General features: G+C 59.5%; 43 protein-coding genes (2 of these 43 running past the window's edge). 31 read left to right on the top strand and 12 right to left on the bottom strand.

All coding sequences use genetic code 11. The features are described from left to right. Positions 1-643, top strand: the 3' portion of a protein-coding gene (locus V9G17_06280; protein MEI2752193.1) for a hypothetical protein. It extends 788 nt beyond the left edge of the window; 643 of the gene's 1,431 nt are visible here — the last part of the coding sequence; the start codon falls outside the window, past its left edge; it ends in the stop codon at positions 641-643. Between the two features lie 1,862 nt (positions 644-2,505). After that, on the top strand, positions 2,506-3,195 hold the full coding sequence (locus tag V9G17_06275) for a hypothetical protein (protein ID MEI2752192.1): 690 nt from the start codon (positions 2,506-2,508) through the stop codon (positions 3,193-3,195). Positions 3,196-3,497: 302 nt separating this feature from the next. Here V9G17_06275 and V9G17_06270 read toward each other — a convergent pair whose 3' ends face one another. Together V9G17_06270 and V9G17_06265 are read right to left on the bottom strand one after the other, a co-directional pair. Next, the gene (locus V9G17_06270) at positions 3,498-3,818 is read right to left on the bottom strand and encodes a HigA family addiction module antitoxin (protein MEI2752191.1); all 321 of its coding nucleotides are present in this window, start codon (positions 3,816-3,818) and stop codon (positions 3,498-3,500) included. A 12-nt stretch (positions 3,819-3,830) separates the two neighbouring features. After that, a complete protein-coding gene (locus V9G17_06265) occupies positions 3,831-4,109 on the bottom strand; it encodes a type II toxin-antitoxin system RelE/ParE family toxin (protein ID MEI2752190.1) in 279 nt (92 codons plus the stop codon). A gap of 762 nt (positions 4,110-4,871) precedes the next feature. Here V9G17_06265 and V9G17_06260 point away from each other — a divergent pair. The 14 genes from V9G17_06260 (at position 4,872) to gnd (ending at position 22,021) form a co-directional block, all read left to right on the top strand. Next, positions 4,872-6,461, top strand: a complete 1,590-nt coding sequence (locus V9G17_06260) for a sigma 54-interacting transcriptional regulator (protein MEI2752189.1) — start codon at positions 4,872-4,874, stop codon at positions 6,459-6,461. 174 nt (positions 6,462-6,635) lie between these two features. After that, the gene (locus V9G17_06255) at positions 6,636-7,337 is read left to right on the top strand and encodes an HAD family hydrolase (protein ID MEI2752188.1); all 702 of its coding nucleotides are present in this window, start codon (positions 6,636-6,638) and stop codon (positions 7,335-7,337) included. A gap of 466 nt (positions 7,338-7,803) precedes the next feature. Then, on the top strand, positions 7,804-8,400 hold the full coding sequence (locus V9G17_06250; protein MEI2752187.1) for a hypothetical protein: 597 nt from the start codon (positions 7,804-7,806) through the stop codon (positions 8,398-8,400). A 101-nt stretch (positions 8,401-8,501) separates the two neighbouring features. Then, positions 8,502-9,977, top strand: a complete 1,476-nt coding sequence (sthA, locus tag V9G17_06245) for a Si-specific NAD(P)(+) transhydrogenase (protein ID MEI2752186.1) — start codon at positions 8,502-8,504, stop codon at positions 9,975-9,977. Further along, positions 9,974-10,522, top strand: coding sequence for a ubiquinol-cytochrome c reductase iron-sulfur subunit (locus V9G17_06240; GenBank protein MEI2752185.1), 549 nt, complete (start codon positions 9,974-9,976; stop codon positions 10,520-10,522). Before sthA ends, V9G17_06240 begins: the two co-directional genes overlap by 4 nt. Before the next feature lie 21 nt (positions 10,523-10,543). Further along, positions 10,544-11,989: a cytochrome b N-terminal domain-containing protein gene (locus tag V9G17_06235; protein MEI2752184.1), complete on the top strand. Its 1,446-nt coding sequence runs from the start codon at positions 10,544-10,546 to the stop codon at positions 11,987-11,989. After that, on the top strand, positions 11,986-12,351 hold the full coding sequence (locus V9G17_06230; protein MEI2752183.1) for a hypothetical protein: 366 nt from the start codon (positions 11,986-11,988) through the stop codon (positions 12,349-12,351). Before V9G17_06235 ends, V9G17_06230 begins: the two co-directional genes overlap by 4 nt. 339 nt (positions 12,352-12,690) lie before the next feature. Next, positions 12,691-13,677: a sugar phosphate nucleotidyltransferase gene (locus V9G17_06225; protein MEI2752182.1), complete on the top strand. Its 987-nt coding sequence runs from the start codon at positions 12,691-12,693 to the stop codon at positions 13,675-13,677. A gap of 73 nt (positions 13,678-13,750) precedes the next feature. Continuing rightward, a complete protein-coding gene (tkt, locus tag V9G17_06220) occupies positions 13,751-15,856 on the top strand; it encodes a transketolase (protein MEI2752181.1) in 2,106 nt (701 codons plus the stop codon). Between the two features lie 33 nt (positions 15,857-15,889). Continuing rightward, entirely contained in the window at positions 15,890-18,769 is a 2,880-nt protein-coding gene (locus tag V9G17_06215; GenBank protein MEI2752180.1) for a bifunctional transaldolase/phosoglucose isomerase, read from the top strand. A 46-nt stretch (positions 18,770-18,815) separates the two neighbouring features. Next, the gene (gene zwf, locus V9G17_06210) at positions 18,816-20,201 is read left to right on the top strand and encodes a glucose-6-phosphate dehydrogenase (GenBank protein MEI2752179.1); all 1,386 of its coding nucleotides are present in this window, start codon (positions 18,816-18,818) and stop codon (positions 20,199-20,201) included. A gap of 61 nt (positions 20,202-20,262) precedes the next feature. Continuing rightward, positions 20,263-20,736, top strand: a complete 474-nt coding sequence (locus tag V9G17_06205) for an ROK family protein (GenBank protein MEI2752178.1) — start codon at positions 20,263-20,265, stop codon at positions 20,734-20,736. Next, a complete protein-coding gene (locus V9G17_06200; GenBank protein MEI2752177.1) occupies positions 20,720-20,932 on the top strand; it encodes a hypothetical protein in 213 nt (70 codons plus the stop codon). Before V9G17_06205 ends, V9G17_06200 begins: the two co-directional genes overlap by 17 nt. Before the next feature lie 87 nt (positions 20,933-21,019). Further along, on the top strand, positions 21,020-22,021 hold the full coding sequence (gnd, locus tag V9G17_06195) for a decarboxylating 6-phosphogluconate dehydrogenase (GenBank protein ID MEI2752176.1): 1,002 nt from the start codon (positions 21,020-21,022) through the stop codon (positions 22,019-22,021). 175 nt (positions 22,022-22,196) lie between these two features. Here gnd and V9G17_06190 read toward each other — a convergent pair whose 3' ends face one another. After that, the gene (locus tag V9G17_06190; protein ID MEI2752175.1) at positions 22,197-22,571 is read right to left on the bottom strand and encodes a hypothetical protein; all 375 of its coding nucleotides are present in this window, start codon (positions 22,569-22,571) and stop codon (positions 22,197-22,199) included. A gap of 296 nt (positions 22,572-22,867) precedes the next feature. On the opposite strand from V9G17_06190, the gene V9G17_06185 reads away from it, so the two are divergent. The 4 genes from V9G17_06185 (at position 22,868) to V9G17_06170 (ending at position 25,533) form a co-directional block, all read left to right on the top strand. Next, positions 22,868-23,233: a hypothetical protein gene (locus V9G17_06185; protein ID MEI2752174.1), complete on the top strand. Its 366-nt coding sequence runs from the start codon at positions 22,868-22,870 to the stop codon at positions 23,231-23,233. A gap of 53 nt (positions 23,234-23,286) precedes the next feature. Next, a complete protein-coding gene (locus tag V9G17_06180; protein MEI2752173.1) occupies positions 23,287-24,033 on the top strand; it encodes a methylated-DNA--[protein]-cysteine S-methyltransferase in 747 nt (248 codons plus the stop codon). Between the two features lie 250 nt (positions 24,034-24,283). Continuing rightward, complete coding sequence (locus V9G17_06175) at positions 24,284-24,724, top strand: response regulator (protein MEI2752172.1); 441 nt, start codon at positions 24,284-24,286, stop codon at positions 24,722-24,724. A 152-nt stretch (positions 24,725-24,876) separates the two neighbouring features. Then, positions 24,877-25,533 carry a hypothetical protein gene (locus V9G17_06170; GenBank protein MEI2752171.1) on the top strand — a complete coding sequence of 219 codons (657 nt, stop codon included), beginning with the start codon at positions 24,877-24,879 and terminating at the stop codon, positions 25,531-25,533. Between the two features lie 112 nt (positions 25,534-25,645). On the opposite strand, the gene V9G17_06165 is transcribed toward V9G17_06170, so the two are convergent. Genes V9G17_06165 through V9G17_06155 form a run of 3 tightly spaced genes read right to left on the bottom strand, consistent with a single transcriptional unit; the run spans position 25,646 to position 27,597 of the window. Continuing rightward, complete coding sequence (locus V9G17_06165; GenBank protein ID MEI2752170.1) at positions 25,646-25,984, bottom strand: hypothetical protein; 339 nt, start codon at positions 25,982-25,984, stop codon at positions 25,646-25,648. Positions 25,985-26,009: 25 nt separating this feature from the next. Next, positions 26,010-26,729, bottom strand: a complete 720-nt coding sequence (locus tag V9G17_06160; GenBank protein ID MEI2752169.1) for an MOSC domain-containing protein — start codon at positions 26,727-26,729, stop codon at positions 26,010-26,012. Positions 26,730-26,772: 43 nt separating this feature from the next. Continuing rightward, a complete protein-coding gene (locus V9G17_06155; GenBank protein MEI2752168.1) occupies positions 26,773-27,597 on the bottom strand; it encodes an MOSC N-terminal beta barrel domain-containing protein in 825 nt (274 codons plus the stop codon). A 112-nt stretch (positions 27,598-27,709) separates the two neighbouring features. Here V9G17_06155 and cynR point away from each other — a divergent pair, with 112 nt between their 5' ends. The 7 genes from cynR (at position 27,710) to V9G17_06120 (ending at position 45,570) form a co-directional block, all read left to right on the top strand. Then, on the top strand, positions 27,710-28,606 hold the full coding sequence (gene cynR, locus V9G17_06150) for a transcriptional regulator CynR (GenBank protein ID MEI2752167.1): 897 nt from the start codon (positions 27,710-27,712) through the stop codon (positions 28,604-28,606). Between the two features lie 278 nt (positions 28,607-28,884). After that, on the top strand, positions 28,885-30,204 hold the full coding sequence (locus tag V9G17_06145; protein MEI2752166.1) for an MdtA/MuxA family multidrug efflux RND transporter periplasmic adaptor subunit: 1,320 nt from the start codon (positions 28,885-28,887) through the stop codon (positions 30,202-30,204). Further along, a complete protein-coding gene (locus V9G17_06140; GenBank protein ID MEI2752165.1) occupies positions 30,201-33,314 on the top strand; it encodes a multidrug efflux RND transporter permease subunit in 3,114 nt (1,037 codons plus the stop codon). The genes V9G17_06145 and V9G17_06140 overlap by 4 nt, the downstream gene beginning before the upstream one ends. After that, positions 33,311-36,412, top strand: a complete 3,102-nt coding sequence (locus tag V9G17_06135) for a multidrug efflux RND transporter permease subunit (GenBank protein MEI2752164.1) — start codon at positions 33,311-33,313, stop codon at positions 36,410-36,412. Before V9G17_06140 ends, V9G17_06135 begins: the two co-directional genes overlap by 4 nt. A 267-nt stretch (positions 36,413-36,679) precedes the next feature. Further along, the gene (locus V9G17_06130) at positions 36,680-38,713 is read left to right on the top strand and encodes an ATP-binding protein (GenBank protein MEI2752163.1); all 2,034 of its coding nucleotides are present in this window, start codon (positions 36,680-36,682) and stop codon (positions 38,711-38,713) included. Then, positions 38,689-40,116 (top strand): sigma-54 dependent transcriptional regulator, encoded by a 1,428-nt coding sequence (locus tag V9G17_06125; GenBank protein MEI2752162.1) that lies wholly within the window; start codon positions 38,689-38,691, stop codon positions 40,114-40,116. The genes V9G17_06130 and V9G17_06125 overlap by 25 nt, the downstream gene beginning before the upstream one ends. 570 nt (positions 40,117-40,686) lie before the next feature. Beyond that, positions 40,687-45,570: a multicopper oxidase domain-containing protein gene (locus V9G17_06120; GenBank protein MEI2752161.1), complete on the top strand. Its 4,884-nt coding sequence runs from the start codon at positions 40,687-40,689 to the stop codon at positions 45,568-45,570. Between the two features lie 384 nt (positions 45,571-45,954). Here the strand turns inward: V9G17_06120 and V9G17_06115 are convergent, their stop codons facing one another. Next, positions 45,955-46,716, bottom strand: coding sequence for a DsbA family protein (locus V9G17_06115; GenBank protein ID MEI2752160.1), 762 nt, complete (start codon positions 46,714-46,716; stop codon positions 45,955-45,957). Positions 46,717-46,863: 147 nt separating this feature from the next. After that, positions 46,864-47,157 carry a hypothetical protein gene (locus tag V9G17_06110; protein ID MEI2752159.1) on the bottom strand — a complete coding sequence of 98 codons (294 nt, stop codon included), beginning with the start codon at positions 47,155-47,157 and terminating at the stop codon, positions 46,864-46,866. A 157-nt stretch (positions 47,158-47,314) separates the two neighbouring features. Between V9G17_06110 and V9G17_06105 the strand changes: the two genes are divergently transcribed. The 4 genes from V9G17_06105 to V9G17_06090 all read left to right on the top strand — a co-directional run bounded on the left by V9G17_06105 (position 47,315) and on the right by V9G17_06090 (position 52,819). Continuing rightward, the gene (locus V9G17_06105) at positions 47,315-48,526 is read left to right on the top strand and encodes an acetate/propionate family kinase (GenBank protein MEI2752158.1); all 1,212 of its coding nucleotides are present in this window, start codon (positions 47,315-47,317) and stop codon (positions 48,524-48,526) included. A gap of 86 nt (positions 48,527-48,612) precedes the next feature. Then, a complete protein-coding gene (locus tag V9G17_06100; GenBank protein MEI2752157.1) occupies positions 48,613-50,988 on the top strand; it encodes a phosphoketolase family protein in 2,376 nt (791 codons plus the stop codon). A gap of 3 nt (positions 50,989-50,991) precedes the next feature. Further along, positions 50,992-51,675, top strand: a complete 684-nt coding sequence (locus V9G17_06095) for an HAD family hydrolase (protein MEI2752156.1) — start codon at positions 50,992-50,994, stop codon at positions 51,673-51,675. An 82-nt stretch (positions 51,676-51,757) separates the two neighbouring features. Next, complete coding sequence (locus V9G17_06090) at positions 51,758-52,819, top strand: aldo/keto reductase (GenBank protein MEI2752155.1); 1,062 nt, start codon at positions 51,758-51,760, stop codon at positions 52,817-52,819. A gap of 93 nt (positions 52,820-52,912) precedes the next feature. Here the strand turns inward: V9G17_06090 and V9G17_06085 are convergent, their stop codons facing one another. The 4 genes from V9G17_06085 to V9G17_06070 all read right to left on the bottom strand — a co-directional run. Then, positions 52,913-54,499 (bottom strand): hypothetical protein, encoded by a 1,587-nt coding sequence (locus V9G17_06085; GenBank protein ID MEI2752154.1) that lies wholly within the window; start codon positions 54,497-54,499, stop codon positions 52,913-52,915. Positions 54,500-54,932: 433 nt separating this feature from the next. Beyond that, positions 54,933-56,222 (bottom strand): hypothetical protein, encoded by a 1,290-nt coding sequence (locus tag V9G17_06080; GenBank protein MEI2752153.1) that lies wholly within the window; start codon positions 56,220-56,222, stop codon positions 54,933-54,935. Between the two features lie 335 nt (positions 56,223-56,557). Continuing rightward, positions 56,558-57,118 (bottom strand): GNAT family protein, encoded by a 561-nt coding sequence (locus V9G17_06075; protein MEI2752152.1) that lies wholly within the window; start codon positions 57,116-57,118, stop codon positions 56,558-56,560. 169 nt (positions 57,119-57,287) lie between these two features. Beyond that, positions 57,288-57,671 carry the 3' end of a hypothetical protein gene (locus V9G17_06070; GenBank protein ID MEI2752151.1) on the bottom strand. 579 nt of this gene lie beyond the right edge of the window, so only the last 384 of its 963 coding nucleotides appear in the window; its start codon lies off the right edge, out of view; the stop codon is at positions 57,288-57,290.

The raw sequence follows: 57,671 nt of genomic DNA, 5'->3' as shown, positions 1-57,671 counted from the left end.
ATATCAGGCTTGCGTTGGAAGCCTTGGATATTTGGGGGTGGTTCGCGTGGAATGTGTGACCTGTGCTATTGCAGCCACGACGCCAGCCGCGTTCATCGTGAACACTCTCGGACCGATTACGTCTGCGAGTACCCCAGCGGTCACAGCACTGCCCAGTGTGATAGTTAGTAGCATCGGAGGGGTCTCAGTACCGTCGACGCCCACCGGATCACATGGGTCGCCTGATGTCGCCTTACCTGAGAATTCCTCTCTCGATGTACCGGTGACTTTGACTATTCAAAATGTGTCTGTTCCTAGGCAGTTCTATGTGAAAATGATTCCAGCAATGGGAGAGCCACAGTTCTTTCCAGCCACCCTCTCGACCGGTTCCTTTACCTCTTCTACCGCGACTGCTATCGTTCGTATGCCTCCAGATGTCGTGTGCGTACTGTTGGCTTATCTTAACTATTATCCTCAAGTCGCCGGGGGATTTCCTCTCGTGGATGGTGAAGAAGTGGAGCACCTGTTAGTGGCGGCAGGCGAGGGCGATCTCCTGACCGCCTCGCTACTGACGAGGTCTGGGCGTATTCTCGCGCTCTCCGATCTCTCACCCGAGGACCAGGAACGAATAGTCATTGCCACAGGAGTGATGCAACCGAGTTGACTATGGCACGTGAAATACTGGCAGAACTTGAGGGGCGGCATTCTTGCTCACCCTCCGAATAGTCCGCCCAAGATCGTCCTATATCGGACAGCCTGTTTGTAAGTCATTGTAAAACCGTGTATCCTATTGGAATGTTTCAATGCCTAAGATGTTGATTTTACTTGTCGCCTGGGGCTCTTTTAAGGCGAGGGTCCTGGGTTCGAATCCCAGCCGACTCACCATCCAAATCAAAGACCATCGCAGTTCCATCCACTGCTGCGTTTGTCTCATATGCCGGCGGATAGACTTGTTCGAGTCCTTCCACGGCTGATCACAGCTCTCGAACAAATTAGGAGCAAATTAGGGTCAGGTCTTGCAATCAAGCAGTTAGCCAATCTTTGGTAGGCGATAGGGTTCATTTCGATGCCTTGCGATCTGCCCCTAGCCATTGACAAAAGCCGGCAGCTACGGAGCGTTGATCAGGCAAACCGGCCGCGCTCCTCAGTGGTGGGGAGAGCGATTTTGATTTGCCACGCGGGAAGTAAGCGTTGGTGACGCACAGCGGATGGCTCTAGAAGATGTGCGTGTCGTGGAGGTAGAGCATTGACTGAACGGTCGGCTGTCAATGAGGAGAACAGGAGTCGGCCAGCTACGAGCCAGCAAATGTTTGATTGCTAGACCTGCGCGTAAATTCCTCTAACTTCCTGTATGTATGCACGCGCTGCGCTGAAAAATCTGCCATAAGAAATCAAACTGACCCACTACGCATTTGACTCCTTGGGTGGCAGGGTCTACTGTAAATATACGCCGACTGTCCCATCCCTCGCGCATCCCTCCTCATTCTTCTTGCGCGTCTGATTCTCCAGTCTCCTCTGGTCCGTCACGCAGCAGTCAACAGTGATGCTCCGTTTGTGTCCACAAACGGGAGGGATATTCGTTTCATGGAAGGGCCCGCCATGAAACGCCCCACCACATGGGCCAACACCCAATGAGGTACGTTATGAGAACCCGTCTATTCGTAAAACGGTCGATCCTGTTGTCCTCAGTCCTGTTGCTCGCATCAGCGCTGTCGCCCTTCTCAGCTCACGCGGAAGAGGGGCAAGTGAAAGGAGCCATGCTTCCTGCTCCAGTGCCACAGGTTGCATCGGGTGCAGTGGAGGACACCCTCAAGGCCTGTCTCTCAAGAATCCCCGAGAAGGCCAGTGCGGGGCAGCGTATGCTCGCCGAGGATACTTGCCAGGGTGAAGAAGGCACCAGAAAAGCAATTCAGGACGCCCCACAGTTCTAGCGGCCCAGCCATTCTGGGGCAACCCAAACGCAGGCTCACTCAAGAGTGCGTTTGGGTTGTCTCCGTTTTTCCGTTTTATTGTTACGGCTTACGTGTGGTCGTACAACAAGGAGCCCACGCCTTCACATAGACCGTACCCCGCGACTCTTTGCCCCTAACTCTCAAGTGCCCGGACCATCCCTGGGTGAAGTCATCGAGGGGCCGATACCACAGCTAGTCGAAGAATAAAAGCTGAAGGCGCGTCGTTTCCTAAGCTCCCTTCCCAGCGTTTGTCATCCTTAGGCTGCGAGGCCTGTGATGCGAATTCCGAAGCGCCAGGGTTCTCTTCCCTCCTGTTGCACTCGCCTGATTCCTTCGTACAGTTTGGTGGCGCGTACCCTCGTCTCAAACCGAAACCCGTACCTGTGTCTGCTTAAGAATACAATCATTCTGGAGATGGACCCTAGCCGATAGGCCATAGAAATGAGGAATTCGTTGGCCGTCTTCTGTCTGTTGCGACCCGACACCACCAAGCCTAGAATAAGCATCCCTGCGGAGCGTTCATGCCGTGGTGTGGAGCCCACCGGTAAATCGGTGATGAGATGCAGGAGCCAAGATGACAAAAAAAGAAGGTGGTTCTTTTCCCCGTTCGACGTTTGCTCTGCTTATCCTGGTTCTCTGTCTGCTCGGTTCGTTCGTGCTCCCCGCATTCCATCTGAATCGAAGCCAAGCCCACGCCGCAAGCGGAGGGCAGAAGAAGTTCCAGCGTATATCCACACAGTTCATCGCGGCGTTGGGCGATCCAGGTGCGTCCTCCGGCAACGGCGCGCAATCGTGGGGTCTGTGGCCTCTGGACCCAGGTCCTCGGGGCGTCGAGCTGAACAGCTATAACCGGTTGAAGGATGCAGGTGGCGTCGCCCCGGCGCGCTGGACATTCGACGGTACGGACTGGTGGCTGGAGGAACATGGTTTGATCATGGAGCAGCCGACCTTTCCGCTTCCCACCGGAAAATACCTGGTCACGGGTGCCCGCGACGTGACGGCTGTACTCACCATTCATCCTGCCGACAGGAATGGCGACAGGCGCTGGGAGCTCGATAAAGGCGCGACGCTCTACGACGTGACGCACCTGGCCTGCCGCTCAGCCCGCTATACACCGGCAGCGACTGGTGGTTCGTGCTCGCCGGCAAACGCGCAGAAGACTGCATTTCCGGTTGCGCCAGGGGGAGTGATGCCTCAGGTCGAGGGCTGCACGAAGCAAGACTACGCGGTTCTAATCGTGATCGGTGTGGGCGTTGATGACTGAATGCCGATGACGACGGACGACAGACGACAGGGAATGCGACAACACCGTCACGGCGGGTCGCGCTGTGTGACTACTGTTGTGATCAGATTAGGCGGGACGGGAAAGGAAAAGACGGGAAAGAATAGAACTAATGGAACGCTTCAAGCAAATGAGATTGCCGTCAATTTGAGGAACCCGTTGCAATCGTAAGCTCCCCGTAAATTGAGATGCGCACAATGAGAATCTTCTCGCAGTGACGTTGCTTCTGTTTCGAGAGAATTCCCCGTGGAGAAATGATGTATTTTTTCTGAAAATTCAGTTTCTTACGCAGAAACGAGAATGTTCCGTTTCGCCTTGATGTGCTTTCTGATCTTTTCAGGTAGTGCCCGTTCAGCCAAACGCAACTCATAGGTTTTCTGAAGATTCATCCAGAATTCTGCCGTAGTATTGAAAAAAGCTGCCAGACGCACGGCAGTATCGCCCGTAATGCCCCGCTGTCCCTTGATGATGGCCGTAATCCGGTTTGCCGGCACCTCCAGTGCTTTGGCGAGTGTATTGGCGTTGATGGGGGAATCGGACCCCTTCATGAACTCTTCTAGCAAGATTTCTCCCGGATGCACCGGCCGCATACCGTTCTTCACCATGACCGTTCTCCTTCAGTGATAGTCCGTGATCTCGACCTCGCGAGGGCCATCATCCCTCCAGGGGAAACAGATGCGCCATTGGTCGTTGATTCTGATGCTGTGCTGCCCCGCGCGATCACCTTTCAATTTCTCCAATCGATTTCCTGGAGGAGCCAGCAGGTCTTTGAGCGCGGCGGCACTGTATAGCATCGCGAGCTTCCGTTCAGCCACATTGCGAATCCCGGAGAACTCTCTGACGGGTTCCCCGGCGAACAGACGCTCTGTTTTCTTATCCCGAAAACCTCTGATCACGGTCTTTACTCTATCATTGGTTTATGCTTTACGTAAAACGGATGTGCTAAATTTGTGCTAAACAATCTCAATTTGAGTAGTTTTCTGCCGGCTCGAGCTCGGCGTGGGCGAGTAGTGTCTGGCAGATTTCGTTGTCGATTCCAACATGATGCAATCTCGGTGCGATGGTGGGTCGCAGATCATGAACGCATGGACTTGAATACAGACTCGCCGATAAGTAGCCACCTTCTGTACGAAGAAAGCCAATCCGCCTATCAGTCAAATCCCAATCCGATATTCCTGGAAAGACCTTGGCAGGAATCTGTTCCTGAACGACTGCTCTTGTCGCGGAGATAGGTCGATTTGTCGAGGGCATGGTTTCAGTTGTTGCCATGTGAATTGTAGTCTTCGAGCAGCGGCTTCAGGCTGAACATAGGATGCAGGATTCGGCTCGCGGCAGTATCGCAGTAGTCACCCGGCGAGAAGAAAGTCGAGCGATTACGCACAGTGCGCTCATTACTATTCCGCTTCCGTGAGGGTGTGGCGGCACGGTGAGGGACACGTAGGTGGCCGTCTCTAGGAGAGGCTCAGCAGTCCAGCCGCTGCATGGATCGCGGGATGGGGGTGCCATTTGCCGGCATGGGTGTAGCTGAAATCGTTGCGGGCAAGGATGTTGCTTAAACTAGGCTCATCGGACAGTGTTCATTACAAGGCATGTGGACAGCAAATGCACCCTGAGGCAGCTTCATTGCGCGTAAATACTCAACGTGGGGAGCGGTGGTGATGACAGTGGTCCATCGTCGGTATCACGCCCTGCTTGAAGTCTCGAATATATTAAACTCACAGCGCAAGATGGACGATCTGTGGCAAGCCTGCACTGAGTGCATCAAGGAAGTCATTTCCTGGGAACGAGCCGGAGTGCTGTTATACGCACCAGAGGAAGACGGCTTTCGTTTCCATGCCCTTGAGACCAACATCCCGAAGCGCGTGCTCCAGCGCGGCGCGATTATTCCGAGAAGCGGCAGTGCGGTGGGATGGGTCTATGACCATCAGGAGGTCCATGTTCGGCCTCACCTGCAGCAGCACCAAGTGTTCATCGAAGATGAGTATTATGCGCAGGAAGGTCTCGGCCGAATGGTGAATCTCCCGCTCCTGGTTCGCGGGCATTGTCTCGGCACTCTCAATATCGGGAGTGTGGCCGCAGGTGAGCCGGATGGCGAGACGGTAGAGTTTTTACGGCAGGTGGCGATCCAGGTTGCGCTGGCCATCGAGAATGTACAGGCCTATGAACAGTTGACCCACTTGAGTCAGCAGCTGACGAAGCAGAATGCCTACTTGACCGAAGAGATTAAGCAGGAATGCAATTTTGGCCTCTTGGTTGGAAAAAGTCAGATTCTTGGCAAGGTGCTGGCGCAAATTCAGGCGGTGGCCGCAACGTCCACGACGGTCCTGATAATGGGGGAGACCGGCACCGGAAAAGAGTTGGTCGCCCGCTCGATCCATGAAAATAGCCTGCGCCGCAACAAGCCCTTTGTGCGGCTCAATTGCGCGGCGTTGCCCAGTGGGCTGGTAGAGAGTGAATTATTCGGGCACGAGCGGGGCGCCTTTACAGGCGCGGTCCAGCGGCATCAGGGTCGGTTTGAACTCGCTCACGAGGGGACGCTCTTTCTTGATGAGATCGGGGAGATGCCGTTAGAGGTACAGGCCAAACTGTTGCGTGTGCTGGAGGATCATCAAGTCGATCGAGTGGGAGGGGCGAAATCGGTCTCCGTGGATGTGCGCCTCATCGCGGCGACGAATGTGGATCTCGCTCAAGCCGTGGCGGAGAAGCGTTTTCGAGCCGATTTATACTATCGACTGATGGTGTTCCCCCTCACGCTTCCCCCCTTGCGAGATCGCAGCGAGGATATTCCGCTGTTGGCGCAGCATTTCCTCCAGCTCTGTCGGACGAAACTCAATCGGGGTAATGTCATCTTTGATGCCGAGGCATTGGCCCGCTTGACGCGTTATGATTGGCCGGGCAATATCCGCGAGCTCCAGAATGTCATTGAGCGGGCAACGATTCTTGCGCCGTCGCATTTGGTGACAATCGACGAACGCAGTATGATTCCTTCCCAACGGTCACCCATCGCCCCGGAACCAGTCACTACATTGCACGACTCTGAGCGCCTGCACATCCTCCACACCCTTGAACAAGCCGGGTGGCGGATTTACGGCCCGCTTGGGGCGGCGAACCGACTGAAGATCAATCCCAGCACGTTGCGCAGCCGAATGAAGAAATTGGGGCTATCACGACCCACGTCCCTGGCTCCTCTTGAGCACCTCCCTCCGACATATTCCCCGTCCATCGCGGAAAATAGCGACGTCGTGTGAAAAACCGCGGGCACTCACGGTTCGAGGACGTCTCGTCCGGCGAATACATGAGGAAGGTGCCCTGAATCGCTCGCCACTACAAGGCCTGTGCTCATCGAGTCGAGTGGAACGCGACTTGCTGTTTCGAATGATATGGCAAGTACTCCTGCGACACCGAAATAAATGAGGTGCACCATGATGAATCACGAGGTCGTGTTTCTTGTCGACGTCGATAACACGTTGCTTGATGCGGATCGAGTGACGTGCGATCTGGGGCGCTATCTGGAGCAAACCATCGGGCACAACCAGCAACAGCGGTATTGGAGCCTCTTCAAGGAACTACGGGACGAACTGGGGTATGCCGACTATCTCGGCGCGCTCCAACGGTATCGGTGCGAGTATCAGCATGATGCGCACATTCTCAAGGTGTCGCAGTTTCTGCTCAATTACCCCTTTTCGAAGTGTCTCTTCCCTGATGCACTTGCGGTGGTGACCCATCTGAAGCAGCGCGGTCCGGTCGTCCTCGTCTCCGATGGGGATGCGGTCTTTCAACCGCATAAGATCGCGCGCGCAGGTCTCTTCGATGCCGTGGACGGCCAGGTGTTGATCTACGTGCATAAGGAGGAGGAATTAGACGACATCGAAGTGCGGTACCCTGCTGAGCAGTATGTGCTGATTGATGACAAGCTGCGCATTTTGTCGGCGGTCAAGCAGCTGTGGGGGCCTCGGGTCACCACGATCTTTTCGCAACAAGGCCACTACGCACAGTCTCTTCATGTGCGAGAGACGTATCCTGCGGCGGATTTCAGCCTCGAACGGATCGGCGATCTGCTGCACTATGAGTTGGATGGGCTCGTGTCGGCTCAACCGGTCGTCTCGTCCGGACTGGGGCGATAGCACTGGACGGGCGCATCCCTGGACAGGGACAGCCGCAGGTCCATTACGAACCGAACGACGCAGTCGTTTTCACCACTGCGCGTCCTTCGTCACACACTCCCGCCTCGCTCTCACGAGTGATCACCGCTGGCGAGTTCGAAAAGCAGCGAAGCCGAATGCCTGACATCGCTGCCTGCGTCAAGGCGCATCCCTCCCCACATTCATCACCCGTTCAATCTCCTCGCGATAAATCGCGGCCACTCGTTATAAATCGCGAGTCCTCGCGACCGCACCTTCGCCGCTGCCGGCTCGTCTCGCGGGCAACTGACTCACATTGTCGAGGAAGCCGTTGTTATCGCTCTCCTTACTATTCCTCATGGCCGCACCTTCCTGCCTGGTATCTGGTTTGCAGATACCAGCACGCAGAGATGTGTAGTGATCGCTGCAGTTGGATGTCATCGAAGGATCGGACGCGGAGAGGATCGTCGTGAACGCCATGCGAGTGAAATCTGTTGCTCCGTCCTTGAGGCTGGTCATGCGAGGCCGTCACGTGTTTCACGGGTGGCTGTGTCGGGACCGTCGCAGTCTCTCGCTCGAGAGTCACGGCGCTCTGTTCCGAGCCAGGGCGGTGAGGCTCGTCCTTCTCCTCAGCATGGTAGGGGTGAGTGGCTGCCAGATTGCGTCGCCGTTCGGTAGGCCGGCGTCTCTCCTCGACAGCGCCAAATTTATGGACACCTGGAAGACCTACCTCCACTGCCGATCGAGCGTGGAACCCGAAGAAATCCGATCCGACCTGCACCAGCTGAATCGCGTTGCGCAGGCGGTCTCAATGCCGAACCACGCCACGGTCCTTCTGTTGCCCGCTTCAGTCCGATCGTTGATCTCAACGCTTCCGTCCAGGTTAGCCGTTGATCCTCACGCGATGTCGGTGGCCTGCGCGTTGCACGGTAGTGAGGTGGCCCAGGCTGCAGGACAGCCAGGGCTGAGTGTGGCACTGCTCACGGCGGTGGTGGCGGCACAGCAGGGAGCAGTCACGACCTACTATGCCGATGAGGCTCACCAGCGGTTGACGAGTATGAAATAGGAGATTCCCGTTGGCGTGAGGGTGATCGAATCAGTTGTCTGATAAATGGCCGAACAGGGCGGAATGCACTTGACGGTTTCCTTGCAGAGGAGATGTTCCTTATGAGTCCAGCCTATGATTTTGATCTGGTGTGCATCGGGAGTGGTCCGGCCGGTCAGCGCGCCGCGGTTCAGGCGGCCAAACTCGGCAAACGGGCGGCGGTGGTGGAAAAAGGTCTTTCGGTGGGTGGCACCTGCCTGGACAGGGGGACCATCCCGAGCAAGACGTTTCGCGAAGCCGTCTGTTCTCTCACGCAGGGAGACGGCCAGTTCGGGCGTAGCCGCGCCTACCGATCTGAGCCAGATCGAGCCCACCGTCCTTCCGCGGAAGAACTGCTCCATCGCGTGGCGATGGTTGCCGGATGTGAGGCTCAAGTGGTCGAACAGCAACTCTGCCGCAATGACATCCAACTGATTCGAGGCGAGGCGTCGTTTCTTGATCCCCATTCCCTCGTTGTGGCTTCCGCGGAGGGGCGGCGAACCGTGACGGCGGCCAACATTCTGATCGCCGTGGGCACGTATCCGGCTTCCCCTCCCGGCGTGCCGGTCGATGGAGACATCATCCTGACCAGCGATGATGTCGCTCGGTTGAGGCGGTTGCCCAAGAAGCTGGTAGTGGTCGGTGGAGGCATCATTGGGGTTGAGTATGCGTCGATGTTCGCCGCCCTGCAGATCGAGGTGATCGTGGTGGACAAACGCGAGCGCCTGCTGGAGTTTTTAGACCGGGAGGTGGTCGATGAACTGATGCATCAGATGAGAAAACAACGGGTCACGTTTCGCTTAGGGGAAGCGGTCGAGCGGTTGGAAGTCACCGCCGGTACCCCGGGGCAGGCCGTGGTGCATCTGGAATCGGGGAAATCGATCGTGGCCGATCAAGTCTTGTTTTCGGTCGGACGGATCGGGGCTGCGGGCAGGCTCAACCTTGAGGCGGTGGGGCTGACATCAGATGAGCGGGGACGGATGACCGTCGATCGGCACTTCCGAACCGCGGTGCCGCACATCTTCGCCGTCGGCGACGTCATCGGGTATCCGAGCCTGGCGTCGACCTCGTTCATGCAGGGGAGGTTGGCGGCCTGTTACGCGTTCGGAGTGGAACCGGGGCCGATGGTCGAGCATCTTCCCATCGGTATCTATGCCCTTCCGGAGATCTCGGCAATCGGCCCGCCGGAACATGAGTTGACGCAGAAGAAGATTCCGTATGAAACCGGCATCGCGCGATATAGGGAAATTGCGCGGGGGCAGATTCTTGGCGATGACAGCGGTTTCCTCAAATTGCTCATTCACCGCAAGGATCAACGGCTGCTCGGCGTCCATGCCGTGGGGACCGGGGCCACGGAGCTGATTCATATCGGACAGGCGGTGATGGAGTTGGGGGGCGGACTCCCCTATTTCTTGCGGGCCGTATTCAACTATCCCACCTTGGCGGAGTGTTACAAGGTGGCCGCCCTCGATGCCTTTAATAAATTGTCCCGGCAAACAGAGGAGGGAGAAGGAAGCGCTCCCGCCCTGCAGGCTGTGTGCAGTGAAGGCGTCCGATGACGGGGCACGATGCACAGCCCGATGACGCGCTGGTCACCTCGACGCCGGTCGGCACCCGACGCCGGTTTTTTGCGTGGGTCACTAAGATTGCGATGGGTGTCATTGGGGTTGGATTGGCGGTCCCACTCATCAGTTATGCGGTGGCTCCGGCCCTGAAGCGGCGTGAGTCCTCGTGGAATGAGATCGGTCCCATCGACCAACTTCCTGCCGGCGAGCCCGAGCAGTTGGAATTCGTGAATTCGATCAAGGACGGGTGGCGCACCGCGTCGGTGAAGAAAGTCGTTTGGGCGATCAAGCAACCGGCAGGCACGGTGGTGGTGTTCTCCCCCATCTGCCCTCATCTCGGATGCGGATTCCGATGGGACAGTGACGATAAGAAGTTCAAGTGCCCCTGTCACGGCAGTGTCTACGATGTGACAGGCAAGGTGCTCGACGGACCGGCTCCTCGCCCGCTGGATGTGCTCCCCTCCAAAGTGGAGCAAGGGCGACTCTGGGTCACCTACAAACAATATAAATCAGGGCTTGATCGTCCGGTCGAATTGTAGCGGCTTTCAGGATAGGAGACCATGGCAGGAAAACTCTATGACTGGTTCGATGCCCGACTGAAGTTGAAGCCCATTGGGCAGACGCTGTTGGATGAACCGATTCCCGGCGGAGCCAGCTGGATCTATGTGTTTGGGTCGGCCACCCTGTTTCTGTTTTGCCTCCAGGCTACGACGGGCATGTTTCTGGCGCTTTATTACGTGCCGTCGCCGGATGCCGCCTATGACACCGTGCAGTTTATCCAGCATGAGGTCCTGTTCGGGTGGTTTGTCCGGGGGCTGCACCATTGGGGGGCATCGGCCGTGATGGTCGCCATCGGGTTGCACCTCCTCCAAGTCTATCTGTACGGCGCCTATAAACGTCCACGTGAGGTCATGTGGATGGTCGGCATCGTCTTGTTGTTGCTCATGTTGACCTTCGGCTTTACCGGGTATCTGCTGCCGTGGGACCAGAACGCCTATTGGGCGACCCAGGTCGGGACCAACATGGTGGCCTCGGTGCCGTTCGTCGGAGACATTCTGGTGCGGCTGTTGCGCGGGGGCGAGTCCTTAGGAGCCTTGACGCTGTCTCGCTTTTTCGCCCTGCATACCCTGTTTTTGCCGTCGCTCATCGTCGGGGGAATCCTGCTCCACCTGTTCATTCTGCGACGCGTCGGCCCCGCAGGTCCGTGGAACGAGGAGGAAGCGCGCCAGCGAAGCGAGACGTTCTATCCCCGCCAGGTCTATATGGATGCCGTGGTGATGCTGGGCCTCTTCCTGATTCTGGCGGTGCTGGCCGGCACGATTGAGTTTCCGTTGGCCGACCGAGCCGACCCGGCCGATCATACCTTTACGCCTGTTCCGGAATGGTACTTCCTCTTCTTCTACCAGCTGCTGAAATACATGTCCGGGCCGCTGGAACCCTTGGCCACTTGGGGCTTACCGATCCTGGTCATCCTGGGCTTATTGTTGCTGCCGTTCTTGGATCGCAATAAGGAACGGCGACCACGCTCACGTCCGGTGGCGGTGTTCGCCCTCACGATGTTCCTTGTGACCATTTTCGCATTGCTCGGGATCTCGATCCGGGACCTCCACGCGCTCCCCAAAGTGGATCCGTCCCTGGCGCGTGGAAAGGTGCTCTTCGCGCAGCATCATTGCCTCGCCTGTCATAGCCTGCATGGAGAGGGTGGCAAGGTCGGACCGGATCTCTCCTATGTGGGCGATCGGCGGACGGATCGTGATTGGCATATTCGCCATCTCCGGGACCCGGCATCGGTCTCTCCCGGGTCCATTATGCCGAAATTTCCCCTGTCCGACCGGGAGGTCAATGACTTGGCCAGTTTTCTGTTGAGCTTGAAGGGTGCGGCCGCCGCTCCGACGAAAGGCGCACTCGAAACAGAGGAGACGGAATACGCCGCGGTGCCGTCTGTCGGCGTCGCGTGGTCATGCCGGGCCTGTTTGTGGGCTGAAGAAAGAAAGGAACTGATATGACGCGCACCATTCTGAGCACCGTCTTGCTAATCGCGCTGGTGTCCTGCTCTGCCCTCGTGCATGCGGAGGTGTCTGGGTCGGACCGTACTCGTGGTGACGCCCCCTTGGGATCATCCGGCGAGGCCCCCGCGCGGCAACATTCTTGGGAAGGGTGGCTCAACCATGGCGTCCGTGAGGTCACGCCGGCGTCATCGATGCCACCACGCAGTCCCGACCTTGGGCGGGCGACGGCGCCGCTGACTCCTTCGATCGGGCCCGGATCCGGACTGGTCGGATCGGAAGGCGGCCGCGCGTCAGACCGGTGGCGATCGCAGCGCGACAGCGCGTTCGGCGAGTCTGCCGCTGAGCGGCGTACGCGGTAGAACCCTCGTCGACGGTCGTCATCATAGGAGCGATATGAACAGAATTCCGAGCAGGCGGTGGACCCTCAGGACGCCGGACGTGACAAGGCCGACGATCCTCATGGATTCCAAGGGGCCCTCAGAATCGAGTCACCTCCACGATCGCACAATGCTGAATCCGGGTCGGGGAGGATCACCAACGGTCGGTCGCTTACTCTGGAGACGTTCCAGGGAGTGGAAGCCGCAATGCTCGACCTGTATGCGACGGTGCGGAATACCTATGGGCAGAAGCGAGCGAAGGCGGTTCGAGAATAGGGGCGCCTGCCTACCCGCGGTAACCAGTCAGGGAAGGAGGAACAGATGACACAGCAAAACAACCAAGGGAAAACGTGGTCCATCGTGTTGGCGGGTGGCGAAGGCACGCGAGTGGGATCCTTCGTCGAGCGATGGTTGGGCCGGCCGAGACCGAAGCAATTTTGTACCTTTGTCGGCACACGGTCCCTGCTTCAGCATACCGTGGATCGGGCCGCGTGCCTCACCCCGGCGGAGCAGTCCATCCTGGTCATTGCGAAGTCCCATCGTCAGGAGGCCATGACGCAACTGGACGGGCGCGGGGTCGGGACGGTGTTGTTTCAACCTACCAACCGGGATACAGGGGCCGGCGTGTTTTTACCGTTGACCTACGTGCGGGCACGCGATCCCCAGGCGACCGTGATCATCTATCCGTCCGACCACTTCGTCTATCCGGAAGGGCAGTTTCTCGCCACCGTGCGAAATGTGGTCTTGGTGACCGAGCGGCTCCATGACCGCATCGTCTTACTCGGCGTAGCCCCCGATCGGCTCGAACTGGATTACGGCTGGATTCTACCCGGGGAACGGCTCACCGATTCTGGAGCGAGTCCGGTTCAGGCGGTGCGGGCCTTTCTCGAAAAGCCTACGGCGCAGGAGGCCGATGCGGCCCTGGCGACGCATGCGCTCTGGAATACGATGGTGATGGTGGCCAAGGTGGAGACGCTCTGGAGCCTGGGGCAGCAATGTTTCCCCGAACTGGTGGAACGGTTCGAACGACTCGGTCGGGCCATCGGAACATCGGAGGAGGCTCAGACCTTGGAGTCGATCTATCAGACCATGCCGAACAAGAATTTTTCTACCGATCTCCTCCAGCGTGTGCCGGATCGAGTGGCGGTGACGGAACTCACGAATGCGTTATGGAGCGATTGGGGACGGCCGGAGCGCATTGCTGAAGCGCTGCGTCGGACCGGCCTCACACCGGCCTTTCCATTAGATGCCCTTGGCAGTCCGTTCGCGCCGATTCATCAGGGGAGTCCTGTCGCCGTAAAGATGTAAGCGAGGCCATGGCATCCTCAGGGGAGCACGCACCGCAGGAACACGAAGTGTAGACCGAAGGAGTCCAGTCGCAATGAAGGCACAATCGATCGACCAGCAATGCATCAACACCATCAGGACCTTGTCGATGGATGCGGTCCAACAGGCGAATTCCGGACATCCCGGCACGGCCATGGCCCTGGCTCCCGTGGTCTATTGGCTGTGGCAGCATTTCCTGCGTTTCGATCCGCAGGATCCGATCTGGCCCGACCGCGACCGGTTCGTGCTCTCGATCGGACATGCGTCCATGCTGCTCTATTCGTTGCTCCATCTCACCGGCGTGAGGGCCGTCAATCCCGCGTATGAAACCGTGGGAGACCTGTCGGTCACGCTGGATGACATCAAGAAGTTCCGGCAACTGGAGAGCAAGTGTCCAGGCCATCCGGAGTATCGCTGGACGTCTGGAGTGGAGACGACAACCGGTCCCTTAGGGCAAGGTGTGGCCACGAGTGTGGGGATGGCCATGGCCGGCCGGTGGATGGGTACGTACTTCAATCGACCGGGTTTTCGGATGATCGATTATGACGTCTACGCCCTGTGCGGCGACGGTTGCATGATGGAAGGGGTGACGGGAGAGGCGGCCTCGTTGGCCGGCCATCTCAAACTGTCCAATCTCTGCTGGATCTACGACAACAACCACATCACGATCGAAGGGAGCACGCGTCTGGCCTTCAGTGAAGATGTGGCGACTCGTTTCAGCGCCTATGGGTGGAACGTGACACGGGTCTCCGATGCCAACGATCTGATGATGCTCGACCGCGCCATGATGGCGTTTCGACAGTGCGAAGATCGGCCCACCTTGATCATCGTCGATAGCCATATCGCCTATGGCGCGCCGCATAAACAGGACACCAGCGCCGCACATGGAGAGCCGTTAGGCGACGCAGAAATCAAGTTGGCGAAGCGCTCGTATGGATGGCCGGAGGATGCCTCGTTTCTCGTGCCGGTCGGAGTGCCGGAACATTTCCAGAGTGTCATGGGAGAACGCGGACGAATGGGGCGAGAGCAGTGGATGATGCGATTTTCCGCGTACCGGTCGGCGTACCCGGAGTTGGCAGACGACTTGTATCGAATGCAGCATCGGGATCTTCCGCGCGAGTGGGAGCGAGATGTGCCGAGCTTTCCAGTGGATCAGAAGGGGCTGGCCGGACGGGATGCGTCGGCCAAGGTGTTGAACGCCGTGGCAGGTCGAGTCCCTTGGATGATCGGGGGCTCGGCAGACCTGGCCCCCTCGACCAAGACTCGGCTTGTGTCTGACGGCGCCGGCGATTTTTCTGCCACCGACTATAGCGGTCGCAATCTGCATTTCGGGGTACGTGAACATGCCATGGCGGCGATCCTCAACGGCCTGTCCCTCTCCAAAGTGCGAGCCTTCGGATCGGGCTTTCTCATTTTCAGCGATTACGCCAAACCGGCGATCAGGCTCAGCGCGATCATGGAGATTCCCGTGATTCATGTGTTCACGCACGACTCGATCGGCGTGGGGGAAGATGGTCCCACCCATCAGCCCATCGAACAATTGGCGTCGCTGCGAGCGATTCCCGGACTCCTGGTGATTCGGCCGGCCGATGCCAATGAAGTCGTGGAGGCCTGGCGGGTCATCATGCCCCTTCATCATGAGCCGGCCGCACTTGTGCTCAGCCGACAGGCGCTTCCGACGCTGGACCGCACGAAATATGCTTCGGCATCCGGTCTGGCGCGGGGGGCCTATGTGTTGGCCGAGGCGCCGGGGGGACAGCCGGAAGTCCTGCTGCTGGCGACGGGGAGCGAAGTCTCGCTCTGCGTGGCAGCCTACGAACGCCTCATCGCGGAAGGAGTGCAAGTCCGTGTGGTGAGCATGCCGTGCTGGGAGCTGTTCGAACAGCAGAGTCCAGCCTATCGCGACCAGGTGATTCCGCCGCATGTCACGGCTCGGATTTCCGTCGAGGAAGCTGCCACGATGGGATGGGATCGTTATGTGGGGGCGACGGGGATCAGCATCGGGATGGACACATTCGGCGCGTCGGCACCCTTGAAGGAGTTGCAGCGAAAGTTCGGGTTTACCCCTGATCGCGTGATGGCTGCGGTCAGAGAGCAATTGCTCACAGACCGGTTGCGCGAGAAACCAATTCATCAGACGAGCGCAGGGGGAGAAGTGTAATCCTGTCACGACCATCTTCAAGGAGATACCCTAATGAACGTTTCACAGACCGCCACGATGAATCCGGTTCGTATCCTCTCCATGCTCGGACAATCCGTCTGGTTGGATTTTATCCGGCGGAGTTTCATGACTAGTGGGGAATTACAACGCCTCATCACCAATGATGGTTTATCTGGAATGACCTCGAATCCCAGCATTTTTGAGCAGGCTATCAACGGCAGCTCGGACTATGCCGAATCCCTGAGAGCGCTCAGGCTAGAGCCTGGTCTGAACGCGAAAGTCTGTTACGAATGGTTGGCCATCGAGGATATCCGGGCCGCGGCGGACCTTCTGCGCCCGGTGTATGCCCGGACGAATCGGCGAGACGGCTACGTGAGCTTTGAGGTCTCGCCTCATTTGGCCCATGACACCAGGGGCACGCTCGATGAGGCGAAGCGGCTTTGGGAGGCCGTTGGACGCGACAACCTGATGATCAAGGTTCCGGCCACTCAGGAGGGGATCAGGGCGATCGCTCCACTGCTCGAGGATGGGATCAATGTCAATGTGACCCTTATCTTCGCGCAGGAGAGGTATGAACAAGTCGCCGAGGCCTATCTCACGGGGTTGGAACAGTTGGCGGCGAGGGGCGGTGATGTGAGCGGCGTGGCGAGTGTGGCCAGCTTTTTCGTCAGCCGCATTGATACGGCGGTGGATAGCGCGATCGCCGCGCGCCTCAACACCGTCAGGGATGGCGCGGAACAGGCGATGCTCAGGAATCTTCGAGGGAAGATTGCCATTGCGAATGCCAAGCTGGCCTATCAGCGGTATCAAACGTTGTTCTCCGGGTCACGCTGGGAAGCGCTCGCTCAGCGGGGGGCGATGACCCAGCGGCTCCTCTGGGCCAGTACTGGCACAAAAAATCACGCCTACCGTGACGTGTTGTATGTGGAGGAACTGATCGGTCCAGAGACTGTCAATACGATCCCTCCTGCGACGCTCGAGGCGTTCCGTGATCACGGCCTTCCAGTCACTCGGATTACCGAGGGAGTCAATGATGCGAAGGCCAGCCTGCGGGACTTGGAGCGAGCGGGGCTCTCGATGAAGGCGATCACCGATCGGCTCTTGGATGAGGGGGTGCAGTTGTTCAGGGAGGCCTTTGACAAGCTGCTGCTTGCGGTCGAACAGCAATCCAAAGGGAACCCATCGGCTCTGGTCGATGGGCAATCCTATACGCTGCCGCAACACCTGGCTACCGCTGTGCAATCCTCGCTGAAGGCATGGAGCGACGGCCACAAGGTGCGACGGCTGTGGGATCGCGATCCGGCTCTCTGGACCAATCAGGACGAAAGCCATTGGCTTGGTTGGCTGGGCGTCACCGATCAACAGTTGGCTCATCTTCCGCTGCTCACCAATCTCGCCGAAGAAACCTGGCGCAGAGGATTCACCCATGCGGTGTTATTGGGAATGGGCGGTTCGAGCCTGTGCCCGGAAGTGCTGCGGAAGACGTTCGGAAAGCAAGCGGGGTATCCGGAGCTCCACGTGCTGGACTCGACCGACCCTGCTCAGATCCAAACCGTCGAGAACAGCGTGCATCTTGCGACGACATTATTCATCGTCTCGAGTAAGTCCGGCAGCACCCTTGAGCCGAACATCCTCAAAGAATACTTTTTTGACCGCCTGCAGCACCTCGTGGGAGCCAGAGCGGCCGTACAGCAGTTCATTGCGGTCACCGATCCCGGTTCGGCCTTGCAACACACGGCCGAGACCGATGGGTTTCGCCATCTCTACTTCGGGCTGCTCACGATCGGAGGCCGTTATTCGGCCCTCTCAAACTTCGGCATGGTGCCTGCTGCGGTGATGGGTGTCGACGTCGCCCAGTTTCTCGAACGTGCCGAGGAAATGGTGGAGGCCTGTTCTGCGTATGTGCCGGCTGAGAAAAACCCAGGCCTGGTGCTCGGGGCGATCCTTGGGGTGTGCGCCAATCATGGCCGCGACAAGGTGACGATCATCACCTCGCCCGGCTTGGCGGCGTTGGGCGCCTGGCTTGAGCAACTCCTGGCCGAGTCGACCGGTAAGGAGGGGAAGGGAATCGTTCCGATCGATCGTGAACCGCTTGGACCTCCTGAGGTCTATGGCGCCGACCGGTTGTTCGTCTATGTCCGGTTGCAGACAGAGCCCGAGAAGAGCCAGGACGAGGCCATCGACCTGCTTGAGCAGGCCGGCCAACCGGTGGTTCGTATTTCAGTGGCCGAGCGGTATGACTTGGGGCAGGAATTTTTCCGCTGGGAATTTGCCACGGCGGTGGCAGGGTCGATCCTGGAGCTCAACCCGTTTAACCAGCCGGATGTGGAGGCGAGCAAACTGGCGACCAAACAGTTGACGACGGAGTATGAACGAACCAAGACCCTTCCGCCGGAATCTCCGTTTTTCGAGGCGGAGGGGCTAAGACTCTATGCGGTTCCTCACTATGCGACGCTTCTTCAGTCGGCGGCGGGAGCATCGCCCTCGCTTAAGGGGTATCTCACCGCGCACCTGAATCGACTTGCCGCGGGCGAGTATTTCGCGCTCCTCGCCTATCTCGAAATGAGTCCGGAATATGACGCGGCCCTCCAAGCGATCCGCCATCGGGTGCGAGACCGGAAACAGGTCGCCACCTGCCTCGGCTTCGGGCCTCGATTTCTCCACTCCACGGGACAGGCCTATAAGGGTGGCCCGAACAGCGGCCTGTTTCTCCAGATCACTCACGACGATGCCGTCGACCTGCCGGTACCGGGCCAGCGTTATTCGTTCGGCATCGTCAAAGCTGCGCAGGCCCGCGGGGATTTCCAGGTCCTGGCGGAGCGAAATCGACGGCTGTTGCGCGTGCATCTGGGCGCCGATGTCCACGCGGGACTGGCGACGTTGAGGTCGGCTATGGAGCAGGCGTTGGCCTGAAGACGATGTTGTGGATGAAACCATGTGATTCAATCTGGGGGGCCTGATGAGCGACTCGCGTACAGACGTGCTCGTGCTGTTCGGTGCTACGGGAGATCTGGCGTTCAAAAAAATCTTTCCCGCCTTGCAGGCCATGATCAAGCGAGGACACCTAACGGTGCCGGTCATCGGGGTGGCGAAAGGGAATCGAACCATCGAACAGCTCCGAGATCGGGTCCGTGAGAGCCTCACACAGTTCGGCGGTGGAGTGGATGAGGCGGCCTTTGCCAAGCTCGTGCAGCTGCTGCAGTATATCGATGGCGATTATGAGGATGCGGGCACGTTCACCCGCCTCCGCAAGAAGCTCGGCGGTGCCCGGCACCCCCTCTATTACCTGGCGATCCCGCCGAGCGTCTTCCCCACCGCAGTCGAGGGACTGAGGACGTCAGGCTGCGCACAGGGCGCGCGGGTGGTCGTCGAAAAACCGTTCGGGCGGGATCTCGCCTCAGCCCAAGCGTTGAACCAAACCTTGCACCGGGCCTTCGACGAGTCGGCAATCTTCCGGATCGACCATTATCTGGGCAAGGAGTCGATCCAAAATTTATTGTATTTCCGCTTTGCCAATTCATTCCTCGAACCGATTTGGAATCGCGGCTACGTGGAAAGCGTGCAGATCACGATGGCGGAGCAGTTCGGCGTGTCCGGTCGAGGCAGCTTTTATGAAGAAACCGGGGCGCTTCGCGACGTGGTTCAGAACCACCTCCTGCAAGTGGTGGCGAATGTGGCGATGGAACCGCCCATCAGCGGAGCGGGGGAAGCGTTGCGCGATGAGCGGATCAAGATCTTTAAACGCATGCGGCCGCTGACCGAGCACACCCTGGTCCGTGGACAGTTTCGCGGCTATCGAACGGAAACCGGAGTGGCTTCCGATTCGCAAGTCGAGACATTCGCGTCGCTTCAGATCGAGCTTGATTCCTGGCGCTGGGCTGGCGTGCCGTTCTTTATCCGGGCCGGCAAATGCCTGCCGGTCACGGCGACGGAAGTCTTCGTGACCTTGAAGCGTCCGCCCCAGAACGTGTTTGCTGAGGCGCAGGGAGGGCAACGCAATTATGTGCGTTTTCGGCTCGGTCCCGATCGAATGGCGGTGGCTATCGGGGCTCGCGCCAAGGTGCCGGGGGAAAAGATGATCGGAGACGAGACCGAGCTCTTCGTCTGTCACCAGCGTGGCGACGAGATGGAGGCCTATGAACGGTTGATCGGCGATGCCATGATCGGTGATGCGTCGCTCTTCGCGCGGCAGGATGGCGTGGAAGCGACGTGGCGCGTGGTGGACCCAATCCTGAGGATGCCGACGACGGTGTATGAGTATGAGCCGGGCACATGGGGGCCGGACAAGTCTCAGGGGCTGATCGCTGCGTTCGGAGGGTGGCAGAGTCCGAAGGAGCATGAATGACGGCCGGGGTGGGCGGTGTCAGGTGGAATCTGACGGTGCGGTATGTCGCCGAGGGCAACCGATGAAGATCCTGGTGGTGGATGTCGGCGGCACGCACGTCAAGATGCTGCTGTCCGGGCAGCAGCCTGTGCGCAAGTTTCCTTCCGGACCGGGCTTGACGGCCCAGAAGATGGTCGCCGGCGTACTGAAGGCGATCCAGGGTTCGAAGTACGACGTGGTGTCGATCGGGTATCCCGGCCCCGTGATCCGCGGTGCACTGTTGGCAGAGCCCAAAAACTTGGGCGCCGGTTGGGTGCGGTTCGATTTCAAGAAGGCCTTCGGATGCCCCGTCACGTTGATCAATGATGCGGCCATGCAGGCCCTCGGCGGTTATGAGGGAGGCAGGATGCTGTTTCTCGGCCTGGGAACCGGGTTGGGCTCTGCGTTGATTGCAGACAATGTGATCATGCCGATGGAGCTGGCACATTTGCCGTACAAGAAAGACGGAACCTTCGAGGATTATGTCGGGCGCCGGGGGCTTGAGCGGCTTAGGTAAAAAGAAATGGCGACGCACGGTGGAAGATGTGGTGATCCGCCTGAAGCACGCGCTGGTGGCAGACGATATCCTGCTCGGCGGCGGCAATGTCAAAAAACTCAAGCACTTTCCGGAAGGTGTTCGTCTTGGGGGTAACGCCCATGCGTTCATCGGTGGAGAGCGCTTGTGGGCAGAAACAAAAGTGAATCCCCCGTGACCGTTCCGTCGAATCGGGCGGTGCGTGGCTGATGGTGAGTGATGGACAACCGCGAGGCGTCGGCGTGGCCGGAGTAGGGAGCAATCTATGCAACTGGGGATGATCGGATTGGGGCGAATGGGAGCCAATATGGTGAAGCGGTTGATCCGTGGCGGGCACCAGTGTGTGGTGTTCGACAAGGATTCTGAACAGGTCCAGCGGCTGGTTCTTGAGGGGGCTGTCGGGGCTGGTTCTATGGATGAGCTCATCCGGTGCTTAACACCACCGCGTATTGTGTGGGTGATGGTGCCGTCGGGCGACCCCACCGAGGCGACCGTGGAGGCGCTTGCCCAGCGGCTCAGTTCGAAGGACATCGTCATCGATGGAGGCAACTCCTATTTCAAGGATGATGTCCGGCGTGCCAAGGCGCTGGCAGTGAAAGGACTCCATTACGTGGATGTCGGAACGAGCGGGGGAACCTGGGGGTTGGAGCGAGGCTATTGCCTGATGATCGGCGGCCCCCAGCCCGTGGTGGCGCATCTTGATCCAATTTTTAAAACCCTGGCGCCTGGTCGGGGTGACATCCAACGGACCAAGGGGCGGGACGGAATGAAGGGAACGGCAGAAGACGGCTACTTATATTGCGGGCCAGCCGGCGCCGGCCATTTCGTGAAAATGGTCCACAACGGTATTGAGTACGGCCTGATGCAAGCCTACGCAGAAGGGTTCGATATTTTTCGGCATGCCAACTCGAAGCAGCTCCCTGAGGAGATACGATATGATTTGAACCTTCCCGACATTGCCGAGGTGTGGCGACGAGGCAGTGTGGTGGGCTCGTGGCTGCTCGACTTGACCGCCACTGCCATGGCGGATAATCCGGACCTGTCCAATTTTACCGGTTCCGTTCAGGATTCGGGCGAGGGGCGCTGGACGGTGATGGCGGCGGTCGAGGAAGGAGTGCCAGCGGAGGTCCTGTCGGCCTCGCTCTACACCAGGTTCCGATCGCGCCAAGACCACACCTTTGCCGAAAAGGTCCTCTCGGCGATGCGGTATCAATTCGGCGGTCATGTGGAGAAACCAGCCGAGCGAGAGTGCGCGAGCCAAAGATGACGCCAGAGATGCCTTGCCCTGAGTGTGCAGTCTGACGCGCAACGTGATGTGGGATCTGCGTGCATAGCGTGTACTATCGTTGCCTCACAAGGCTTGTCGGCACGCTGCTATCTCGCTCGCCGATCTCGCCACGTGACTCGGCGCTTTCGCGACGAACCGTCATGAATCATGCGGGCTAGGCCGCGGGCGGCGTTGGCTGGGTCGGTGAGTGAAAGGAATCGCCGATGACGAGCATCTTGAGCCGGTTGGAGTTCAGGTCGCCGAACTGACGGAATCCATACCGTGTCTGGGATCGTCGAACCGGATACAACTGCCCGTCTTTGGTTTTCTCCACCAACGTTTCCCGGTAATACTCGGTCGCCTTCCAGCCGAGCTCTTGGTCCAAGGTAATCGGGCCGACCCTCCCTCCGGCCTGACTTTCAAAGAATGGAATCCCGTCTCGAAGAAGATGGACGGAGCGAATTGCAAGTTCGCCGAGGCCGAGAATCACCCCCATGAGCACAATGACCAAGGCTCCCGAGGCGGTGATCAGTGTCAATTTCTTGCCCATGGATCCTCACGCCTCGAGAAGGGAACGGCTGTTCGCCTTGTGATGCGAATAGACCTCAACGCCATCGTTCCGGCGAAACCACTGTCGCATTATGAGCCACCCGCCGCTTGCGCGCTTTTTAGGGTTGAGGATGGATGGGTAGGCGTGCAAGATTAAGGCAAGCACGTTCTTGCTGTGTGCTCTGCCAGGTAATTCCCAGTACGGACCCTCAGCGATATCACAACCATGGTGCTCCCTGCGTGGGTATCACACGGCGTGGCCAGTGGTGGCTGCGCACACGAAAGGAATGACACGTGATGATGAAACAGCATGTGACGAAGTGGCGGATGAGGGGGTGGACTCTTGCGGTGTTGCTGGCGGCGACGTTCAGCGCCGGCTGTATGCATCATCCTGGGGGTATCGCGCCTTCCACGAAGCCCCTGGCGCCGGGTGGGTATATTGAATTGGGAAAGGTGCGCGGGCAGGATTGTGTCTATCATCTTCTTGGCCTCATTCCGATTACCGGGGGGAATGAGCTGAGGAATGCCGTCGAGGATGCGCTGCGCACGAAGCCGCTGGCGGATGCCATGGTGGAAGTCACCGTTGACGGCTATTTCCAATACTTCATCCTGTTCTCGCGAGCCTGCACGCAGGTGTACGGCACGGCCGTCGAAGTGAAGTAACGGGCGGATCGGCGGGGGATTGAAACGCCGGAAACGGAGTGTGGGCTGTGCCGATGAGGGGGAGAGTGCAGGGCGCTGGAGGATGGCAGGGGTATGCCACCGTCCATCGGGCGACGCGTGTGCGGCAGGAACTGGAGCGGCCTCGGTCGGTGACTAATGCGTTGTACCAGGCCGGATTTAATGCTTCCGGGCCTTTCTATGAAGCCTCGCATGCCCTCTTGGGCACGACTCCGTCACGCGACCGTGCCGGCGGCGCACAAGCCGATATCTGGTTCGCGGTAGGAGACTGTTCGCTGGGGGCGATCCTCGTCGCCCGAAGTGAGCGCGGGGTGTGTGCCATTCTGTTGGGTGATGATCCCGAAGCCGTGACGCGGGATCTTCACGACCGGTTTCCCCGTGCACGCCTCATTGGCGGGGATGCTGCCTTTGAGGGTCTGGTCGCAACCGTGGTCGGCTTCGTGGAAGCGCCGGGTCGAGGATTGAATCTTCCTCTCGACATTCGAGGCACGGCGTTTCAGCAGCGGGTGTGGCAGGCATTGCAACGCATTCCTGTTGGGTCGACCGCGACCTACGCCGACATCGCGAATCGCCTGGGGTTGCCCAAGTCCATGCGGGCCGTCGGGCAGGCGTGCGGTGCAAATCCGTTGGCGGTTGCCATTCCTTGCCATCGTGTGGTGCGCCAGGATGGAGGGCTTGCTGGCTACCGCTGGGGTGTTGAGCGGAAACGGATGTTGCTGGAGCGTGAGGCGACTGGCGCCTCACCGTCGGCACTCTCTGCCCAGCCTCCGTCCGCCTCATGAGAAATTTCTCCTGACCATCCCGACTGGCCGCGAACGTCATCCCCTCGGGAGATGGTGCATTTGCACCGCTGGTGGTGGGGATCCACCAGTCAATCCCATCTATCCTCATCTATCCAAGCCCATCCATTCATGGTGAAACTGGCGATTTGGCCTATTCCGGTTCGCCTCATGCTGCAGGCGCTGTCTTTGCATCCTGTGCACCATTGAATGATATGGAACAACCCATTGGGAAGAGCGGGGGGAGGTTACCATGGGAATGGCATGGTCGTTCGGCTTGGTCGCCGACGAGAAGGCTTGTCTGGGGCGGGTCTTGGTGGTGGATGATGAGGACTCGATTCGCAGCCTGCTCCGCATGACCCTGACACAGGGGGGCTACGACGTCGAGGAGGCGGAGGATGGCGGCAAGGCGGTCGAAGTCTTAAACAGCGGCGATAATCCGTTGATGGTCGACGTCATCATTTGCGATATCCGGATGCCGCGTATCAACGGGGTTGAGGCCATTGCCTATTTTCGTGCCCAATATCCTTCTCTGCCCGTCATCGTGTTGACGGGGTATTACGATGAGTCCCTGGCGCAATCGCTCTGTCAGCAAGGAGTCGTCGAGTATTTGGAGAAACCGGCTGCGCGAGAGCGTATTCTCTCCTCGGTGGCGCAGGCCATTGCCGGCCGACGGATCAGTTTTTATCCCTGAGGCGTGACCGTGCAGTCTGGAATCCTGAGATGCCCCGCCTAGTCCGTGCGTTCCCATTCCCTCCCGTTTGATTTTCCACCGGCAGCTTCTTAGAATCCTCTCAGATGACATTCATCGCTTGATCAGGAGGACTAGTATCCATGTGTCAATTCATGCCCCGTTCGATCCCCCATGCCCCGTTCCGTTCCCTCGTGGTTGCCGGCCTGCTTGGTCTGCTCTGCATTGGTGTGGCTCCTTCTCCCGTTAACGCCGCCCGTGGTGGGGGCAAGACAGAGGTGTTGCCGGTGCAAAAGGCGGCGCCGGCGGCCGTCATCATTGAAGGGAACGGCAATGAAGTGGAATTGCGTCGTCAGATGCGGGCCAAGAACGGAGTGGCCGAACTCGGATCATCGACCGCACAGGTGATGTTTTCGCAAGCGCCGACGGGGTCGTTCGGATTTATTGTGCCGAAGCTGTTGGGCCTGGCCTTGGTGACGCAGAGTCCGGATCTCGCGATCGGTCGCACGGCACCTGCCACAAACGCCTATGAGATTCATAAGCTCGCTGACGGGAGCGGGATGTTGGTTGGATTCATGGGCACGGAATTGATGGCCCAGGTGGCACCGAGTCAACGCCCGAAGAATGTTCGTATCGTGCTCTATTCCAATCCCTCGGACAAGGCTCCGCACATTGTGGCCGTGCCGTTGGTCAAACTGGTGGCTGACCGGATGCCGACTCGGCTTGATGTGAAGAATCCCGACGGCCCTGTTTCGCTTGATATGGACCTACAGGGGAGCTCGACGCGCGCGTCGACCCAAGGTGGGCAATAACGAGGTTTACTGTTGATGGGGAGGCGGCCTGGTTGTAGGCGCCTCCCCGATCGCTCCGTGGATGACGTGCCGTGCCTCCTGGCGAGACCTGGTCCGCCGCGAATCTCCAGTCCTAGTCTCCGACCTTCACGGTAATGCTATCCGTTGCGGTCCCGGCGTCCTTATGATCATGGTCGGCGATTTTCACCGTGATCGTATGTTCCCCCTTGGCCACGTGTGCAAAGGTGCCTTTGAATCCCTTCTGGTACGTGCCGTCGAGGTAGACGTGCGCGTGATTGCCTGCCGGCGCGTTCAGGATTTCATATTTGATCTCGAACGTCTCGGTGACGGTCTCGCCATTGTGAGGGGCGAGGATCGTGATGGTGGTCGCACTTTCAGCGGCACACCAGGAACTGAGGGCCACCGTCCCGCTGATGGTGAGTGCGCAGGTTGCGAGAAACAGATACTTCATGGAAACCTCCTAGATAGGGCGATGATTATGAATGAGTTTCCCTGAATTGCCGTTGCTGTGGATCCGGTCCTGCCTGATCCAGGCATCGTTGCTTCAGGGTGTGTTGCCAGCTTGCAGAAAGCAGCGGGCAAAGGCTCAAGTGTTCGGCTGCGGTTCGATTGTTCCGTTCATGATGCATGATCCGATTGGCTGTCGCAACCGTCCATTCAGGACATGGACGATCCAGCAGGTGCAGGTGGGTGCCCGATTCGACCGTCCCTTCCTGCATCACCCGAAAATACCAGCCCGTCAAGCCGGTGCGTTCTATCTGGACGGCCAAATCTTTGAGTTGCCAGCGGCGGGCCAATTTCCAGCATGGTTGCCGTGGTTGAGAAATCTGGACAATGGCCGAGCCGACTGAAAAGACATCCCCGATGCACACATCGCCTTCGGTGAGTCCTTCCAGCGTAAAGTTTTCGCCGAACGCGCCGCCGGTGAGACGATGAGGCGGCAGGATGCTGTACCAACGCAACCAATGTTCCGACGGATAGGCACACACCGCCTTGTCGAGGCCTCCGTGATGGACAAGATCCGCCTGTCCGTCCCCCACCAGATTCTGCCGACTGAGCGAGATCGGGCCGTGAGCGGGGCGCTTGAACATGCCGGTCGTCCAAGGTTGTTGCTCCGGATCGTCGACACCATCACTGTGTTCGATGGCAGGTAACCCCACCTGAATGGATCGTATGAGTCCGTTCGTTCTGCTCATGTGTGTGCCCTGTGGGATAAGTTTCTTTCTGCGCCGATGCCGATTACAAGAGCCGGATCTGGTTTCCCCGCATGACTCGACCCGGGGCAAGGACCGTGGCGTATACCCCGACGGCGGCCCGATTATGTTGCACGGCGGTCCGAAGAATACCCGAATCCTCCGGCAGGTCTCCCTGCGGCAGGGTGGTCATGACGCAACGGGCGCAGGGCCCCGTCACCTTCAAGCGAACATCTTGCCCGATCGCCAGCGTGCGACCGATCCATTCATTCTCGACAAACCGAGTGTCGCTCGCGGCGGATGCCACCACAAGGTTGGGCCGGAACCGTCGTGTCTCGAAGCGGCCTTCAGGATAGAGCCGGCGGAGGGCGTCGAGGGTGGCCGTGGTCAACACATGAATGAGCGCTCCATCGAAGAAGGTGCCGGCCGGCATGGCTTCCTCTGTCACGGTGTTCTGCCGGGCGCGGCCCGCCACGTCCGGCCAATATTCTTCGAGCTGTGGCGCGGTTGGGACGGCGGTCGTCAGTCGCACGGCTCGCCCCAGCATCGTCGACAACCGTTCATCGATGTCCCTGGTATCGCCCGCAGCCCACGTTCCATCCGGGAACATCATCTGCAAAGGCGCAGTAGGACCGTCCGTGAGGTTCGGCTTCAGCCTGGCGAGGCAGTCGAACAATCGTCCCCATTTTTTCGGATGTTTCGCACTGGCGATTTTGCCGGTCTCGACATCGATCACCGCGTAGCTTCGATCACCGGTTAGGCCGCGCACAGTGATATCGACGGCATTGAGTTCCTCTCCTCGCATGGATTTGACGGGGTAGCGCCAGACGGTGGCGACGGTGCCGGCGACATCGGATTCTGCTGCGGTCATAGGTCCCTCCAGGGTCGTGTCTTGTGTCGGTCAACCTAGTGCGCCGTGAGAGGAGGCGTCAAAGTGTTTATTCTGATTAGTATCATCACTTTCATTTATGATAGAAAACGGCATGGAATTTCGCCATCTTCGATATTTTCTCGCCGTGGCCGATGCGCTGCATTTCACCAAGGCCGCCGAAGGTCTGCCGGTCTCTCAGCCGGCGTTGTCCGCTCAGATCAAACAGTTAGAGCAGGAAGTGGGGGTGCCGCTGTTCGATCGTGTGGGGCGATCAGTGCAACTGACGCGGGCCGGATCGGTTTTTCGCGAGCATGCCCGCCGGGCCTTGCGGGAGATGGAGCTGGCGCAAGTGGCGATCGCCGAGGAAGAAGGCTTGCAGCGAGGCACTCTCACCGTCGGTGTGGTCCAGACGGTGAATGCCTATCTGATTCCCGACATCGTCGGCCGCTTCTCGACCCTGCATCCGTTGATTTCGCTCAAGCTCGACGAACTGTCCGGGCCGGATATTGAGGCCGGGGTCAAGAGCGGGTCATTGGAAGTCGGCATCGGATTCGTGCCGGTGACGTCGGACCGCATCGAAAGCCAGCCATTGTTTGAAGAAGACTTTGTGTTGGTCGCCTCGCCAAGGCACCGGTTTGCCAAGCGCCGGCACCTGTCCCTGTCATCGTTGGCGAAGGAGTCGTTGATCCTCCTGCCGACGTTATTCTGTACACGACGCCTGTTGGATGCGTGTTTCGAGCAGGCAGGGGTCCGGCCGAAGATTATTATGGAAATGAATTCCATCGAAGGGATTCTGGCCACGGTTCGCACGAGCAATCTTGCGACGGTGCTGCCGCGCTTATCGCTAGGGCTGGGCCCTAACCACGCGCTCCGGGGTATCTTGCTCAAGAACCCCACCCCCCGCCGAGGCGTCGGTCTCTTATGGAAAAAGGGAGGCTACCGGAGCGGGGCAGCCAAGGCGCTGGCCGATCAAGTGCGGGCCGTCGTCGGTGAGCATTGGCGGTCATGAGTGTGTTTGCCGCCTCCTCTGACTCGCGTGCCTTTTCCTGCTCCGCAGGGCAGCGGCTTCCGTTTGCCTGAAATCCGCCTCCCGATACGGGCTGCCTATCAGTTGCCGGCATCCTCTGCTCATCTGCGTAGACGCGGGGCCACGAGTCTTGCCGGCAAGGGCGCGGAGGCGCAATAGCTGTGGTCCTGTGGGCAGATAGGGTATGATAGCGAAGGTAGATCAGCGGGAAGAACTGTCTCACGCGAGCAGTGCTCATGCTTGTGCGCGACGAGGCGAGAATGACCCGACTGCTCGCAAGCGTGGGCGGGGTCGGTGACCCAGCAGACGCAGGAACCAATGGGACGGAAGGAAGAGCGGTGATGGCGGAATCCGTACGATTTGCAACCCTGGTGAAGCGATGGATGATCGGCCTCTTCGCGGCCTGCCTGCTTGCGGTGGGGGTGTATGTATTGATGACCCGGTCCGGGGAGGCGCAGCCACGCCAAGCAGAAAAACGGCCGGCCATGGGGGCGCGGAACACGCCGGTCGTGGCGGTTGCGGCCAAAACCAGCGAGATCAATATCTACCTGAACGGCCTGGGCTCGGTGATCCCGATGAACACCGTCACGGTGAAGAGCCGGGTGGACGGCCAGTTGATGCGGGTGCTCTTCAAGGAAGGGCAGCTCGTGCATGACGGCGAATTGCTGGCGCAGATCGATCCGCGGCCGTTCCAAGTGCAGCTGATTCAGGCCGAAGGGCAAATGGCGCGTGATCAGGCGCAAATGAAAAATGCGCAGCTGGATCTGGAGCGCTACCGGGATCTCTACACACAACACTTCATTCCCAAGCAGCAGCTCGACACGCAGGAAGCGCTGGTGCGTCAGTACGAGGGCATCGTCAAGGCCGACCAGGGACAGATCGACAATGCCAAGCTGCAGTTGACCTATTCCAGCATTACCGCGCCGATCAACGGGCGGGTGGGGTTGCGCCTGGTGGATGCCGGGAATATCGTCCATGCGAACGATCCCAATGGGTTGATGGTGATTACGCAATTGCAGCCCATCACGGTCGTGTTCGCTCTGGCGGAGGACCATTTGCCGGCTGTCTTCGAGCGGCTCAAGGCTGGGAAGCAACTGGTTGTGGAGGCCTTCGACCGGGAGCAAAAACGAAAGTTGGCCACGGGGACGCTGCTCACCGTCGATAATCAGATCGATCCGACGACCGGCACCGTCCGCTTGAAAGCGGTGTTTCCAAACGATGACAGCGCGCTGTTTCCCAATCAGTTTGTGAATGCGCGGTTGCTTCTCGACATCAAACAGGGTGTCACGGTCGTGCCGTCCGCCGCCGTTCAGCGCGGGCCCAAGGGGACGTTCGTCTATGTGGTGAACGAAGCGGAGCACACGGTCAGCGTGCGAGCGGTGACGGTGGGCGTTGCGCAGGGCGAAGAGGCCGCCATCGACACAGGGTTGGCCTCAGGCGAGGTGGTGGTCGTGGACGGGACTGAAAAATTGCGCGAAGGCAGCAAGGTCGAATTGCGTCCGGCAGCCGGAGCGGTCCCGACCAGCCAGGACGCGCCGGCGCCCGGCGGTGAGGGGAGCACACGAGGGACCCGGACGTGAACCCTTCTCGGCTGTTCATCGTCCGGCCTGTGGCGACGGTCCTGACGATGATCGCCATTCTCCTGGCCGGTGCGCTGGCCTATCGTCAGTTGCCTGTCTCCGCTCTTCCACAAGTCGATTATCCCACCATCCAGGTGATGACGTTTTATCCCGGTGCCGGGCCGGATGTCATGACCTCGTCGATCACCGCACCGTTGGAGCGGCAGTTCGGGCAAATGCCCGGGCTGAACCAGATGACCTCCACGAGCTCAGGCGGCAGTTCGGTCGTCACCTTGCAATTCAGCCTCGATATCGATCTGGATGTCGCCGAGCAGGAAGTGCAGGCGGCGATGAATTCGGCGGCGACGTTCCTGCCGCGTGATCTGCCGGCTCCCCCGGTGTATAGCAAGGTCAACCCAGCCGACGCGCCGATTCTCACCCTGGCGTTGACCTCCGCCACGCTGCCTCTTCCCCAAGTGCGTGATTTTGCGGAGACCCGCTTTGCGCAAAAAATTTCACAACTGTCCGGCGTCGGTCTGGTGAGCATCAGCGGCGGACAACGCCCCGCCGTACGCATCCAGGCCAATCCGCGCGCGTTGGCCGCTTATGGATTGACGTTGGAAGACCTTCGAACGGTCGTGGCCGCCGCGAACGTCAATCAGGCGAAAGGCGGTTTCGACGGCCCGCGTCGCGCTTCGATCATCAACGCCACCGACCAACTCTTTGCCGCCAAGGATTACAGCGCGTTGCTCGTCGCCTATCGCAACGGCGCTCCGGTTCGGCTCTCGGAGGTCGCCGAGGTGATCGACGATGTCGAGAATACTAAGCAGGCCGCGTGGATGAACGAGACGCCGGCCGTGATCGTCAATATCCAGCGTCAGCCGGGGACGAATGTCATCGAAGTGGTCGATCGGGTCAAGCGGCTGTTGCCGCAATTGCAAGGGACCTTGCCCTCATCCGTGCAGGTGTCGGTGCTGACCGATCGCACCACCTCGATCCGCGCGACCGTGCGTGATGTGCAGTTCGAGCTGGTGCTCGCGGTGGCGCTCGTCATCCTGGTGATCTTCCTGTTTCTGCGCACGGTCCCTGCCACGGTGATTCCGGCAGTGGCAGTGCCGCTGTCGCTCATCGGCACATTCGGTCTCATGTACCTGATGGGGTTCAGTCTGAATAACCTGACGTTGATGGCGTTGACCATCTCGACCGGCTTCGTGGTGGACGATGCCATCGTGATGATCGAGAACATCGCGCGATACATCGAACAGGGGGAGACGCCGTTTCAGGCGGCGCTCAAAGGATCGAAACAGATCGCCTTTACCATCCTGTCGCTGACGGTGTCGCTGATCGCCGTGCTCATTCCCTTGCTGTTCATGGGCGATGTGGTCGGCCGCCTGTTTCGTGAATTTGCCCTCACGCTGAGCATCACCATTCTCATCTCCGCGGTCGTGTCGTTGACCCTGACGCCGATGATGTGCGCCCGGCTGCTGCGCGGGCGGCGCGACGAACAGCCGGGTCGGTTTTCACAGGCGTCGCAGCGGGTGTTGGATCGCATCATTGCCGGGTATGGGACGAGTTTGCAGTGGGTGCTGCGCCGTCAGCGCGCCACGCTGGTCGTGACGGCGGGGACCTTGGCGCTCACGCTCGTGCTGTTCCTGCTGATTCCGAAGGGCTTCTTTCCGCTTCAGGACACCGGGGTCATTCTCGGTATCACGGAAGGGCCGCAAACCGTGTCTTTCGGCACCATGGGAGAGCGACAGCAGGCGTTGGCGCGCGTGATTCTCGAAGAGCCGGCCGTGGAAAGCCTGTCCTCATTCATCGGGGTTGATGGGACGAACAGCACGCTCAATAGCGGGCGGATGTACATCAATCTGAAGCCGCTGGGGGAACGGATGGCCGGGGCTGGCGAGATCATTCGGCGGCTGGAAGCACGTGCGGCGGAGGTCGATGGGATCACCTTGCACATGCAGCCGGTGCAGGATCTGACCGTCGAGGATCGCGTCAGCCGTACCCAGTTTCAATACACGTTGGAAGACGCTGATCCTGAGGAGCTGAATCGCTGGGCTCCAAAGCTGCTGGAGAGCTTACAGGTGCGGCCGGAGCTGCGGGATGTCAGCAGCGATCAACTGAATCAGGGATTGGCGTCGCTGGTAGAGATCGATCGCAATACCGCGTCTCGCATGGGCATCACGCCGCAACTCATCACCGACACCCTCTACGATGCGTTCGGTCAGCGGCAGGTCTCGACCATGTTCACGCAACTGAATCAGTACCGTGTCATTCTTGAAGTGATGCCGGAGTTTCAAAAAGGGCCGGAGGTACTCCAGCAGCTGGAAGTGCGGGGGAGCGGAGGGTCGGTGCCGTTGAACGTGTTCACGCGGGTGACCGAAACCACCGTGCCGCTGGTCATCAGCCGACAGGGGCAGTTTCCTGCGGTGACGATCTCGTTCAACCTGGCGCCGGGAGGGTCGCTCGGTGAAGCGGTGGCGGCAATCCGGCAGGTGACGCAGGAGTTGATGCTGCCCGCGAGCATTCGCGGGAGTTTCCAGGGCGCCGCGCAAGCCTTTCAAAGTTCCTTGGCGAATGAACCGCTGCTGATCCTGGCCGCCCTGATTACCGTCTATATCGTGCTGGGGATTCTCTATGAGAGTTACATTCATCCGCTCACGATCCTGTCGACGTTGCCCTCTGCGGGAGTCGGCGCGCTGCTGGCCCTGATCTTGTTCCAGATGGAGTTCAGCATCATCGCGCTGATCGGGATCATTCTCCTGATCGGCATCGTGAAGAAGAATGCCATCATGATGATCGATTTCGCCCTGGAGGCGGAGCGCACCGAGGGCAAGCCGCCCGAACAGGCCATTTACGAAGCCGGACTCTTGCGCTTCCGCCCGATTATGATGACGACCATGGCGGCGCTCTTCGGGGCCTTGCCTCTTGCGATGGGCTCGGGGGTCGGATCGGAGTTGCGTCGCCCGCTCGGGATCGCCATTGTCGGGGGGCTGGTGGTGAGTCAGTTGCTGACGCTCTATACGACGCCGGTCGTGTATCTTGCCCTGGATCGGTTGGCCGCTCGTTTTCGCCGCGGCCGAGGGCAAGTACCGGTGCCGGAGGCGGTTCCGGTAGGTCCGCGATGAACCTGTCCGCACCCTTCGTACGACGGCCGGTCGCGACGACGTTACTCACCATCGGTGCGACGCTGGTGGGGATCATCGCGTTTCAATTCTTGCCTGTGGCGTCTCTCCCGCAAGTTGAGTTTCCCACGATCAACGTCTCAGCCACACTGCCGGGGGCGAGCCCCGAGACGATGGCCTCTTCCGTCGCCGCTCCGTTGGAACGTCAATTTACGCGCATTGCCGGTGTCACGGAGATGACCTCCACCAGCACCATCGGCGGCACGAACGTGACGCTGCAGTTCGAACTCAACCGGAATATCGACGGCGCCGCGCGGGATGTGCAGGCGGCGATCAATGCCGCTCGAGCCGACCTGCCCCCGAATTTGCCGCTCGCGCCGAGTTATCGCAAGGTGAATCCATCGGATGGCCCTATCCTGATTCTCGCGTTGACCTCCGAACTCGTGAGCCGCGGGCAGATGTACGATGCAGCGTCGAGCATTCTGCAGCAGAAGCTCTCGCAGGTCGAAGGCGTCGGGCAGGTCGCCGTCGGAGGCGGGTCGTTGCCGGCGATCCGGGTGGATCTCAATCCCACCGCGCTCAATAAGTACGGCATCGGACTGGGAGAGGTGCGCCAGGTCCTGACCGGGACGAATGTGAATCGTCCGAAAGGCCAACTCACCGGCGACGACCGCACCTGGGAAATCCGCACGAACGATCAACTCCACCGGGCGGAGGAGTACCTGCCGTTGATCGTGGCCTATCGAAACGGACGGGCGGTACAGCTTTCCGATGTGGCGTCGGTGGAATCGTCCGTTGAAGATCTCAGGACCATGGGGGTGGCAAACGGGACCCCGGCGGTCCTCGTGATTATTTATCGGCAGGCCGGCGCCAACATCATTGACACGGTGGACCGGCTTCGTGCGCGGTTGCCTCAGTTGGAGGCGTCGCTGCCGGGCAGCATGTCGCTGTCGATCGTGATGGACCGGACGCCTGGCATCCGCGCGTCGTTGCACGACGTCGAAAAGACCCTCGCCATTTCCGTTGCGCTGGTCATTCTGGTGGTGTTTGTGTTTCTCAGGAATCTACGCGCCACGTTGATTCCAGCGGTGGCGGTGCCGGTGTCGCTGATTTCCACGTTCGGCGTGATGTATCTGTTCGGGTATAGCCTCGACAATCTGTCCCTGATGGCGCTCACGATTGCCACGGGTTTTGTGGTGGACGATGCCATCGTGGTGCTCGAAAACATCACGCGGTACCGTGAGCAGGGACTGTCGCCGATGGATGCGGCGTTGCGAGGTGCCAAAGAGATTGCGTTTACGGTCGTGTCCATGACCCTGTCGCTGGTGGCGGTGTTCATCCCCATCTTTTTGATGGGCGGCATGCTCGGCCGGCTGTTTCGCGAATTTGCGGTGACGCTCTCGGCCGCCATTTTGGTCTCGTTGGTGGTGTCGCTCACGACCATTCCGATGCTCTGCGCGCGTGTGTTGAAGTCGGAGCCGACGGAGACTCATGGCTGGTGGTATCGCACCAGCGAACGGGGGTTCGGCCTGCTGGCCGGCGGATACGCGACCAGCTTGGCCTGGGTCCTCCGCCACCCACGCACGATCCTGGTGGCGACGTTGGGCACGATGGCGTTGACGGTCTATTTGTATATTCTGGTGCCGAAGGGCTTTTTCCCGCAGCAAGACACGGGGCGCCTCTTTGGAAATATTCAGGCTGCGCAGGACATCTCTTTTCAGGCGATGCGGCAGAAACTCACGGAGGTGGTTGAGATCATCAAGAGTGATCCTGCCGTTGCGAGTGTCACCGGGTTTACCGGAGGCGGCGGCCATGCCGGCACGACCAATACGGGCCGGATGTTCATTGCGCTGAAGCCGCTGGAGGAACGCGGCCTCAGTTCGGACGAGGTGATTGGCCGCTTGCGCCCCAAGTTGGCCAAAGTGCCGGGCGCCCCGACCTATTTGCAGGCCATTCAGGATTTGCGAATCGGCGGCCGGGCCAGCAGCGCGCAATATCAATATACCCTGCAGAGCATGGATCTGGCCGAACTCAACACCTGGGCGCCGAAGGTGGAGGACAAGTTGCGGACCGTCTCAGCAATCGTGGATGTGAACAGCGATCAACAGGATCGAGGGCAGCAATCGCTGGTGGTGTTCGACCGAGTCACGGCCTCGCGGTTGGGCGTGAGTCCTCAATTGATCGATGACACGCTCTACGATGCCTTCGGCCAGCGACAGGTGTCGGTGATGTATACGCCGCTCAATCAGTACCATGTGGTGATGGAGGTCGCGCCGCAATATTGGCAAAACCCGTCGGCGTTGCATGATATTTACGTCCGTTCTTCGAACGGCGCACAAGTGCCGTTGAGTGCCGTGACACGATATGAGCCGGCCAATACCATTCTCTCGGTGAATCACCAGGGGCAGTTTCCCGCCGTCACATTGTCGTTCAACATGGCGCCGGGCGCATCGCTCGGTCAGGCTGTGTTGGCCGTGGACCAGGCGATGCATGATATCGGTCTACCCGGGACTGTGCGCGGCACCTTTCAAGGCACGGCGAAGGCCTTCCAGTCGTCGGTCGAGAATCAACCGTGGCTGATCCTGGCGGCGTTGGTCACGGTGTACATCGTGCTGGGGATTCTCTACGAGAGTTATATCCACCCGATCACGATTCTCTCGACGCTGCCTTCAGCCGGCGTCGGCGCGTTGCTGGCCTTGCTCCTGTTCAAGACGGAACTGAGCATGATTGCATTGATCGGCATCATGTTGCTGATCGGCATCGTGAAAAAGAACGCCATCATGATGATCGACTTCGCCTTGCAGAGCGAACGGATGGCGGAAGGGAAGACCCCGCAGGAAGCGATTTACGAAGCCTGCTTGTTGCGGTTCCGTCCGATCATGATGACCACGGCGGCGGCCTTGTTGGGTGCGCTTCCGCTGGCGGTGGGCATGGGGGTGGGATCGGAGTTGCGACGTCCGCTCGGTATCGCCATCGTCGGCGGCCTCCTCGTGAGCCAGGTTCTCACCCTCTATACGACTCCTGTCGTGTACCTCTTCCTCGATCGCCTGCGACTTCGATGGGTACGAGTTCGAGGGGGCGCGCTGCGCCCTACGGCATAACGAGCCAACCACCGATTCGCCCTGGCCCATTTCAGAAAGTAAACATTCCGCGGCCGGCGGCAGACCCCGCTAGAAGTCGCCGAGCAGGTTCCTACCGACACGCGACCGATCGATGCCCAGGCGCATGACAAGCAGTCGGTCGCCACGCTCGAAACGGCACCGAGAGACTTTCATATGTGCGCAGCCCGGCGGCGGCCACGATGTCGTCGCGGAGGCCGGTGGCGTTTTCTTTCGCCGGTTGTTTACAATGTCTCGCAGGAGACCGGCGTGACGATTCGTACCATCAAAGGCCGCATTGTGCTCGCCATCGTGCTGGTGGGCTGTATTCCGCTGGTGATCGGCTTGGTGCTGGCGTCGATGTCCGGCATGCGTTCCCTTCGCGATGTGATCGGCGGAAATTTTCAGGCGATTGCCGAACAGGCCGCCGATCGTCTGACCATGCTCGTCCAGAGCGAAGTGCAGGGGGTACGGCTGCTCGCCTCCGCGCCGTTACGGGTTCGCCAGCCGGTCGAAGCGGCGAACCTCTCGTACAAAGGCGACTGGCCCGAGACGCAGCGGTTGATTCAGGAGCGTGCGAAGGAGTGGGAGAAAGGGCGTGATAGTGCTGCCGGCCTGCTGAATTCGGAATTGTCCCGCTTCCTTCTGGAGACGAAAGTCCGCGACGGCGACAAGATGGTGGGGCTGCTGATCACCGACCGCTATGGGGCATTGGTTGCAGCCAGTTCGGAACCGGACCATTATTTCCTCAGCCAGGAACCCTGGTGGGAGGCCTTGCAGGCCGGGGGGCTAGACCGGGTCTATGTCAGCGGGTTGATCCCCGGGCAGGAAGGATCCTTCCGCTCGCCGGAAGAAACCATCGATATCGCGGTCCCCATCCTGGACGACCACCAGCATACGGTCATCGGCGCCATCAAGGCGTCCTACCGATTCGATTCCCTCTTTGCGATGATCAAAGAAATCCGTATCGGGCAGACCGGCCATGCCATGTTGTTCGATGCCGCCGGTCAGCCGCTCGTCTGTCCCATCCTTCCGCGGCGTGCGCATCGAATTCCCAGTCAATTGATGGCCATGATCGTCTCATCAGATCCCGGCTGGGGGATCGCCGAGGACGACGGCCATGGTGCGACCGATACGGTGGTGGGGTATGCGCCGGTGACGGGGCTGAGTCTTCCGGATAACTCCTGGCACGTCTTCGTGCGGCAACAACCGGAGGAAACCTATGCGCCGATTCGTGACCAGCTGCGGAATCTGGCGTTGATCGGTGTGGTGATGTTGTGTCTGCTCTGGGCCATGGGGCGGTATGTCGCGGCACGGATCGCCCGCCCGATTCAGGTTCTGAAGTCGGGCGTGGAGGCCATCAGCCAGGGCACGTACGACGGTCCGCTCGACATCAAGACAGGGGATGAGTTCGAGGAACTTGCCATCGCCGTGCATCGGATGGCGGACCGGCTGCAATCCTCGCGAACCGAGCTGGAATCGCTGAACGCGGAATTGGTGCATCGGGTGGAGGAGAAGACCGCGGAGATTACCTGCCAGATGCGAAAACTGGAGTTGTCCGAACGCCTGGCCACGCTCGGCAAAGTCGCCAGCGGCATCGCCCACGAGATCAATAATCCGCTCGGCATCATATTGAACCGGATTGAATGCATGGAGGCCGATGCCATGCAGGCCGGTATGCCGGAGGAGGTGGGGCGGGATCTGGCGACGATCCGAACGCAGGCGGCACGGATTTCCCGGGTCACACGCAGTATTCTGACGTTCTCCCGCGGCACCGTTTCGATGTTGAAGCCTCTGGATCTCAACTGTGTGGCGCGCACCTGTGTCGCGATGGCGGGTGAACGGGTGGCGGCGCTGGCGGTCCGGATCGATGCGCAATTGTCGCCCGAAGTATCACCGGTGATGGGCGACCGCGATCGCCTGGAAACGGTTCTGCTCAACCTGATCAACAATGCGATCGATGCAGTCGGTGGATCCGATGCTCAAGGGATCATCACGGTGAGCACCGCGCGGGTGCCGATTGATGGAGACGAATGGGTCCGGATCAGCGTGTCCGATAACGGGCCCGGTGTGCCGACCGAGATCCTCGATCGCATCTTCGATCCGTTCTTTACCACCAAGCCGGCCGGTCAGGGGACCGGACTCGGTCTGTTCCTGAGTTATGGAATTGTCTCGGACCATCGAGGCCGTATTGAAGTGCGGAACAACGCCGTCGGCGCCGTCTTCGATGTGTACTTGCCTGCGGTGGCATTCGGGAATCGGGTTCATGAGGGAGCATCATGGGGATTGCAGGAAAAATCCTGATCGTCGATGACGAACAGGATGCGCTGGAGAATTGCCGCCGGATTTTGAGTCGTGTGCCGTATGACTGTCTCACCGAGTGTGATCCCGCCCGTGCGCTCGATGTCATTGAGCGTGAGCGGCCCGGCTTGATCCTCACGGATTTGCGCATGCCTGAGCTCGACGGGATTGAGGTGCTGGCGGCGGCCAAACGGCTCGACCCGTCGGTGCAGGTGGTGTTGCTGACGGCTCACGCCACCGTGCAGACGGCGGTCACGTCGATGCGGTACGGCGCCTTCGACTATATTACCAAGCCGTTTACGAGCGCGGACCTGGTGTCGGTTGCGCGTCGTGCGTTCGGGGAGGACGGGGTGGGATGTGCCGTCGGGGCAGGGCCCGCCGGAACACCCAAGTCGCTCGAAGCTCCCGGGCAGGTTCGTCCCGGGAAGCGGACCGGCCTCTCACGAGTCATCGGTGAGAGCCTGGCCATGCAATCGGTATTCACTCTGATTGAAAAGGTCGCCCCCACCCATTCCAATGTGCTGGTGTATGGAGAAAGCGGAACGGGAAAAGAATTGGTCGCGCGCGCCATTCACGATGCCAGTCTGCGGGCGGACCGCCCCTTCATTCCGGTGGACTGTGTGTCGCTGCCCGATACCCTGCTGGAATCCGAATTGTTCGGCCATGAGAAGGGGGCGTTTACGGGAGCCCATGTCTCGAAGCCCGGCCTCTTTGAAGTGGCGGCCGGTGGAACCGTTTTCCTCGATGAAGTCAGCGGCATGAGTCAAACCTTGCAGTCCCGACTGTTGCGGGTGTTGCAGGAACGGCAGATGCGGCGGGTGGGCGGCATTCGGTTTCTGGAGGTGGATGTGCGGGTGATTGCGGCGTCCAACCAGGATCTGGAATCGGCCTGTCGCCGGGGTGAGTTCCGCGAGGATCTGTATTACCGGCTGAACGTCATCCCCATTGTGCTGCCGCCCTTGCGGACTCGCGAGGGGGATATTCTCCTCCTGGCGCGAGAGTTTCTGCGGCGGTTCATGAAACAGCAGCGGCTGGGCCTGGCGTTCGTGCCGGAGTTGGATCCTTCGGCGACGGATCTGTTGTGTGGATACTCCTGGCCGGGGAATGTACGGGAGCTGCAAAACGTCATTGAGCGGGCTGCGGTGCTGGCCGATGGGCCGATCATCACGAGCGCGCACTTGCCCGATCGTGTGCGGGAGTGCGGAGGCGAGGAATCAGCCTCCGGCGAAGCCGGCTCCTTCAAACATGCCAAGCAGGCGGCCGTGACGACGTTTGAGCGCAGTTTTTTGATCGATCTCCTCAAGCGTCACGACGGCCACATGGGGCGGGCGGCGCGGGAATCCGGCGTCGATCGAAAGACGATCGAACGCATGGTCAAGAAGCACGGCCTGCGCGAGCTGTTCTAGCCAAGACTCTTCATGATTCCATGCTCCGGCGTCCGATTCTCTCGTCCGGCGAGGCTCACCGTACGGTCTCAGTATGATTGCCTGCTCGCGAGGGACCGATACCGATCACTCACCGTTTCCCATCACGCCTTCACCGTGTCTGTTCACGGTGTGATGAATGCCGCTCCATCCGCCCCGATGAATGGGGCGTCGAAGTCCCATTGAGACAAACTTTTCTGACACGTCACATTCGCTTCTAAATTCAATCTCTTTTCGTCTCGCACTCATTTTTGATGGGGCGCTTGCGCCCCATTCGTGTGAGCGACCGCCCCTTCGTTGCCTGAAATTCCCAAGGAAAAGTGTGCTTTTTTGACGTTGATCTTGCTGGAACGGGAGTTGCTACTAGGGTGCTCGTCTTTATACGTGCAGTGGGGGACGCGCCATCGTGGCAGTGATCGCGAGCAAGGTAGTGGAAGACGATGGACCGGCCTCCGGAGTTTTCCACTCCATGAGGTGCAGGTCCCCATGGACCTGCACCGCTCGCGGCAGTCTCGTGGTGCGGTGTTTATGGTTTCAAGAGGAGGTAGGTCAATGAGATCGGTACGAAGCGGGCCGAAGAAGTACAGTCAGCGAAGGTCCCGGGCAGCCTGGAAGTATCTGCTGGGGGCGATGCTCCCGACAGTCTGCATCGGGGCGTTCCACGTCGCGTCGGCGGAGCCGACCGACTTGCATGTCGCGGCGCACAATCAGCCGGCTTGGGCGGAGCAGCTCAAGGGGCAGACCATTGTCGAGGATGCCAAGGAAGGGCACGTCGAGCGGACGGCCATGATGGAGCGGCAACACCAGCGCATCATGGAAAAGATCAACGAGCAAATGGTGCATGACGCCGAGGTGCAGCGGACCGGCGGCCAGTACAATAACATCAACATGATGCACCAGTACGGTGCGGGTAATCAGGACATCCTTCTGATGTCCAATCCTTCCGCCGAGCCCGTGTCGATTGGCGGCGGACGCTGCCCGGTCACTGCCCCGGTGCGCTCGTACGACGTCTCTGCGATCAACGTCGAGATCACGCTGAACATGTGGCTCGATTTTTATCCCGGCTATATGTACGTGCTGACGGAAAACATCGACAAGGTTCGCGCGGAAGAAACGAAGAACAAAGAAGCGCGTGACGTGGAAGGCTACAACCCGGGCGCGGTGATGAACGGGTTGCAGAATCAATGGATTCAGCCGTTGGTCCTTCGCGGCAACCAGGGTGATTGCGTCAAGCTCACGCTCCGCAATGCGCTGGAGGGCACGGAAGAGGTCAGTCTCAATATTCACGGCTCCAGCATGGTGATGGCGGCCACGGGTCAGCCGGCCAGCACCACCAATCCGGACAGCATTGCCGGACCGGGAAAGGCCGTGGACATGGAATGGTATATTCCGCCTACGCAGCAGGAGGGGAGCCGCCAGTTCCATTCGTACAGCAACGACCGCGAATTGACCGTGATGGGCCTCTTCGGGTCGTTTGTGATCGAACCGAAAGGCTCGGAGTATCTGGAGCCGTTGGGCACCGGGGATCCTCAGCCCACCAAGAGCGGCTGGCAGGCGATTATTAAGAATGGAACCGGCCCGGACTTTCGTGAGTTCGTGCTGTTTTATCACGAGGTCGGCGATGAAGCGTTCCGCCCATTGAATAAGAAGGGCGACTTCATTCCGCAACGCGATCCGTTGACCGACGTCTATCGCCCGGTGGCCCGCGCGTTGAACTACCGCAGCGAGCCGTTCGGCGTGGACAACATGCAGACACAGCATGAATATTTCGGCTTCGAAGACGAGTCGATGGCCTACAGCGCCTACACGTTTGGCGATCCAGCCACGACCATTCCGCGCAGCTATCTCGGTGACCCGGCCAAGTTCCGGTTGGTGCACGGTGGGTCGGAAGTGTTCCATTCCCATCATCCGCACGGAGGGTCAATCCGTTGGCCGCGCAGCCCGCGGGCGATCGATGAAATGCCGCTCTGGCACACGGCGAAGAACGGCCCGGTGAAATATCCGGTGATCCGGACGAAGTCCGATCGGGTGGATGTGGAAGTGATCGGTCCGTCGGAGACGATGGACTTGGAAACCGAGTGCGGATCAGGTCTCTGCCAGCAGCTGGCCGGAGACTTCCTGTTCCATTGCCACGTGGCCCATCACTACATCGCGGGGATGTGGGGCTACTGGCGCGTGTACAACACCATTCAGCAGGGCGCGAACCACAACGATGTGATGCCGGACCTGTTGGAGTTGCCGGACCGGAAGGGCCGGATCAAGGTGGGTGTCACCTCCGACGAGTTGATCGGCAAGACGGTCGATTGGTTCGGCAAGCAATTCACGATCATCGAGAAGGGCAAGACCGATTGGAAGGCGACCCCGGCTCTAGTGACTGTGAAGGACTGGGTCGAGATGCAGTTTCCGCCGCAGGGCTTGCCTGGTCACAAAAAAGATGAGCGTGAGCAGACCAAGTCGTACGACGCCAGTGTGCTGAACTGGGGTTGGCAGGGCCATCGCGCCATGACCGAGCCTGAAAACACGGTGCCGAATCCGCGCTATCAGTCGGCGCATCCGAACGAGCGACTCCCGATCGTCTTCGAACCGACGACCGGGAAAGTGTCCTGGCCGCATTTGAAGCCGCATTTCGGTCGCCGGGTGCCGTTCTCCAAAGGCCACAATCCTTCCCCGTGGCTAGAGATGATCCATCTGGAAGAGGACGGGTTGCCGAGTTCCTACCCGGCCAAGCCGGGAGAAAACGGGCGATGGAGCCTGTGCCCGGAAAATGCCGGTTCGAAAAAATACAACGTGCACTTCATTCACACGCCGATGATGTTGGCCGATAAGCAGGGCAACACGCCGGCGATTATGGATGAAGGCGGGTTGATCTATGTGTTGCACGAAGAAGAAGCCGCCGTTCGGAAGAACAACGACCTGAAGTTTCCGTTGGTCGTGCGGTCCAACATCTACGATTGCGTCGATTGGATGTTGACCAGCGAATGGGATGACGATGACTTCTCGAATTTTCATGCGTCGAAGGTCAATACCCATTGGCATTTCCTGCAGTTCGACAACCAGTCGTCGGACGGCGTGATCACCGGCTTCTCGAACGAACAGTCGGTGCGTCCGTTTACCATGCTGGAGAAGAAGACCGACAAGGGGTTGCCCTTGCCCTTGAACACCACCTTCACCAAGGCGGCGAAGAAGGGGGAGCGAGTCATTACCGTCAAGAACGCGGCGCAGTATCATCCGGAGATCGAAATCCTGATCGGCGCGGACAATGTCGGCGGGAATGAAGTCGGCCGGATCAAGTCGATTAAGGGGAATGAGATCACCCTGGTGCGCCCCTTGAAGAACGACCATCCGGTGAAGGATATCGTGACGGTTGAGTTCGTTCGGCAGCGGTTCTGGGTCGACTCCGATGTGGGCACGGTGTTCTGGCACGATCATGCGTTGGGCCGAATTACCTGGGGCCACGGCGGATTCGGCACGATGATCGTGGAGCCGGTCGGTTCGACGTATCACAATCCCAAGACCGGAGCGCCGATCCGGAGCGGTCCGTTGGCGGACATCCGCACCGCGGAGCCTGTGGGCTACGGGGTGAACGGCAGCTTCCGTGAGTTGCTCGTGCAGTTGAACGACAGTGTGCCGCACACGATCAATATCGTGACGGCCGGTAATCCTCCGGGGCAGCCGGTTGAGGTGGCGCTGGAAGCGGGCAAGACGATTTCCTTCCCGATTCCTGACCATATCAAGATGACGCCGATGCCGTTCCTGAACGGCGGCACGCATACGACGGGCGGCAGCCTGAACTTCCGGGCGGAGCCGATCTCCGGCCGTATGGCGGCCAATCCGGATATGTCGAAACTCTTCAGCAGCGCTGTGCACGGCGATCCATACACGCCGATGGTACGCGCGTACCTGGGCGATACGGTGGTCTTCCGGTTGTTGCAGACCATGACCAATGAAAGCATGGTCTGGACGCTCTCCGGACATACCTATCTGACTGAGCGGTATGCCGGTGACGCGAATCGGAAGAACTCGATCCATGTCGGCATTGCCGAGCGGTACGACTTGGTGGTGCCGCAGGCGGGCGGACCGAGACTGCAGGCGGGCGACTACATCCACTTCAACGGACGTTCGTCCAAGTTCTCGGAAGGTGCCTGGGGCATCTTGCGGGTTCTCGATAAGGATGTGTCGGATCTGCAGAAGTTGCCGGCCGGGTACAGCGGCCGCAATGAAATTCCCAAATCGTTGGCCGTGTGTCCTGCCGAGGCCCCGGTGAAGAATTTCAACGTCGTGGCGATCGATTTCCCGTCCATGAAGTTGAACCCGAAAGCACCGGATGCTATCGAGGTCGACTTCGAGCGGACGATTCAGATGGTCAATCCCGATGCCAAGATCTACACCTTGGAAGAGGATGTGTCGGCCGTGGCGTCCGGTGTGCAACCGATGCCTCTGACGTTGCGCGCCAACGTCGGGGACTGTCTCAAGGTCAAGTTGACCAACAAGATGAAGCAGGGTCGGGCGTCTTTCTCGGCGCTGGGCCTGGCGTTCGATCCGAAGGATTCCCTGGGTGCGAACGTCGGCAATAATCCGGGCGAGCAAACGGTTGCTCCGGGTGAGAGCCGTACGTACACGTACTACGCCGATCCGTTCATCGGGGAGACTGCCTCCCTGGTGTGGGATTGGGGGAATGTGATGACCAATCCGCGTAATGGACTCTACGGCGGTATCGTGATCGGGCCGAAGGGGGCCACGTATCGCGATCCGAAGACGGGTGCGGATATTTCTACGAAGAACAGCTGGGTCGCCGACGTGATTGTGGATCGGACGATTCAGGGGTATGAACATCGCCAGAACTACCGCGATGTGGCCCTGTTCTTCCAGGATGAAGACAACATCATCGGGACGAGCTTCATGCCCTACGTGCAAAACACGGCGGGTCTGACGGCCGTCAACTACCGCTCGGAACCGTATAAGTTCCGGGAGTCCAACGGTTGCACGTTGGGCAAGGTCTTCCAGCCTTGCTCGGTCGATAAACCCGAGAGCATTGCGACGCCGCTCATCGAGGCGCATGCCGGAGATCCGGTGCGCATCCATGTGTTCGGGGCGAGCAATGAGCAGAACGGGATGTTCAGCGTTGAGAAGCATGAGTGGCCGATCGAGCCGTTCATGCGCGGTGCCGACCAGATCAGCGTCGTGGAGTTCTCCGCGTCGGAGACCCTCGATGCGTTCATTCCGGCGGCCGGCGGAAGCTTCCGCCTCCCGGGTGACTATGTCTGGAGCAACCAACGGTTGCCCTACGCCCAATCAGGGCAGTGGGGATTGATGAAGGTGTTGCCGCATGACGATCAACGGATCCTCCCGTTGAGTCAGCAGGCGCCTTCCATCAAGCGGGCGGGGCTCGAGTCGGGAGATCCCACTGTCTCCCGAACCTCGAATCCAACTCGATAGTGGTGAGGAGGCGGCATCACCTTCCGTAAGTGCCGCCAATGGATGCAGTGCCGGTCCTAATCACCAAGACTGCGGGAGAGCCAAGGGGCTCTCCCGCAGTTGCGTGTAGCAGGATGCGGAAAAAGTCCGCCAGCGGCGGCCTTTGGACCCGTGAAGCGTGAAGCGTATCTCGTCTGGGGAAGCGTGTACGGCTCGTGGCGTACAACTGAGAGTAGAGACGCCCCCTCTCGATTTCCCGCCATACGGGCGCATCAGTCGATCATGCGCATTGCGCCTCAATCGAGCCAATTCGCAGCCTGTTAGGGTCTGAGCGCGTTCCCGTCTGGTTTCGATAGGTCTTCTCTGTTCCCGTCACATATCAGACAATCAGGCGGGCGCAGGCAATCACTGCTTGCGCTTGTGAGCCACCAATTCCTGGAGCATTTTCAGATCTAAGGCGCCGGGCACGAGATCGTGGCCGACGATGAAGGCCGGCGTGCCTGTGATGCCGAGGGTTTTGGCGAGGGCGCGATTGCGTTCGATGATCGGTTGCCATTCCGGTCGTGTCATGTCCTCATCGAGTCGATGCACGTCTATGCCGGCTTCTTGCGCGATATGGAAGAGGTGCTCTTTGGTGAGATCGTCTTTCGTCGCCAGCAAGGCCTCATGAAAAGCCTGGTGTTTGCCCTGCAGATTTGAGGCGAGTGCCGCCTTAGCCGCCAATTCAGAGGTCTCTCCAAGAATCGGAAAGTCTTTGTAGACGACACGCACCCTTGTGTCGCTCTGCTGGAGTTGAGTCAAGGCCGAGGCCGCGCGTTTGCAATACCCGCAGCGATAGTCGAAGAACTCCACCACGGTCACATCCCCGGCTGGATTTCCACTCACCGGCGAGTCCGGATCATGGAGCAGCTCCTGCTGATGTGCGGCAAGGGCAGTTTTCTGTCGTTCTTGTTCTTCTGCCGCGCGTTTATTTTCCAGCGACTGGAGGGATTGCTCGATGACTTCGGGATGGCTTCGAATGTACTGCTCGATCAGTCGTTCCAGCGCCTGTGTGGTGACTGCGTCACCGGTCGGTTCAGCTGCCCGGGCCTCGATGGGCGAGTAGAGGGTGTACGCGAGAAGTGCGAAGACGAGGGAAGGGAGAAGTCGATCGCTGCCCGGGTTCATGCGGCCTCCGTTTCAGATGAGGGTGAAGGTATGTCCTCGATGAGAGAATGGGCGGCATTATACAAGAATCTCCCGTCTGAGAAACCGACGGAGCCTGTAGGGTGATTTGGGCGTGTCGCAGGGGAGCGGCGCGGTGGTCAGATCCGGTCAGTTGGCCGGGTCGACTGGCAATTTGGTGATCTTGATCAACCGGTTTTCCTCATCCAGCTCAAAACTCACATGGTCGCCGATGCCGAGGCCTTGCAAGAGGCGACGGTTGATGAGCGGGAGGGCTTGTGATTCTCCTGAGGGCATTTGAATGGTGATGGTCAGGGCTTCCTGATCGATCGAGAGAATCGTACCGCCCAGTAGGACGACCTCTCTCGTCGGATCGGCGGCAAAACCGAAATGTGCCGGATACGTAAGGAGCAGGAGGAGTGTGGCTAGAATGTGTAGGATCATGCTCCTACGATAGCCGATTTCAGTGCCGCTCGAAACTAGTACTCTTCCCTGGCGCGCGTGGGCAGAATACCTACGATGCAGTCAGGGAACACTGTGGATTTTCGGTTGCACTGAACTCATTCTCGCTCTATCTTGACGTGTAGAGGATCGAGCAACGATGACTGAATCTGGAAACACCTCTCCCGCAGTCCTCACCCTCAACGCCGGATCATCCAGCGTCAAGTGGGCCTTGTTTCGTCTTGGAGCCGTGTCGGTTCGGACGGCGACGGGACACATTGAGCGCATCGGGCTTCCGGATGGGATCGTCACCGTCACCGATGTCGTAACCGGACAGCAGGAGCGGCGAGTTGTGCCTGTGCCGAACCACGTGGCTTCTGTCCGGGTTCTTCGTGATCAACTCGCGCAGCGCAGCAAGGGATTGTCCATTCAGGCGATCGGTCATCGGGTGGTGCATGGCGGAAGTCGTTACGCAGACCCCCAGGTGATATCCACCGAGGTGATGGAGGAGTTGCGGCGGCTGAGCCCCTACGACCCGGAACATCTTCCGGCCGAGATTACCTTGATCGAAGCATTCGCCACCGAATATCCGCAGGTGCCGCAAGTGGCTTGTTTTGATACAGGCTTCCATCAGCATCTGCCGCCGACGGCGCGTCTCCTGGCGATTCCTCGCCGGTATGAAAAACTGGGTATCAGACGTTACGGATTTCACGGGCTCTCCTATGCCTATCTCATGGAGGAGCTGGAGCGGGTCGCCGGCCGTGACGCGGCTCGCGGCAAGGTGATCCTCGCCCATCTGGGAAATGGCGCCAGTCTGGCCGCAGTGCGAGACGGCGTCAGTATCGATACGAGCATGGGTTTTACTCCGACTTCCGGTCTGCCGATGAGCACGAGGTCCGGCGATCTGGATCCGGGTCTTGTTTCGTATCTGGCCAGGACCGAAGGCATGACGGCGGAACAGTTTCATCACATGGTCAACGCGCAATCCGGTTTGCTGGGGCTGTCGGAGACCAGCCCGGACCTTCGCGATCTGTTGGCTCAGGAGGACCACGATCCCCGTGCGGCCGAGGCCGTGGCCTTGTTTTGTTACCAGGGGAAAAAGTGGATCGGGGCCTATGCGGCGGCACTCGGCGGGGTTGACCAGGTAGTGTTCAGCGGCGGCATCGGGGAACATGCCGCCGTCGTGCGTGCGCGGATGTGTGAAGGCCTGGAGTTCCTCGGCATCCGACTGGATCCGCATTGCAACGAGGCCCATGCCGCCGTGATTTCAAGCCCGGCGAGTCGCGTGACCGTGCGGGTGATCCGTACCGACGAAGAACGTCAGATTGCGCAATCGGTGTGCCGATTGCTGGCATTAAATGTGGGCTGTTGACGATGCCGGACGGTTGCCCTGCCGGTCGTGGGCGGCCGGTTGTGAGTGAGTGGTCACGGACAGTCCAAACCTGAGAAAGGGAACCCATGAATCAGACGACGCAGGCGAATCGGCCGCTGAGCCCCGAGTTGGCACAACGGATTCATGCCTACTGGCGAGCGGCGAACTATCTTTCGGTCGGACAGATTTATCTGTTCGACAATCCGCTGCTGAAACAGCCGTTGAAACGGGAGCATATCAAACCGCGCTTGCTCGGCCATTGGGGGACGACGCCCGGGTTGAATTTTATTTACGCCCATCTCAATCGCATCATCAAGGCCAGGGATCTTTCAGTGCTGTACATCGCGGGGCCCGGGCACGGCGGTCCTGGCCTGGTTGCAAATGTCTACCTCGAAGGCACCTACAGCGAGGTGTATCCGAACATCTCGCGGGACGAAGCCGGGTTACAGCGCCTGTTTAAACAGTTTTCGTTTCCCGGGGGCATCCCGAGCCACGTCGCGCCGGAAACGCCCGGCTCTATTCATGAGGGCGGTGAGTTAGGCTATTCCCTGGCCCATGCCTATGGAGCGGCCTTCGACCATCCCGAGTTGTTGGTGGCGTGTGTGATCGGAGACGGGGAGGCCGAAACCGGTCCGCTTGCGGGAAGCTGGCATGGGAACAAGTTTCTGAACCCTGTGCGGGACGGGGCCGTGCTGCCGATTCTGCATTTGAACGGGTACAAGATCGCCGGTCCGACCGTGCTGGCACGCATGCCGCCGGACGAGCTGAAATCCCTGTTGATCGGGTACGGCCATCAGCCGTTTTTCGTTGAAGGGGATGATCCGGCTACGATGCATCAATTGATGGCGTCCACCCTGGACGAAATCGTCGCGACGATCCATCGGATACAACAGGAGGCCCGGTCCAAGGGATTTACCGGCCGGCCACGTTGGCCCATGATCGTCTTGCGGACTCCCAAGGGCTGGACCGGACCCAAGGAGGTAGACGGGAAACCGACGGAAGGAACATTCCGCTCCCATCAGGTGCCGATGGGAGAGATGGACAAGCCCGGGCATGTCGAGTTGTTGGAAGCATGGCTCAAGAGTTATCGGCCCGAAGAGTTATTCGATAAAGCGGGGAGGTTGATGCCGGAATTGGCCGACCTGGCGCCGACCGGGGAGCGACGAATGGGTGCCATTGCCTGCGCGAACGGCGGCGGCATTCTCCGTGACCTTCGACTGCCGGACTTCCGCCAGTATGCGGTGCCGGTGGTGAAGCCCGGCGTCGCGGAGGCCGAAGCGACCAGGGTGCAGGGACTATTTCTGCGCGATGTCCTGAAGGTGAACCCGCACAACTTTCGGCTGTTCGGACCGGACGAGACGGCGTCCAACCGTTGGGGCGCGGCGTTTGAAGTGACCGATCGCTGTTCGACGGAGCAGATCCTTCCCACCGACGAACATGTGGCGCACGACGGGCGCGTCATGGAGATCTTGAGCGAGCACTTGTGTCAGGGCTGGCTGGAAGGGTATCTCCTGACGGGACGGCACGGGTTTTTGAATTGTTATGAGGCGTTCATTCACATCGTCGATTCCATGTTCAATCAGCATGCGAAGTGGCTCAAGTCCTCGCGCGAGATTGCCTGGCGGCGCCCGATCGCCTCACTCAATTATTTGCTGACCTCGCATGTCTGGCGCCAGGATCACAATGGCTTCAGCCATCAGGATCCCGGCTTCATCGATCATGTGGTGAATAAGAATGCCCATGTGATCCGGGTCTATCTGCCGCCTGATGCGAACACACTGTTGTCCGTGACGGACCACTGTCTGCGCAGTCGCGATTACGTGAACGTGGTGGTGGCCGGCAAACAACCGTCTCCGCAATGGCTGGATATGGACGCCGCCGTGCTGCATTGCACTGCCGGGGTCGGGATCTGGGAATGGGCCAGCAACGACCGTGGCAGCGAGCCCGATGTCGTGATGGCCTGCTGCGGCGACGTGCCGACGATGGAGACCCTGGCCGCGGTGGAAATTCTGCGTGTTGCCCAGCCCAATTTGAAAGTACGCGTGGTCAACGTCGTCGATTTGATGAAGCTACAACCGGAGAGCGAACATCCGCACGGGATGTCCGATAAGGAATTCGACGCGCTGTTCACGACCGACAAGCCGGTCATCTTCGCCTTCCATGGGTATCCGTGGTTGATCCATCGCCTCACCTATCGCCGGACCAACCATAACAACCTGCATGTCCGTGGTTACAAAGAAGAAGGCACGACGACGACGCCATTCGACATGGTCGTGTTGAACGATCTGGATCGGTTCCATCTGGTGTCCGATGTCGTGGACCGCGTGCCTCAGCTCGGAGCGCGTGCCGCTTATCTGAAGCAGGAGATGCGCGACAAGCGCATGCAGCACAAGGCGTATATCCTGACGCACGGAACCGATATGCCGGAGATCAAAAACTGGAAGTGGAGCGGGAGGCGATAGGCCATGATCTCGCCCACGGTTGTCGTACTGTTCGATGTCGACAATACCTTGTTGGATAACGATCAGGTCACGGCTGACCTCAAACAACATTTGGAGCAGGAGGTCGGCCCGGCACATGAACAAGAATATTGGCGCATCCTGGAGGAGCTACGTGAAGAGCTGGGGTATGCGGATTATCTCGGCGCGCTCCAGCGGTATCGCCTGGCCTATCCGCACGATTCGCATCTCCTGGCCGTCTCGCGATTTCTGGTGAACTATCCGTTCTCCGATCGGCTGTTTCCGCGAGCCTTGGATGTTGTGCGGCACGCCAGGCAATGGGGCCGGACCGTGATTCTCACCGACGGCGACGCGGTCTTTCAGCCGCTCAAGATCGAACAGTCGGGTATCCTCTCCGCCGTCGAAGAACAGGTCCTCATCTACGTGCATAAGGAACTGGAGCTGAAGGATGTCGAGCAGCGGTATCCTGCCGATCACTATGTGCTGGTCGACGACAAGTTGCGCATCCTGACGGCAGTGAAGGCCCATTGGGGCGCGCGGGTCACGACCGTGTTTCCGCGTCAGGGACACTATGCCACGGATCCTGAGGCGCTGCGGACGTTTCCTGCTGCCGATCTTGCGATCGACCGTATCGCTGATCTGTTAACGGTCGATCATTCGACCCTGTTCCCCGCTGCGGGGCCGCGGTGATGCCGCCGCGCAGCGGGATGATTGTCAATGTCATGGGCTGATCGTAGCCTACACAGTCCACCTCCAGCAGGGCAGGTCTTTGGTGGCGCCCAAGAAGTCAGACACATCGATCTGGTCTCTCTCACTCGATCGTCGCCAACTGTTGAAACGGTTCGGCGTTGCGGGATCGGTGATGGCGCTTGGCGGGGCCGGTCGCGTGGCCGAGCTCATGGCCGCAGAGGCTCCGCCTTCGAGGAGCTCGACGGGTGACATTCCGCGCCGTGCGCTGGGCAAGACCGGCGTGCAGGTGTCGGCGCTCTGTTTCGGCGGAGCCCATTGGGGTCGTATCCAGGATGATGCCGACGCCATCCGGCTGCTGCATACTGCCATCGATGCCGGTGTGAACTTTCTCGACAACGCCTGGGAATACAACGGCGGGCGGTCGGAAGAGCTCATGGGCAAGGCGCTGCGGGGACGGCGGCAGCAGGTCGTGCTCATGAGCAAGGTCTGCTCGCACGGACGTGATAAGACAGTAGCCCTGCAGCAACTCGATGAGTCGCTTCGCCGGTTGAAGACCGACTACCTAGATCTCTGGCAGATTCACGAAGTTGTGTATGAAGACGATCCTGATCGACACTTCGTGCCCAACGGCGGGGCTGAGGCGCTGCTCGAAGCCAAGCGGCAGGGCAAGGTGCGGTTCATCGGCTTCACCGGTCACAAACACCCGCAGATCCATCTCAAGATGCTGGCGCATGAGTTCCCGTTCGATACCTGCCAGTTACCGTTGAATGTCTTTGACGGCACCTACCGGAGCTTCGAGCAGGATGTGTTGCCGATCCTGAATCAACGCGGGATCGCCGCACTCGGTATGAAAAGTCTGACCGGCAATGCGGAGCCCATCAAGCAAGGGATCGTGACGCCGGAAGAAGCGATTCGGTATGTGCTGAGCCTGCCGATTGCCTCGCTCGTCAGCGGCATCGATTCGCCGCACGTCCTCCAACAAAATCTCGACATTGCCCGCCGTTTCACGCCCATGACCCTGGCCGAGATGGATGGCCTGCGCACCAGAGTCGCGCAGTACGCCAGGGATGGCCGGTACGAACTCTTCAAATCCACCAACCGGTACGACGGCCGCATCGGCCGTGAACAGCACGGGATATCCTGAGCTTCCGAGCCTGACTTGTCATCAGCCGTCGCGGCCGGCGCTCGCTGGTCACGAGGCGAGCGCCGGGTTTGTGTTGATTCCGACCTGTTGCTATCAGGCCGTGACCACTTCCTCGACCATTCGCCGGACTCGCCCATCTACGGCCTCTGCGCGAAACCCGCTCTCAGTCAACTTTGCCACGAGTGCGGCCTCCTGGCGGAGTTGCTTGGTTAATGTACTCATCCCTTCTTCGACTCCCGCTCGCATGACCTTTTGCAAGATGTCATCCTGGATAGCCTTGTCCGGAAATGAGAGTTTCGGATTCAGCGGGCCAACTTCCTGCAGCAGGTGTTTGAGTATCCCGCCGGCGACGTATTTTTCGAATGGAAGGTCGATCAACTGGAACCGTTCGAAGAGCATCGGCCATTCCCACTGTGGGATCTTTTCCTTGAAGATCGGCCAATCCAAGATAAATTCGCTCACCGTGCAGCGTGCGGCTCGGAGTCCCAGCACATTGATCGCTTCTTCGCCGAGGCGAGCCAGCGATGCCTGTGGAGACAGTTCCACCATGCGGTCCGACCACAGGATTGACCACCAGGCGGCATGCTTCATTTCCGTCTGCCGAGCCGGGGGCGCCAGCCAGACTCCGCAATTCAGGAAATAGGCATCGATTTTTTTCAGCGCGGCTTGACCAGCCGGTGTTTCATCGAATCCGGCATAGGGCGACGGACTGGTCGCAATACCCGTCAGGTTGATGTCGAACCAGTGATGCCAGGTGGAATCGGCAAGAATTCGTCCGACGTCGACGTTATGGCCGTTGTAGGCTGAGATCACACCAATTTCCTGCCCATGCTTATCGGCGCCCGGGTCCTTAATTTTTCCCCAGGCGATGACCTGCGGAGATTCCTGGTGCCCTGCTTTTGTCGGCCAGCTTAAGTCTCCCGGCGCTGGTGCGGGAGCGAGGGCCTCCCCCTCGTGTTGATGATCCGGTAGGACATCGATCGGCCCGTCTGGCCCACAGAGTACGGGATGTGGCCGATAGCGCCGTGCGAGGACAAACGGGGAGGCAACGGCATAGCGTCGATAGCGAATGGTCTGTGGCCGATCATCTGATTGATCTTCATGGTCGTAGGTAGCACCAGGATCAGGCCCCTCCTCAACAGTGTTGTTCCAGACCGGAGTGGCACTCGTCGGTGCTGGATATTGACGCATCACGCCGGCTCGCGGGATTTGGCCGGCGATCCCTTTGCCGAGATTGTCGTGATCCCCCGTGACGAGGACTCCGCCGAATTTCGGAGCCGCCATGAACTGGGTCAACAGCGTCACCTCGGGAGGAGTCAAGTTTGGAGTCGAGTCATAACCGAAAAACCAGATCTCGTCGTATTTGTTCATGATGTCGAGTGCAGGATCGGTCAGCAGTTTGGCGCCGGCAACGGTCGCAGTGGGATCGCCGCCTGTGCGGTGTGCAAAGTCGAGTGAAAAGTCGACGTAGGAATAGGCGCGAGTCTTCAGCAAGGTGTAGACATACTGAAGGCCGAGGAACGATCCACCGTTGAAGTGCACACTGCCATCCGCGTACATCAGGATCCTGACCTTGGCGGGGTGGCGCCACCAGGGAAAGTGCAGGTCCCAATCGATCACTCCCCACCGACGTCGAATCGACTGCTGAAGTAGTTGCCCATCTGAAAATGAATGTGGCATGGGATCCTCCGTTTTATGCCGAGGCGTTCTTCGCGCGCTCGGGGGTGGTGAAAAAATACGTGCGACGCAGAAACATTGTATTCGCGGTATGCATCGCAGAGTGTCGGTTCTCAGTACCGAGACAGCAAGAACCGCTCCTAACCAGACTGAAGAAAAAATACGCTGTTGGATTAGAGCGTTAACGAGTTTCTGTTCTCGTCCGGGCGCGTGGCGGCGGAATGCTGGGTTTATTGAATCAGATACATCGGCGTATCACTGTCGATACGACATGCTGTCGGCTTGGGTGGTGAAAGAATTCTGTGCGGCTCAACCGAGGTTGGTGATCTATCAATCGGGGACGAAGCTTCTGAATTGTCCAAGGCCAGTGCAGATGGGTATGGCTGAAGGTCTAGACACGAGATAACACTCGCGACATGCGGCCTTGGCTCTTCGATCAGCGGCCTCGACCGCCGCCGTTTCCGTGTGAGTGTCCGCCTCCGCCCCCATGTCCGGCATAGCTGCCGGAAGGGCGTGAGCTGACGGAGGGGCGTTGTTGAGGGATCGATGGTGACGTCTGAATGTTCGGAGGACTGGGGCGCCAGAAATGGTTGGGATGGACCTGATAGGGCTGCGGCTGTGGTGAAGATCGGTGGATCACCGGCGGCACGGCTCGCGGTGAGGGGATGGTCACGATGTCGCCCACTTTGGCAGGCAGCCCCTGTTGGTTGAGCAGGGGAGGCGCGTGACGACTGTGCATGAAAGAGGCAGATGGCACGAGTAACGATCGGCGCGACGCAAGGCCAGGCGCGTGAGGCGGAAGGGTGGGCATCGTGCCGGTCTGCGCCATGATGGACTGTTGTGCACGTGCGAGGTGGCGATGCCGAGGAGAGAGGCGCTGTGCTTGAAGCAGCAAGCCGTTGATGCCGGGTCCTGCCACCCAGGGAGAGGAGTAGAACCCTAGAGTGGGGTAGGCCCAACTCGTCCAGGCTTGTGAGACGAGGGCCGTGGCCTGCAGGTCGTTCAACATCTCATCACGCTGTTGGCTCAGTTGCTGGACCTCGTCCGGCGACGGGGCGGCGGCCAGCGCACGGTTGGTGGCGTCCAGCTGTTCCTGCAGCCGGTCGGTTTCGGCGCGGAGGGCCATGAGTTCGTTGGTGGCGCTGTCGTTTTCCCGCAGGGCGACAATGGCCTGCGCGACTTCATGCGGGTCGATCTCGGCCGTCAGATCGGCACGGATCACGATGCTCTCGTTCTCGACTCTGGTCGTGATGGTCTCCTCCAAGACCTTGACGATGCCTGCCGTGTAACTTCGGATGTCGTCCCGCGTGACGTTCATGTCCCGCACTTCGGTCACGCTCTCCAAATGCGTCGCTACCTGTTCGAGGGCATCTCTCTTGGCGGCTTCAACCGCCAGGCGCACGCCGTCTGCGCGGGTGTCGTAATTCCCCATGCGATATTCGCCGCTGGCGGAGACGGTTTGCACATCGGCGGCCTGCATCGGTGCATCGGCTGCGGGGGGTGTCGGAACAGCGGGAATAGCCGGAGGGAGGTCGAGATCTAAGGACGTCATCCGGTTTCGATACTTCTCCGGCACAGCGTCGAGTTGGTTCGTGAAGTTCCGGACGCCCGCTTCGTCGGTATAGGCGTAGATGGACGCGAGGCTAGTGGGTGCCGTGACGGCCTGGGCAGTGAAGCCCAGTAGGAAGAGCGTCGCGTATGTCAGCGAACTCCGGGAGAGAAACATCGTGATCCCCCGTCTGATTGCCTGTTCAGGATAACACAGCACCAGCCTGGTATTCTGCACGCACGGGGTTGGATATGTTGGCTGGGAGAGGCGGGGTTTTGTCGTCTCTTCGGCGCGCTTCAAGCCTGATTTTTCCGGCAGGGCGCCTCACGTTCGAAGGCTCTCCCGATGACGTTCGTTGCGACCATGCAGTAAAGGTGTTTGCCACGGTCGCGTACGTATTATCTGAATCGATACAGATCCTGTCGCCTTGAAGTTGCACCCAGGGCAGAGTCTTTATCAGAGCCCCGGCTTCCTAGCCGCGCCCGGTTTCTTTTGCAGGGGCTCCCTTCCACTTACGGCCGGCCGGATTGCCGGCTCACGAACTCCTTCCGCAGCATCCCGTAGATCTCGACATCAACCAATTCCCCGAACCGAATGTAGTGTTCGCGCATGCGGCCCTCGTGGGTCATCCCGACTTTTCGTAAGACACGTCCCGAGGCCGGGTTATTGTGAAAGTGCGGGGCGTAGATGCGATGGAGCGAGAGGTGGGTGAAGCCGTAGTCGAGGACTGCCTGGACTGCTTCGGTACAGTAGCCCTGGTTCCAGTTGGCCAGGCCCAGCCAGTAAGTCAGTCGTGCAAGTTGGTGCTCGCGGGTGATTTCCATCCCGATTGATCCAATGAGTTGTCCCTCTTCAGCGAGGACGATGGCAAAGCTGAGAGCGGTGCCCGCAACAAAGTTCTCTTGCTGCTGTGCGATCCATCTTGCCGCCGTGTCCGCATCATAGGGGTGGGGGAGCAGTGTGCCGGCGGCCACTTCCTTCGTCCCTGCCAGGCGTTGCACGATATCGGCATCGGAGGCATGGAATTGCCGGAGAAGCAGCCGTTCAGTACGGAGTGTCGGAAAATCTCCCATGGAGATCATCTCACCACAGTGCCTGATTCGAAACAACTGCGTTCTACCTGGAGTCTGTTCCGCGGTGCGAGAAGTGTGCGGCGTTCCGCATCGTGGGACACGAGCAAATTCTATTGAAGCTGAAACGAGGGGATGGCGTCTCTCAAGTGAGGCTCGGGTCGACCTCCGGCTAGAAGTCATACAGGTGGTCGATGATGAGCCCGTCGCGTTCGAGTGCGGGGAGCGTCTCGTGCAATCGGCCGATCGGCACGAGCAGCGCCACACGCTTGCGTTCTGGCTCGGTAAGGATCGTCCATTCACACACCGGCAGGCCCAGGTGATGGAGGTCCTGCCACTCCTGCGGCGCGATAATAGTCATGAGAATTTCTGCGTTGCCCGCAACCTCAACCAGCCGCGCATCGCGGCGGATGAGGGTTTGCACCGCCTGTGTGAACGGTTCGTATCGTGGGAGGGAGACGAGATACGAGTGGTCTCCGAGGTCGCTCACAACCTTGAGGGCGGGAGTCATCTTGGTAAGATCTTCCGCCCCCTGCTCTACCCAGGCCTGAATCTC

It is taken from the genome of Nitrospira sp., from assembly GCA_037045225.1.
In the GTDB taxonomy this organism is placed as follows: Bacteria; Nitrospirota; Nitrospiria; order Nitrospirales; family Nitrospiraceae; genus Nitrospira_A.
This window is presented reverse-complemented; position numbering and strand designations above follow the sequence as displayed.

Excerpts from the sequence above, each read along its gene's own strand:
- V9G17_06275 (MEI2752192.1), top strand. The coding sequence starts at position 2,506 with ATGACAAAAAAAGAAGGTGGTTCTTTTCCCCGTTCGACGTTTGCTCTG.
- V9G17_06270 (MEI2752191.1), bottom strand. The coding sequence starts at position 3,818 with ATGGTGAAGAACGGTATGCGGCCGGTGCATCCGGGAGAAATCTTGCTA.
- V9G17_06260 (MEI2752189.1), top strand. The coding sequence starts at position 4,872 with ATGACAGTGGTCCATCGTCGGTATCACGCCCTGCTTGAAGTCTCGAAT.
- V9G17_06255 (MEI2752188.1), top strand. The coding sequence starts at position 6,636 with ATGATGAATCACGAGGTCGTGTTTCTTGTCGACGTCGATAACACGTTG.
- sthA (MEI2752186.1), top strand. The coding sequence starts at position 8,502 with ATGAGTCCAGCCTATGATTTTGATCTGGTGTGCATCGGGAGTGGTCCG.
- V9G17_06240 (MEI2752185.1), top strand. The coding sequence starts at position 9,974 with ATGACGGGGCACGATGCACAGCCCGATGACGCGCTGGTCACCTCGACG.
- V9G17_06235 (MEI2752184.1), top strand. The coding sequence starts at position 10,544 with ATGGCAGGAAAACTCTATGACTGGTTCGATGCCCGACTGAAGTTGAAG.
- V9G17_06230 (MEI2752183.1), top strand. The coding sequence starts at position 11,986 with ATGACGCGCACCATTCTGAGCACCGTCTTGCTAATCGCGCTGGTGTCC.
- V9G17_06225 (MEI2752182.1), top strand. The coding sequence starts at position 12,691 with ATGACACAGCAAAACAACCAAGGGAAAACGTGGTCCATCGTGTTGGCG.
- tkt (MEI2752181.1), top strand. The coding sequence starts at position 13,751 with ATGAAGGCACAATCGATCGACCAGCAATGCATCAACACCATCAGGACC.
- V9G17_06215 (MEI2752180.1), top strand. The coding sequence starts at position 15,890 with ATGAACGTTTCACAGACCGCCACGATGAATCCGGTTCGTATCCTCTCC.
- zwf (MEI2752179.1), top strand. The coding sequence starts at position 18,816 with ATGAGCGACTCGCGTACAGACGTGCTCGTGCTGTTCGGTGCTACGGGA.
- V9G17_06205 (MEI2752178.1), top strand. The coding sequence starts at position 20,263 with ATGAAGATCCTGGTGGTGGATGTCGGCGGCACGCACGTCAAGATGCTG.
- gnd (MEI2752176.1), top strand. The coding sequence starts at position 21,020 with ATGCAACTGGGGATGATCGGATTGGGGCGAATGGGAGCCAATATGGTG.
- V9G17_06190 (MEI2752175.1), bottom strand. The coding sequence starts at position 22,571 with ATGGGCAAGAAATTGACACTGATCACCGCCTCGGGAGCCTTGGTCATT.
- V9G17_06185 (MEI2752174.1), top strand. The coding sequence starts at position 22,868 with ATGATGAAACAGCATGTGACGAAGTGGCGGATGAGGGGGTGGACTCTT.
- V9G17_06180 (MEI2752173.1), top strand. The coding sequence starts at position 23,287 with ATGAGGGGGAGAGTGCAGGGCGCTGGAGGATGGCAGGGGTATGCCACC.
- V9G17_06175 (MEI2752172.1), top strand. The coding sequence starts at position 24,284 with ATGGGAATGGCATGGTCGTTCGGCTTGGTCGCCGACGAGAAGGCTTGT.
- V9G17_06170 (MEI2752171.1), top strand. The coding sequence starts at position 24,877 with ATGCCCCGTTCGATCCCCCATGCCCCGTTCCGTTCCCTCGTGGTTGCC.
- V9G17_06165 (MEI2752170.1), bottom strand. The coding sequence starts at position 25,984 with ATGAAGTATCTGTTTCTCGCAACCTGCGCACTCACCATCAGCGGGACG.
- V9G17_06160 (MEI2752169.1), bottom strand. The coding sequence starts at position 26,729 with ATGAGCAGAACGAACGGACTCATACGATCCATTCAGGTGGGGTTACCT.
- V9G17_06155 (MEI2752168.1), bottom strand. The coding sequence starts at position 27,597 with ATGACCGCAGCAGAATCCGATGTCGCCGGCACCGTCGCCACCGTCTGG.
- cynR (MEI2752167.1), top strand. The coding sequence starts at position 27,710 with ATGGAATTTCGCCATCTTCGATATTTTCTCGCCGTGGCCGATGCGCTG.
- V9G17_06145 (MEI2752166.1), top strand. The coding sequence starts at position 28,885 with ATGACCCGACTGCTCGCAAGCGTGGGCGGGGTCGGTGACCCAGCAGAC.
- V9G17_06135 (MEI2752164.1), top strand. The coding sequence starts at position 33,311 with ATGAACCTGTCCGCACCCTTCGTACGACGGCCGGTCGCGACGACGTTA.
- V9G17_06125 (MEI2752162.1), top strand. The coding sequence starts at position 38,689 with ATGGGGATTGCAGGAAAAATCCTGATCGTCGATGACGAACAGGATGCG.
- V9G17_06120 (MEI2752161.1), top strand. The coding sequence starts at position 40,687 with ATGAGATCGGTACGAAGCGGGCCGAAGAAGTACAGTCAGCGAAGGTCC.
- V9G17_06115 (MEI2752160.1), bottom strand. The coding sequence starts at position 46,716 with ATGAACCCGGGCAGCGATCGACTTCTCCCTTCCCTCGTCTTCGCACTT.
- V9G17_06110 (MEI2752159.1), bottom strand. The coding sequence starts at position 47,157 with ATGATCCTACACATTCTAGCCACACTCCTCCTGCTCCTTACGTATCCG.
- V9G17_06105 (MEI2752158.1), top strand. The coding sequence starts at position 47,315 with ATGACTGAATCTGGAAACACCTCTCCCGCAGTCCTCACCCTCAACGCC.
- V9G17_06100 (MEI2752157.1), top strand. The coding sequence starts at position 48,613 with ATGAATCAGACGACGCAGGCGAATCGGCCGCTGAGCCCCGAGTTGGCA.
- V9G17_06095 (MEI2752156.1), top strand. The coding sequence starts at position 50,992 with ATGATCTCGCCCACGGTTGTCGTACTGTTCGATGTCGACAATACCTTG.
- V9G17_06085 (MEI2752154.1), bottom strand. The coding sequence starts at position 54,499 with ATGCCACATTCATTTTCAGATGGGCAACTACTTCAGCAGTCGATTCGA.
- V9G17_06080 (MEI2752153.1), bottom strand. The coding sequence starts at position 56,222 with ATGTTTCTCTCCCGGAGTTCGCTGACATACGCGACGCTCTTCCTACTG.
- V9G17_06075 (MEI2752152.1), bottom strand. The coding sequence starts at position 57,118 with ATGGGAGATTTTCCGACACTCCGTACTGAACGGCTGCTTCTCCGGCAA.